Below are 47395 nucleotides of genomic sequence, written 5' to 3'. Positions count from 1 at the left end.
GCGGCTTTGCGGCCTGCGGCGGCGTGGCGGTCTGCCTGGCGACGGCGCCGGTGACGGAATCGAGCCCTTGCTCCAGCACGGTGACGCGCGAATAGAGCCGGTCGCGATCGGTGTTCAGTGTCTCGATGGCGGAAGCGAGCCGGCGGGCCTCGTTCTGGCTCTCCTTCGTCAGCATCTGGAGCCGGTCGGCCTGGCGCGACAGATCGGCCGAGGCGACCTGGTCGCGGCGCCAGCCGAGCTGGGCCTGGTTGGCCATCACGGCCACCACGACGGCGCCGACGGCGGCCACGCCCCACGAGCCCAGCCGCCACATCAGGCGGCGGCCGGACGCGTTTTCCTCGGCCAAAAGTCCGGAGAACAGCCCGCCGGTCTCCTTGGCGCCGAAGGCATCCGCCAGTGGGTCGGAATCCTTTGCCATGAACGTTTAGTGCCCAGCCCCCTGGACCGCTTCCCCGAATCAATCAGGGAACATTAACAGGAAATGCGGGCCGCACTTGAATTCCGGGCGTTTGCGGGGGTAGCAAGGCGGCAAGCTCACGAGGGCGGCCTGCCGCCTGCCGCGCAATCGATTCGGCCGTACAGGATATTGATGACCGCCCGCTCAAGCCTCACGATCGTGCTCGCCGCCGGCGAAGGCACGCGCATGCGATCGAGCCTGCCGAAAGTGCTGCATCCCGTCGCAAGCCAGACGCTGCTCGCCCACGTGCTTGCGGCCGCGCCGAAGGGAGCCGGCACCTCGCTCGCCGTCGTGATCGGCCCTGACCATCAGGCGGTCGCGGATGAGGCCAGGCGCATCCGCCCCGACGCGCTCACCTTCGTGCAGGCGGAACGGCTCGGCACCGCGCATGCGGTGCTGGCGGCGCGCGAGGCAATCGCGCGCGGCGCGGACGATCTCCTGATCGCATTCGGCGACACGCCGCTGATTTCGGCCGAGACCTTTGCCCGGCTGCGCGCGCCGCTCGCGAAGGGCGCCGCGATCGCCGCGCTCGGTTTTCGCGCCGCCGATCCTACCGGCTACGGCCGCTTCATCGTCGAGGGCGAGCGCCTGGTCGCGATCCGCGAGCAGGCCGACGCCAGCGAGGCGGAGCGCAAGATCGATCTGTGCAACGCCGGCGTGATGGCGATCGACGGGCGCCGCGCGCTCGAAATTCTCGGGCAAATCGGCAATGCCAATTCCAAGGGTGAATATTATCTGACGGACGCAGTCCACATCGTCCGCGAAAAGGGATGGGAGTCCGTGGTGATCGAGACGAGCGAGGACGAGGTGCGCGGCATCAACACCAAGGCGCAACTCGCGGAGGCCGAAGCCGTGATGCAGACGCGTTTGCGCAAGGCGGCGATGGAAGCCGGCGTCACGCTGATCGCACCTGAGACCGTTTATCTCGCGGCCGACACCGTGTTCGGCAAGGATGTCACCATCGAGCCCTTCGTCGTGATCGGACCCGGCGTGTCGATCGCCGACGGCGCCGTGATCCATTCCTTTTCGCACATCGTGCAGACCACGCTCGGCAGGAACGTCTCGATCGGCCCCTATGCGCGGCTGCGTCCCGGCACCTCGCTCGGCGACGGCGCGCGCATCGGCAATTTCGTGGAGACCAAGGCGGCGACGCTGGAGGCCGGCGTCAAGGTCAACCATCTCTCCTACATCGGCGATGCCACCGTCGGCGCCAATTCCAACATCGGCGCCGGCACCATCACCTGCAACTACGACGGCTTCAAGAAGCACAAGACGGTGATCGGGCAGGGCGCCTTCGTCGGCACCAACTCCTCGCTGGTCGCGCCGGTGAAGATCGGCAACGGCGCCTATATCGGCTCGGGTTCGGTGATCACGCGCGACGTGCCCGACGACGCGATGGCGCTGGAGCGCAACCAGCAGACCATCCGCGAAGGCGGCGCTACACGCTATCGCGAGATGAAGACGGGCGGCGGCAAGAAGCCGGAGAAATAAGCGGCGCTACTTGTCGTCGGTTTCCGTGGAGCGCGGCTTGTCCAGCGTGACCGCCAATCCCGACGGATGGATTACGCCGACTGGAATTCCTTGCCGCGCCAGAATTGGCGGTGCAAATCGTTGATCGGTCGAGCGGCATGTGTATGTTCGCTCCCATTAGGAACATTGGTTGCCCTGACACTTCATGAATTTTGCAGGGGAAATAGAATGCGTTTTCGTTTGATTGTTTGCGCGATGGGCCTGCTTGTCGCGAGTACCGCCAACGCGTCAGCGTTCTCGCTGTCATTCAAATGGTGCGGCTTGAGCTCTCCAGTCTTCTCGATAAGTGGCGTTCCAAAGGGCACGACCACGCTTGTATTCCGCATGGTCGATCTCCAGAAAACAGACTACAATCATGGTGGAGGGACCGTCGTCTACAAGGGACAAAGCTCGGTCGTCTGTGGCGCTCTCGGTCAATCCAACTACTCGCCGCCCAGCCCTCCGCCAGGGGGGCACGACTATCAGTGGACGGTGACCGCAGTGGGCAGCGGCGGAAATCTCGGCTCAGCTTCTGCCACCAGGCATTTCCCGTAAGGGAACGCCGGGCCAATGCCTCTGTGCCGTGCTGAGGGCCGCCTGCACGTCACGGAGGCGATCGCCAGAAGTCGACGTGTTGTAAGCAGCGGACCTCCACTGTCTTGGCGCGATGAGGCATCGTCGGCCGGCGCTATTCGTCGTCGGAGAATTCCGAGAAGATCGCGCGTGTCAGACGCCAGCCGCGCGGCTTGGCGCGTTTCGCCGGCTCGCCGGCCTGGTGCTTCACGAAGACAGGCTTGCTTTCCTTGCCGCGCTGAGGCGGCGGCCAATGCGCAAGGCGCGTGCCCGTGGTCTCGCTGGCGCGCACAGACATCGATGACAGACCTTTGCGGTCGGACGAGCTCTTCATGACCTTACACTCCTGAACGGGAATGGTTGGTCAAACCAGTTGACAACAAGTTAATTCGCGCGGTTTAAGGCCGGCCAATTCGACGCAGTCGAGGCCTGGTGCGAACTGGTGCTGTCTCAATCAGCAATAATTATTGAGTACCTGGTTCCTTGGGAACTTCGCTAAAAGCCGAGCGTGTCGTTTAGGCGATTTTTCGACGATTTGGGGGAGAGTGGTCCGTATGTGCGGGATTGTCGGCATTCTCGGGCGCGAACCGGTTGCAGAGCAATTGGTGGATTCGCTCAAACGTCTTGAATATCGCGGCTACGATTCCGCGGGCGTTGCCACGCTCGAAGGCAACCATATCGAGCGCCGCCGCGCCGAGGGCAAGCTGAAGAATTTGGAGAGCCGGCTGCGCGACAAGCCGCTCGGCGGCACGACCGGCATCGGCCACACCCGCTGGGCCACCCACGGCAAGCCGACCGAGAACAACGCCCATCCGCATGCGACCGAGCGCGTCGCCGTGGTCCACAACGGCATCATCGAGAATTTCCGCGAGCTGCGCGAGGAGCTCGAGGCGAAGGGCACGGTGTTCGGCACCGAGACCGACACCGAGATCGTGCTGCATCTCGTCGACGACCTGCTCGCGCGCGGCAACAAGCCTGTCGAGGCGGTGAAGCTGACGCTGGCCCGCTTACGCGGCGCCTTCGCGCTCGGCTTCATCTTCGCCGGCGAGGATGACCTGATGATCGGCGCCCGCAACGGTCCGCCGCTCGCGATCGGCCATGGCGACGGCGAGATGTATCTCGGCTCCGACGCCATCGCGCTTGGGCCGTTCACCGACACGATCAGCTATCTCGAGGATGGCGACTGGGTCATTCTGACTCGCAAGAGCGCTGCGATCTTCGACAAGGATGGCCACGCCGTCCACCGCGACAAGATCAAGCACGCGGCCTCGACCTCGCTGGTCGACAAGGCCAACTACCGCCACTTCATGGCCAAGGAAATCCACGAGCAGCCCGAGGTTGTCGGCCACACGCTGGCGCGCTATGTCGACATGGCGACCGAACGTGTCTTGCTGCCGGTGAAGCTGCCGTTCGACTTCAAGGATATAGGGCGCATCAACATCACGGCGTGCGGCACCGCGAGCTATGCCGGCTTCGTCGCAAAATACTGGTTCGAGCGTTTTGCGCGCGTGCCGGTCGAGGTCGATGTCGCCTCCGAGTTCCGCTACCGTGAGGCGCCCTTGCGCAAGGGCGATCTTGCGATCTTCATCTCGCAGTCGGGCGAGACCGCCGACACGCTGGCCGCTCTGCGCTATGCCAAGGCCGAGGGCGTGCACACGGTTGCCGTCGTCAACGTGCCGACCTCCACGATCGCGCGCGAGAGCGAGACCGTGCTCCAGACGTTGGCTGGCCCCGAGATCGGCGTCGCCTCGACCAAGGCCTTCACCTGCCAGCTCATGGTGCTGGCAAATCTCGCGATCGCAGCCGGCAAGGCCCGCGGTGAATTGTCCGACGAGGACGAGACCAAGCTGGTCCATGGCCTCGTCGAGGTCCCGCGTTTGATGTCGGATGCGCTCACCACCGAGCTGCAGATCGAGCGTCTGGCGCGCGAGATCGCGAAGTCGCGCGACGTGCTCTATCTCGGCCGCGGCACCAGCTTCCCGCTCGCGCTCGAGGGCGCGCTGAAGCTGAAGGAGATCTCCTACATCCACGCCGAAGGCTATGCCGCCGGCGAGCTCAAGCACGGGCCGATCGCGCTGATCGACGAGACCATGCCGGTCGTCGTCATCGCGCCCTACGACCGCGTGTTCGAGAAGACCGTCTCGAACATGCAGGAGGTCGCCGCCCGCGGCGGCAACATCATCCTGATGACGGACGCCAAGGGCGCGGAACAGGCTACGGTCGATTCGCTCGTCACCATCGTGATGCCTGACATGGCGGCGGCCTTCACGCCGATGGTCTATGCCGTCCCCGTGCAATTGCTGGCCTATCACACGGCTGTCGTGATGGGCACCGATGTCGACCAGCCGCGCAATCTCGCAAAGTCCGTGACCGTGGAATAGGCAGAAGGGATCAGGCCCAAAGGGATTAAGTCGCCCGCCGCTTCGTGGTCTTCCAAAACCTGCTAGAAGGCCCTAGCTTGATTTGAGCGACCGACCTGGAACCCGAATGACCACCCGCGACGACGCGCCAGCGCCCCTTGATCCCGCGCCGGAACCGCATACCGGCCTAATGGGCCGCTTCCGCAATTATTTCCTGACCGGCCTCGTCGTGACGGGGCCGATCGCGATCACCCTGTATCTGGTCTGGTGGTTCGTCACCTGGGTCGATGGCGTGGTGCGGCCATTCGTGCCGCTGGCCTATCGGCCCGAAACCTACTTGCCATACGGCGTTCCCGGCTGGGGACTCATTGTCGCATTTTTCTCGCTGACACTGGTCGGCTTCCTCGCCGCCAACTTGATCGGCCGGACGCTGGTCGACGTCGGCGAGACCTTCCTCGGCCGGATCCCGGCCGTTCGCGCCATCTACCGCGGCCTGAAGCAGGTGTTCGAGACGCTGTTCTCGGGCAAGGGCTCGAGCTTCCGGAAAGTCGGCCTGGTTGAGTTTCCCTCGCCGGGCATGTGGTCGATCGTGTTGATCTCCCAGGCACCGAGCGAGGACATCGCCCGCAGCCTGCCGGGGCAGGAGGAGCATGTCTCGGTGTTCCTGCCGTGCTCGCCGAACCCGACCACCGGCTTCTTCTTCTACGTGCCCAAGAGCAAGATCATCGAGGTTGACCTCAGCGCCGAGGATGCCGCGACGCTGATCATGTCGGCCGGCGTGGTGCAGCCGGGCTCAGCGCCTGACCCGAAGAAGGCCGCGGCGCTCGCGGGCATGGCAAATGCCGCGCGAATCGCCAATGCCTCCTCGCTCAAGCCCGAGCCTGCGAAGGTGGAGTAGGGCCATTCCCGCGCGGGGTGGCCGTATTCACGCGGGCGTTCGCATCTTCTGCTATCATTCCGGTCGCAGGCCTGGCGCGGCGCGCCGACGTCGAACTGGAGTGCACAATGTCCAAGACCATTGCGATCCTTGCGCCCGGCGCCATGGGCAGCGCTGTGGCCCGCCGCCTCAGTGAGAACGGCGCGCGCGTGCTGACGTCGTTGAAGGGACGGAGCGAAGCGACGCTGAAGCGTGCCGCCGATGCCGGCATGGTTGGCGCCGAGGACGACGCGATCGCGGAGGCCGACATCATCCTCTCGATCGTGCCGCCGGGCGAGGCCATTGCACTTGCTGAACGCCTGGCGGCGCTGATCGTCAGGCGCGAGAAGAAGCCGGTCGTCGTTGATTGCAACGCCGTCAATGTCGACACCGTGATGCGGATCGAGCAGATCATCGGCTCGGCGCGGGCGCCGTTCGTCGATGCCGGCATCATCGGCTTCCCGCCGCAGCCCGGCGGCAAGAGCCCGGCCTTCTACATGTCGGGCGCGCACGCCAGGGATGTCGCGGTGCTCAGAGATCTCGGCCTCGACGTGCGCATCGTCGAGGGGCCTGTAGGCGCGGCGTCCGCGCTAAAGATGTCCTACGCCGGTATCGTCAAGGGCCTCGCGGGCATCGGCTCGGCCATGGTGGTCGCGGCAACGAAGGCGGGTGCGGTCGATGCGCTGCGCGACGAGCTCGCGCTGAGCCAGCCGGCGATCCTGGCGCGGCTCGAAGTCGCTCTGCCGGACATGATCCCGAAGGCCTATCGCTGGGTCGCGGAGATGCGGGAGATTTCAGGCTTCCTCGGCCCCGATCATCCCGCCAGCCAGATCTACGAGGGTTTTGCGCGCTGGTTCGAGCACCTCGCCGCGGACGCGAAAGGCGAGGCGGTGGATGCGGCGCTGCTGAAGGCGTTCGCGGAAAAAAGTGCGCAGAAAAGGTCCTAATCATTCGCCTCACGTCACGGCGACGGATCGCTCGCCGTGCTCCGAAACGGAATCCAGAAAACCCTGGATGTCCCGGTCGCGCCTCAAGCGGACGACCGGGACGTCCGCGCCATACTGCACACGCTCGGCCTCGATGAGGGGCGCACGCTCTGTGTCATAGCGCCACGCTTCGCGCATCAATTTCCAGTCGAATTGTTCAGGACAACCCCCAGGTAGATCAGGCCGGGCCTTGTCGCGATCGAAAGCTGAGCGCCAGAGAATGCGCCACAGGCAGAGCCAGCGCGGGCGGTCGATGACGACCAGAGTATCCGCGCGCGCGAGCGTGATATCGAAGGCCAGCCCTGAGAAGCTGCCGTCGACGACCCATGCGTCGCCCGCGACTGCCTCGGCGACGCGCGCCCGAAAGCTCGGCTTGTCGGATGGCTTCCAGCCTGGCTGCCAGTAGAGCACGTCGAGATGCACCACCGGCAGCCCGAGCTTTCGCCCGAGATTCCGGGAGAGGTGCGTCTTTCCGCTTCCCTGGGAGCCAACGACGATGATCCGGCGCATGGACAAAAGGTTTCATAGAACGAGCCTCAACGGAAGATTGCTTTTCTGGCGAACGATCTCAAGGAATTGTTCGACGTCGTGCTCGTCGGCGTGAAGTCCTATTCGCTCGGCGATGCGATGAGCCAGTTTTCGCCGGCTGTCGGCTCCAACACGATGATCCTGCCCATCCTCAACGGGTTGAGGCATATCGACCTCCTGACTGCACGGTTCGGCGCGGCGCAGGTCCTGGGCGGATTGGCGAACATCAGCGCAGGGCTCGATGCGGAAGGTCGAGTCGTTCAGTTCTGGCCCAATCAAATGATCGTCTTCGGCGAAATCAACGGCTCGTCGAGTGAGCGCACGCTTGCGCTCCGGTCACTGCTCCAAGGCGCCAATATCGATGCTCGCGCCAGCGAGACCATCATGCATGACATGTGGGAGAAATTCGTCCAGCTCAGCACGCTCGCCGGCATCACTTGCCTGATGCGCGCAAGCATCGGAGACATCCTGGCTGTCCCTAACGGCAAGGAGGCGATCTTCCGCCTGTTCGGAGAATGCTGCGCCGTCGCGACGGCTTCGGGCTTTGAGCCACGAGCGCCGTTCATCGAGTTTGACCGCAATCTCTTCACGACCCCGAACTCTCCGCTTAAGGCCTCGATGCTGCGGGATATCGAGCGCGGTTCGATCACCGAGGCGGAGCATATCCTGGGCGATATGGCCAATCGTGCCCGTGCGCTGGGTATCGACACGCCGCTGCTGGATCTCGCCCGCGCGCATGTGGCGGCCTACGAGGTTGGACGACAAAGGGCAGTAGGCTAGCCCGCACCAATGAGCGGGATCGCCTCGTCCCGCTCGTAGAGATACAGCAGGCACCGCAGCGCTTCGCCGCGCTCGCCCTTCAGCTTCGGATCATCCTTCAGGATGCGCAGCGCTTCGTCGCGGGCCTGAGTGGTGAGCTGGCCATGAACCTCCGAGCGCGCGATGCGGTAGCCGGGCAGGCCGCTCTGGCGCACGCCCAGCACGTCGCCTTCGCCGCGCAGCTTCAGGTCCTCCTCGGCGATGCGAAAGCCGTCGGTGGTCTCGCGGATCACCTTCAGCCGTGCCTTCGACATCTCGCCGAGCGGCTCCGAGTAGAGCAGCAGACATGTCGAGGCCTCCGAGCCGCGGCCGATCCGGCCGCGCAACTGGTGTAGCTGCGCGAGGCCGAAGCGCTCGGCGTTCTCGATCACCATGATGGTGGCGGCCGGAACGTCGACGCCGACCTCGACCACGGTGGTCGCGACCAGGAGCCCGATCTCATGAGCGGCGAACTGGCCCATCACGCGGTCCTTCTCGGTGCCCTTCATCTGGCCATGGACGAGGCCGACGCGCTCGCCGAACCGCTTCTGCAGGCTTTCGAAACGCTTGGTCGCATTGGTAAGGTGCTCGGTCCCCTCGGCTTCGGATTCCTCGACCAGCGGGCAGATCCAGTAGACCAGCTTGCCGGACTGGAGCGCACGGCCGACGCCGTCCATGACCTCCTCGATCCGGCTCATCGGCACCGCACGGGTGTCGATCGGCTGGCGGCCGGCCGGCTTTTCGCGCAGCTCGGAGATGTCCATGTCGCCGAAATAGGTCAGCACCAGCGTGCGCGGGATCGGCGTTGCGCTCAGCACCAGCACGTCGACGGCTTCGCCCTTCAACGTCAGCGCGAGGCGCTCGCGCACGCCAAAGCGGTGCTGCTCGTCGACGATGGCGAGGGCGAGATCCCTGAAGATCACGTCGTCCTGGATCAGCGCATGCGTGCCGACGAGCAGGTCGATCTCGCCCTCGGCGAGACCCGTGATGATCTCGCGCCGCTCCTTGCCCTTTTCCCGGCCGGTGAGGATCGCGACCCGCATGCCTGCGCGCTCTGCGAGCGGCGCGATGGTCTTGATGTGCTGGCGCGCCAAAATTTCGGTCGGAGCCATCAGCGCAGCCTGTTTGCCGACTTCGGTAACGGCCGCGGCCGCAAGGAGCGCCACCACGGTCTTGCCGGAGCCGACGTCGCCCTGGAGCAGGCGGAGCATGCGAACGGGCTGTTGCAGGTCGTCGGCGATGGCAGCTGCCGCGCCGCGCTGCGACGGGGTCAGGGCATAGGGCAGGGCGTCGATGATCTTGTTTCGCAGATGGCCGTCGCCGGCGTTGCGCACGCCGGCCGGGCGGCGCAGTTGGGCGCGGATCAGCGCGAGCGCGAGCTGGCCGGCCAGAAGCTCATCGAAGGCGAGGCGCGACCAGAACGGCCGGTCGGGCAAGATGTCCGTGAGCTCGACCGGCTGGTGCACGCGGGTGAGGGCTTCCGCAATCGGCGGGAAATTGCAGCGCCGCATCACGTCCGGGCTGATCCACTCGGGCAGGGCGGGCAGCTTCTGCAGCGCCTGCGCAATCGCGCGCCGGAGCGAGCCGAGCGCAAGGCCTTGCGTCAGCGGATAGACAGGATCGATACCCGAGAGCTTTGAAATTGCCTCCTCGTCCAGCACGCGGTCGGGATGCACGATCTGCGGGATGCCGTCATACATCTGCAGCGTGCCGGAGACGTAGCGCTTCTCGCCCATCGGCAGCAGCTTTTCGACATAGCCGGGCTTGGCGCGGAAGAAGGTCAGCACGACGTCGCCGGTATCGTCGCTGGCATAGACCAGATACGGCGCGCGTGAGTTGCGCGGCGGAGGCGGGCGGTGGCGGTCGATGGTCACCTCCAGCGTCACCATCGTTCCCTGGGCAGCGTCGCGGATCTTCGGTCGGGCGCGGCGGTCGATGACCTGGCTCGGCAGGTGCAGCAGGAGATCGACCAGCCGCGGCGTCTCATCGCGGCTGAGCAGATAGCGCAGCAGCTTGTCCTGCTTGGGACCGACGCCGGGCAGGCTGGTCACGGGAGCAAACAGCGGATTGAGCAGGCTGGGGCGCATCGGGGCGAATCTAGGATCGATTTGGCTCCTCTTGCCCGGCTTTATGCCGGGCATCCACGTCTTTTTTGTATCCGCACGCGGGCATCGGGCCATGACAAATCGAGGGCTGACACAGCCGTTTCGAGTGGCTATATCACCCCGGCCCGGCACGTCCGGGCTTTTGGCGTTTGACTGGATTTGAGACATGACGGGAACGACACGAACGAGTGACGGGCTGGATGATCGCCGCAAGCGGCTTCTGTTCCGCTGCTGGCACCGCGGCACGCGCGAGATGGACCTGATCCTCGGCCGCTTCGCGGACGCGGAGATCGGCAACCTGTCCGACGCCGAGCTTGGCGAGCTCGAGCGCCTGCTCGAGGTCAACGATCCCGATCTCTATGCCGCCATCACCGGCGACAAGATGCTGCCGGCCGATGTAACCGGCGCGCTGTTTGCCCGCATCAAGGCGTTTCCGATCGCGGACCGCGACGCATGAAGCAGGGGATGAAATCGCCGGCCGAGCTGCTCGCGCCCGGCCGTGCGCTGACTCTTGCCAATGTCGCCGAAGGCGCCGAAGGCCTCGTCGTCTCCGACCTGGCGCGCGCCATCGCGGCGCGGCCGAAGAAGCCGGCCGTGAGCCTTGCGATCGTCTGCCGCGACGGGCCGCGCATGCAGCAGCTCGAACGCGCGCTGCAGTTCTTCGCGCCCGATCTGCCGGTGCTGACCTTCCCGGCCTGGGACTGCCAGCCCTATGACCGCGTCTCGCCGCATGGCGGCATCCTGGCGCAGCGCCTGACCACGCTGGCGCGGCTGGCTTCGCTGACCGGCAGCGACAAGCCGCTGATCGTGCTGACCACGGTGAACGCCGTCGTGCAGCGTGTGCCCGCGCGCGAGCTCGTCGCCGCGCAGGCGCTGTCGGTCGCGCCCGGCAACGTCGTGCCGATGGACACCATCGTCGCCTGGCTCGAGCACAATGGCTACAACCGCTCCTCCACCGTGCGCGAGCCCGGCGAATATGCCGTGCGCGGTGGCATCTTGGACCTGTTTCCGGCCGGCCTCGAGCAGCCGGTCCGTTTCGACTTCTTCGGCGACAGCCTGGAGTCGATCCGCACCTTCGATGCGGAGACTCAGCGCACGCTGCTCGACATGCGCTCGCTCGACCTGGTGCCGATCTCTGAGTTCCAGCTCGTTACCGACACGATTCGCCGCTTCCGCATGGGCTATGTCGCCGAGTTCGGCGCGCCCGAGCGCGATGATGCGCTGTATGAGGCCGTCAGCGAAGGCCGCCGCCATCCCGGCATGGAGCACTGGCTGCCGCTGTTCCAGGACCGGATGGACACGCTGTTCGACTATCTGCAAGGCGCGGCGGTCGCGATCGAGCCGCAGGCCGAGGACGCGGTCCGCGAGCGCTTCAAGCAGATCCAAGACTACTACGAGGCTCGCCGCGATGCGATGGAGCATCCGGGTGGAGGCGCCATCTACAAGCCACTGCCGCCGGATCGGCTCTATCTGACCGAGGAGGAGTGGGGCAAGCGCCTTGGCGATATCCCGCTGGCGCGGCTGACGCCGTTTTCCGTGCCGACCGATGGCACGAGCGTCGTCGATGCCGGCGCACGCAAGGGCCGCGATTTCGCGCCGGAGCGCAACGACACCACAGTCAACGTGTTCGAGTCCGTCGTCGCGCATGTCATGGCCTTGCAGTCCCAGCGCAAGAAGGTCGTGATCGCGCTCTGGACCGAAGGCTCGCGCGACCGCATGACCTCGATGCTGCGCGACCACAAGCTGACCCACACCACCAGCGTCAATAGCTGGCGGACGGTGCAGGCGACCCCGCGTAACGAGACCATGCTGGCCGTGCTCGGCCTGGAGAGCGGTTTCGAGACCGACGAGATCGCGCTGATCAGCGAGCAGGATATCCTCGGCGACCGCCTGGTGCGGCCGCGCAAGGCCAGCCGCAAGCTCGACAACTTCATCTCGGAGGTCACGAGCCTCGCCGCCGGCGACATCGTCGTCCACGTCGATCACGGCATCGGCCGCTTCATCGGCCTGCAGACCCTCGACGTCGCCGGCGCGCCGCATGATTGTCTCGAATTGCACTATGCCGCCGAGACCAAGCTGTTCCTCCCGGTCGAGAACATCGAGCTTTTGTCGCGCTACGGCTCCGACCAGACCACGGTAGAGCTGGATCGTCTCGGTGGCTCGGGCTGGCAGACCCGAAAAGCAAAACTGAAGAACCGCATCCGCGAGATCGCGGGCGAGCTGATCAAGATCGCCGCGGAGCGCCAGCTCCACGAGGCGCCGAAGCTGCCGGTGCAGCCGGGCGTCTATGACGAGTTCTGCGCGCGCTTCCCCTATGACGAGACCGAGGACCAGCTTGGCGCGATCGAATCCACGCTGAAGGATCTCGAAAAGGGCCGTCCGATGGACCGGCTGATCTGCGGCGACGTCGGCTTCGGCAAGACCGAGGTTGCGCTCCGCGCGACCTTCGCCGTTGCGCTCGACGGCAAGCAGGTCGCGGTCGTGGTGCCGACCACGCTGCTCGCCCGCCAGCACCACAGGACGTTTACCGAGCGTTTCAAGGGTTTTCCGGTGCAGGTCGCGCAGGCCTCGCGCCTGATTCCGACCAAGCAGCTCAACCAGGTCAAGAAGGGCCTCTCCGACGGCTCCGTCGACATCGTCGTCGGCACGCATGCACTGCTCGGCAAGGCGATCAAGTTCCGCGACCTCGGCCTGCTCATCGTCGACGAGGAGCAGCATTTCGGCGTCAGCCACAAGGAGCGGCTGAAGGCGCTCCGCGCCGAGGTGCATGTGCTGACGTTGTCCGCGACGCCGATCCCGCGCACGCTGCAGCTCGCGCTCACCGGCGTGCGCGAACTCTCGATCATCGCCTCGCCCCCGGTCGATCGGCTCGCAGTCCGCACCTTCGTCGCCCCGCACGATCCGCTGATGATCCGCGAGGCGCTGCTCCGCGAACGCTATCGCGGCGGCCAGGCGTTCTACGTCGTGCCGCGCATCGACGACCTCGCCGAGGTCAAGGATTTCCTCGACAAGAACGTGCCGGAGATGAAGGTCGCTGTCGCGCACGGGCAGATGCCGCCCGCCGTGATCGAGGACATCATGACCGCGTTCTACGACGGCAAGTTCGACATCCTGCTGTCGACCACCATCGTGGAATCCGGCCTCGACATCCCCAACGCCAACACGCTGATCGTGCATCGCGCCGACATGTTCGGCCTCGCCCAGCTCTATCAACTCCGCGGCCGTGTCGGCCGCTCCAAGCTGCGCGCCTATGCGCTGTTCACGCTGCCGGCGCAGCAGAAGATCACGGCGCAGGCCGAGCGCCGGCTCACCGTGCTGCAATCGCTGGAGACGCTGGGCGCGGGCTTCCAGCTCGCCTCGCACGACCTCGACATCCGCGGCGCCGGCAATCTCCTCGGCGAGGAGCAGTCGGGCCACATCAAGGAGGTCGGCTTCGAGCTCTACCAGTCGATGCTGGAAGAGGCGATCGTCAACCTCAAGGCCGGCGTGTCCGAGCCCGCCGCCGACCGCTGGTCGCCGCAGATCACCATCGGCATGCCCGTGCTCATTCCGGAAGACTATGTCGGCGATCTCTCGGTGCGGCTGTCGCTGTACCGGCGGCTCGCCGATCTCGACACCGAGGAGGAGATCGAGAACTTTGGCGCCGAGATGCGCGACCGCTTCGGCGTCCTGCCGGACGAGGTGCGCTACCTCTTCAAGGTCGCCGCGATCAAGGCGTTCTGCCGCAGGGCCAATGTCGAGAAGATCGATGCCGGTCCCAAGGGCGCGGTCATCGTGTTCCGAGACAACTCGTTCGCCTATCCCGATCGCCTCGTCTCGTTCATCCGCAGCCACGGCCAGGCCGCGAAGGTGCGGCCCGACATGAAGGTGGTGTTCCTGCAGGATTGGGAGACTCCCGAAGAGCGTCTCGCCGGCACCACGGAGATCCTGCGCCAGCTGGCGCAGCTCGCGCACAGCAAGAAGGCGGCGTAGCTATCGTGTCCCGGACGCGGCGCAGCGTGAAACGGTGCGCCGCAGAGCCGGGACCCGGGAGCTTTTAGCGATCGTAATGGGCCCCGGTTGAGCAGCGCACCGCGAAGGCGCGCTGCGCCGCGCCCGGGGCACGAGAGGTCAGGACATCGCAGAAGCGGCGTGTACGGCGGCCGTCTCGGGCTTGCGCAGCATCATGCGTGCGATCGCCTCGCCAATGACCACCGTGGTGAAGTGGGTGTTGGCGCGGCAGTCGGCGGGCATGATCGAGGCGTCCGCGACGCGCAATGCCGCGATGCCCTTCACAGTGCCATCCGGATTGACCACGCCGTTGGCGTCGTTGAAGCCCGTCATGCGGCACGAGCCGGCGGCGTGCTGGATGTCGCCGGTGTCACGGCGCAGCACGGCTTCCAATTCATGGGTCGGTAGCGCCGCGGCTTGCGGTAGTGTCAGGTCGGTATCGGTGAGGCGGATCCAGTCTGCGATGCCTGCCAGCGCCGGCTGCGTGGTGAGAACGGCGAGCCGTTTCACGGAATCAACCATCCGCTCCATGTCGCGGGGATCGGCCAGCATGTTCTCCTCGACGATGGGATCGACGGAGGCATCGGGCGAGGCGAGTTTTAGCGTACCACGTGAAAAGGCGTTGTAGAGGCCGGCACCGATCGCGCCGGGATTGCCGATGCCGCGGTGATTGAAGCAGATCAGGATCATGTCGCGCTTGCCGCCATTGGCGAGGCCCGACGAGTAGGTGACGCAGCAATTGGTGTGACGGGTGTCGCGATCGGTCGGTCGGAGCTCTTCGCGAAGCTGGATCGTCGCGCGGAACAGCGGATGGTCGAAATAGTGCTTCCCGACGGGCAAATCGCGCTCGACCGCGATGCCCATCGCCTTCAATTGATCGGCCGGTCCGATGCCCGAGCGCATGAGGATGGCGGGGCTGTGGATCGCGCCGGCGCAGAGCACGATCTCGCGCGCGCTGATTTCCTGCGTGCCCTGTCCCTCGATATGAACGATTACGCGGGTCGCCCGGCCGTTCTCGATCACGAGGCGGTCGACTAGGGCGAAGCCGCGGATCTCCAGATTGGCGCGGCTGCGTGCCGGCTCCAGATAGGCCTCGTTGGTCGAGATCCGGCGCAGGTTGCGGCTGTTGATGGGATAGCAGGCGACGCCTTCGCCATCGGGGCCGTTGACGTCGTCGCACCACGCATATCCCGCAGCGAGCGCGGCATCGCGAAGGCCGCGATCGACCGGTCCCCATGTCTCCGGCGGCGCGCGATAGACCGGCAGCGGCCCGCCCTTGCCATGGCCCGGCCTGTCACCGAATGCGAGGTCGTCCTCGATCACCGAGAACAGCGGCATCACATCCCTGGCGGACCAGCCGGTGCAGCCCAGCGAAGCCCATTCGTCTAACGCGTCGGCGACGCCGCGGATCGCGATCTGGCCGTTCATCATCGAGGAGCCGCCGAGACCCTTGCCGCGCCAGTAGAAGCGCTGCTCCTGGCCAGCGACGCGGCGCGCATGCAGGTTCGGCCACTGCCACTTCTCCTGGAATTCGCGCTGGTGGATGATCGGGATCGGGTTCTGCGTGGTGACTTCCCAGGGCGCGTCGGCCGCGCGCCAGTCGAGACCTGCCTCCAGCAGCAGCACGCGCTTGGATGGGACTTCCGAAAGCCTTGCGGCAATTGCGGCACCGGCGGAACCGCCGCCGACGACGATGACATCATACATGGGTGTGCTTCTGGGGTTTGCTTCTCGATGATCCCGGCGGTTCATCAAAGCACGGGCGGATGCGGCCGAGCTAGAGCCGAATGTCAGGGCTCACTTGTCATGGATGCGATGCTGACGCCGTAGGGTGGGCAAACCGAAGCGTGCCCACCACTTGGTTGTAGTCGCCGACAGACGGTGGGCACGGCGCAAGCGCGCCTTTGCCCACCCTACAGGAGCGTCGTTACGACGCCGCGCGCGACGCGTCGGCGGAGAGCCGCGCCAGCAACGACCTCGCCGTATCCGAGGGCGACAGCGAGTCCACGCTGACAACGGGATCGCTGCGCATCTCGTGCTTGCCGTTCGAGGTGTGCCGTATCACCGCCGACAAGCGGCGGGCGATCATGTGGGCGGTGCGGAAGTCGGTTTCCGCGAACACGATGATGACCGAGCCGTCCTTCTGGACCGCGCCAAAATCCATCTGCCGCATCAGGCGGCTCAGGATCCGCGCGGCATCCAGCTGGGCACGGGAATTGCCGGGGTCGAAAGCGAAGCGTGCCACGGAGAGGCCGCCGCCGCGGGCGAGCGTCTGCTCGACGGCCTTGGAGAAATCACGGGCGAAGGCTTCCACCGTGAGCAGGCCGCTGCGCGGATCGAGCCAGCCGCCGGCATCGATCGAGCGCAGCGCGCGGCTCAGTTGCGCTTCGATCGCGCGCTGTCGGATCAGGGGCAGCGCATTGGCGGCGACCTTCGCCGGCTCGCCCGGGATGAGCTCGAGGTTTGGCAGGTCGTAGCTCTGCGTGAGCTGGTGCGCGGTGACGACGACCGGCAGGCTGCGGAAGCGGGTGTCCTCGGCGAGCACCGTGAGGAAGGCATCGGTGACGCGCGCGGTAAAACCTTCGGCGAGTACGACGCCGTCGAGGTCGCGGGTGTTGAGATGTTTTGCCGCGGCTTCGATCGAGAGCGCGCCGATGACGCCGGCGCGTTCGCCGAGCGCGACGGAGAGCGCAGGATAGGCGGCGCCGCGGCCGATCAGGAGCACCGTGGCATCGCGCGCGGGATCGCCCTCCGGCAACGAGACCTTTGTCGTGACTTCCGGCAAGCGGCGCAGCACCGTGGCATGGAGCGTGCGGACGCGCAGCGCGGCGCGCAGCCGCGCGACCAGGCGATCGGGATTGCCGCCGCAGGAGGAGAAGGGCAGGGCGTTGTGCGGCAGTGCGCCCGGCGCATCCAGGGCCACGAAGGGAAGGTAAGGCGATTGGTCGGCGATCTTCCTGGCGAGCGTCGCCAAATGCGGCTCGTGTCCGCCATGCATCGCGGCGAGAACAGCGGCCGGCTGCACCTGCTCGACCGCGCGTGCCGCGCTGGTCCAGTCGGTGTCGATCACGGGAAAAAGTCGGGCCTCGTCCAGCGCCGCAATGAAGGCGGGCCGCTCGGCATTGGACACAAAAAGGATCGGGCCCGCCTGGGACATCGCAAACTCTGATCACGCAACAGGTGCTGCGCAATCTAGTTTGGCCGCCTTAATGCAGCGTCAACGGACGTGTTGAAAGTGCGATCAAACCGGCCCGGAGCGGTCGCGAAAAGCCTCGACCATCAGGGGGTTAAGCCCGAGCTCGCCGAGTGCCTCGCGGGCGCGGGCATTGTCCTGGGCCCGTCCTGCGAGCCGGTGGCCCGCGAGCCGGTCGGGCAGCGCGGTCAGCAGGGCGCCCTGGCCGAGCCGGCGCGCCCATTCCTGGAGATCGTTGGACAAGAAGCGGTAGCCGCCGACGGCCATGATGCCGGAGGGGGGCGCGGTAATGCAGATCGCACCGCTCTGGCGGTCGAGCCGCGCGGCATAGCCGGTGTCGACATAGTCGCGCGGGGGCTGCGCCGTCAGCGTCTCGCCGACCGGCTGAGGCGGGGCATAGGCCGCGATCGGCACCATCGCCCCGCGCAGTCCGAGCGTGCCCTTCGCCGTCAGCAGGATCTCGCCGGCGATGGAGGAGCCGGGCTGCTCGCGCGGAGCGCCGTGCGGCCCGGGCATCACCGGGACCGGCATGCCGTCCTCGCCGCGGCGGGCGCCGAACAATCCGGCCTCGCCGAACAGATAGACGTCGGTCAGCGGCGCATGCGGCGCGATCCAGGCATCGCTCGCCGCGACCTGCTCCGGCGCGCGCCAAAGGCCGATGACGTTGCGCAACCTCGGCATCCGCGCTGCCAGTTCGGATGCGCCAAGCCGCAGTGCGAGCTGCGCCGGTGCGATCAGCACGTCGCATTCATGCTCGTTGATCTGCTGCTCCAGCACCTCGTTCTCGAAGGGATGATGCAGTGCCAGCGCGCCGCCGCATAGCAGCCACACTACGAGAGAGGAAGCCAGGCCCGCGAACGACATCGGCGTGAACGCCGCCATCACGGTCGCGCCCTGCTTGATGTCGGCTTCCAGCGACATCGCCAGCCCAGCGGCGATCAGGCTGAAATGCGGCCGCGGCACCGGGCGAAAGCCTTCTGCCGTGACGTCGAAGGAGATCATCGCCGCCTTGCGGCCGTCCTGGATCACAGCGCGCGCAGTGCCGGGCGCGCGCGCCAGCACGTCGTCGAGCGAGGCCATGCCCTCGGGCAGGTCGGTGCCGAAGCCGTAGACATGGCGGATCGAGAAGGCTTCCGCCGCGGCATGCATCGCGAGGTCGGAATAGCTGACACCATCGACCTTGCTCATGGTGACGATGGCGCGCGCCGCGGTGCGATTGAGCGCGGCGGTGAGCTCCGCGTGCCGCCACAGCAGCGGCAGCACGGCGACGACGAGGCCGGCTCGATGGGCGGCGAGCACGGTCAGCACGAACTCGACCGTAGCAGGCAACTGGATGGCGATGACGGAATTGGCCGGCAGGCCCGATTCGACGAAATACGCCGACAGCGCTTCGATGGCCGTGTCGGCCTCGGCATAGGTCATGCGCCGCGGCTGGTGCCCGGTCACGCGGGCCTTGTTGAGGGGATCGAGCAAGGCGGGTGCATGCGGCTGCCGCATCAGCGTGCGCTGAAACAGCGTGTCGAGCGTCGGCGATACGGCTGGCTGATTCACGGCGTCACTTCGCTTGCGGCTGTCTCTTCGACCACCAGGTCTCCGGCAGATAGCCGGACAGCGCGGTAGCCTTCGGTCGTTCTATCCGATTCCAGCGCGCGATCCATTGCTCGGATACGTTAAACAGGGGGATTGTGTAGAAGCCGGAAATCAAAGCGCGGTCGAGCGCCCGCACCGCCGAGACGAAGGCCGTATGTTCACGGGCCTCGAGCAGGGCGGCGATCATGGCATCGACCGCCGGATTCCGGGCGCCCATGTAGTTGCGGGTCCCCGGATTGTCGGCGGCGGCGCTGCCCCAGTAGAAATATTGCTCGTTGCCGGGCGACAGCGACTGATCCCAGCGGTTCTGGATCATGTCGAACTCGTATCCCAGCCGGCGCTGGTCGAACTGCACGGGATCGACCGCTCGCACGCTCGGCTCGATGCCGGCGCGCTTGAGGTCGCGCTGGAAGGCGAGCGCGATACGTTCCTGGTCGCGGGTCGTGACCAGGATCTCGAAGGTGAAGGGCGCCTTGGTCGCGCGGTTACGCAGCACGGTGCCGTCGAGATCGTAGCCGGCCTCCGACAACAGTTTCAGCGCGCCGCGCAGCGTGGTGCGGTCGCGCCCCGAGCCGTCGGTTACCGGCAGGCGGTAGCTGCCGTCCATGATGTCGGGCGGAATTTGTGCGGCGAACGGTTTGAGCAGCTCGCGTTCGCGCGCATCGGCGGGGTGGCCATAGGCCGACAGGTCCGAGCCGGCGAAGTAGCCGGCGACGCGCGAATATAGCCCGAAGAAGTAGTTGCGGTTGACCAGCTCGAAATCGAACAGGAGCGTCAGGGCCTGGCGCACGCGGATATCGGCGAAGATCGGACGGCGTGTGTTGAACACCAGGAATTCCGAGGGCTGCGGTACGCCCGGCTTGATCGTATCGCGGATCACCTCGCCACTTCGGACGGCGGGAAAATCATAACCGTCGTGCCAGCGCAGCGGCTCGTTCTCGACGCGGAAATCGTAGAGGCCGCGCTTGAAGGCTTCGAACTGGCCGTTTGCCTCGCGAAAATAGTCGAGCCTGATCTCGTCGAAATTGTAGAGGCCGCGATTGATGGCGAGGTCGCGGCCCCAATAGTCGGGATTGCGCGTGAGCGTCACGCTGGCGCCGGGCTTCACCGCTGTAACCCGATACGGCCCGGAGCCGACCGGGCCTGTCAGCGTCGTTTCCTCGAAGGTCGCGACATCGACCGCGTGCTTCGGCAGGATCGGCATCAGGCCGAGGATCAGCGGCAGTTCGCGGTCGTTGGCGCCCGCCAGGTCGAAGCGGACGGTGAGGGGATCGGGTGCCTCGGCCTTGACGACCTTGGCGTAATATTGCCGGAGATTGGGACGGCCGTGGTCGCGCAGCAGCTGCCAGGAGAGCAGCACGTCCTCGGCGAGAACCGGCTTGCCGTCGGAGAAGCGGGCGCGAGGATCGAGGCGGAACGTGACATAGGTCCGCTCGTCGTCGGTCTCGACGGATTTGGCGAGCAGGCCGTAGAGCGTGAACGGCTCGTCATTGCTGCGCGCGAGCAGGCTCTCGACCACGTAGCTCCGCAACTGCTGCACGGCCAATCCCTTCACGATGAGGGGATTGAGGCTGTCGAAGGTGCCGAGGATGCCCCAGGTCAGCCGGCCGCCCTTGGGGGCGTCAGGATTGGCGTAGGGCAGGTGGGTGAAGTCGGCCGGCATCGCCGGCCTGCCGTGCATGGCGATGGCATGGGCCTCCTCGGCCCGTGCCCCGCCTGCAGACAGCCCGACAGCGAGGGCCAAGGCGAGGACGCAGAGGCGGACGCCAGGGCCCTCAAAAAGGCCTTCAAGAAGGCGCTGGAACATGAACATCGGCACACGTTGATTCGAGGACCGGCGGGCTTGAATCCTATCACAGGGAATTTCACTGAACGCAGGCCAAGGAGCGGTTCAAGGCGCGGTCAAAGACGCTTGTCGGCATTGATCTTTTCGTCGGCCACGTTAAGAAGGCGGGCAATCGCGCAAGAGCGTCGAGCCCGTCACTTATTCGCCTCAATTGACGGGGAGAGAGCCGCGCCCAAGGCGGCCAGGTTCGGCGCTTCGGAGCGGTTCGGGCACTTCCCGTTCAGAAAGGGTTTTCCGCAATGAATTTCCGTTACTTGGCCGCGTCCGTCCGGCCGCGCGGGCGACTTCTCGCCCTGTTGACGGCGACGGCATTGGTTGTTCCGGTTGTCGCCGAGGCTCAGACTCCCGCGCCGGCCCCGGGCGCGCCCAAGGCGGCCCCGAAGGCCGCCCCGAAGGCTGCCCCCAAGGCTCCGGCGCCGACGGCTCAGGCACCCGCCCCGCAGGCTCCAGCTCAGGGCGCTCCGGCGCAGCAGGGCGCGGCCGCGCCCGCGGATCAGCAGATCCAGCTGATCTACGCCCCCTGGACGAAGTTCTGCCTCAAGGGCCAGGACGCCAACGCCAAGCAGGTCTGCTTCACCGGGAAGGACGGCCGGATCGAGTCGGGCCAGCCGGTCATCGCGGCCGTGATCATCGAGCCGGAAGGCGAGCCGAAGAAGATCCTGCGCGTGACGCTGCCGCTCGGCATGCAGCTCGTGCACGGCACCCGCATCATTGTCGACAACAACGCGCCGCTGCAGAGCCCTTACGTGATCTGCTTCCAGAACGGCTGCATGTCCGACTACGAGGCCACGCCCGAGCTCATCAACAACATGAAGAAGGGCCAGAACCTCGTTGTTCAGGCGATCAATGCCAACGGCGCACCGCTGACGCTGCCGCTGCCGCTCGCGGGCGAATTCCAGAAGGCTTATGACGGTCCGCCGACCGATCCGAAGGTGTTCGAGGAAACCCAGAAGAAGCTCCAGGAAGAGCTTCAGAAGAAGGCTGACGAGCAGCGCAAGAAGCTCGAGCAGCAGGGTGGCGCGCCCGGCGCTCCGCCGACCGCTCAGAAGTAATCGGGCTAACATCCCGAATATGAAAAAGGCGCTCACCCCGAGCGCCTTTTTTATTGGCCGCTTGTTGGCGGCGAAAACTCAGTTCAGCGAGGGATTGCGCGGACGATAGCCGCCGCCCTTGTCCTTGATGAAGATCTCGGCGACCTGGGAATGACGGATCGGTTCGCCCGAATCGTCCGGCAAGAGATTCTGCTCGGAGACATAGGCGACATATTCCGACTCCGCGTTCTCCGCGAGCAGGTGATAGAACGGCTGATCCTTGTGGGGCCGCACCTCCTCGGGGATCGACAGCCACCACTCCTCGGTGTTGTTGAATTCCGGATCGATGTCGAAGATCACGCCCCGGAACGAGAAGATCCGGTGACGCACGACCTGTCCGATCTGGAATTTGGCGGTCCGCGCTTTAATCATCCCCCGTCGATAGACCAGGATTGTGGCCGATGCTAGTGGCCTCATTTCGAATTAACCCGCCGGTAAGGGGCAGATAGCCCCCAAGTCTTCAGAAAATACTTCATCAATGGTCGATATCCTCAATCTGGCTCTACCTTATTTCGGCTTGATCTTCGTCGGTTTCGCCTGCGGCAAGGTGAAATCCCTGCCGGAATCGGGCCTGGCCTGGATGAACTTCTTCCTGCTCTACGTGTCGCTACCGGCGCTGCTCTTCGCGATCATGTCGAAGACGCCCTTTGCGGAGCTGAACAACCCGCCATTCCTGGTCGCGACCACGCTGTCGACGGTTGCGGCGTTTACCCTCGCACTGGTCATCGGCAAGGTTCTCGGCCGGCTCTCGCTGCGCGAGGCGACGCTGGCAGGCCTGTCTGGCGGCTACGGCAATATCGGCTACATGGGACCGGGGCTGGCGCTTGCCGTGCTCGGACCGATGGCGTCGGCGCCAACCGCGCTGATCTTCTGCTGCGACAGCATCTTCCTGTTCACCGTCGTGCCCCTGCTGATCGAAATTTCCGACCGCGACCATCCCTCGCTCGTGCATGCCTTCGGCGTCGTGCTGAAGCAGATCGTGCTCAATCCGCTGATCATGTCGGCTTGCTTTGGCGCGGCCGTCGCGGCGCTGCATATCGAATTGCCGGTTGCGCTCGACCGCACCATCACCTTCCTCCAGAACGCAGCTGCTCCGACCGCGCTGTTCGTGCTCGGTGTGACCGTCGCGCTCCGCCCGTTCGACCGCGTGCCGTGGGAAGTGCCGGGCGTGATCGCGGTCAAGCTCCTGATCCACCCGCTTGCGGCGTTTGGGCTGATGCTGGCGTTCGGTCCGTTCGCGCAGCCCTGGGCTGCGACCGCCGTGCTGATGGCCTCGCTGCCGCCTGCGCTGAACGTGTTCGTCATCGCCCGGCAGAACGATGCCTGGATCGAATCCGCCTCTGTCGCGGTGCTGCTCGGGACGTTTGCGTCCGTGGTCACGCTGACCAGCGTGATGTGGGCCATCCAGACCGGCCGGCTGGCTTTTCCCTGAATGGCGTTACCGCCGCCAAACTGCCTTCGCCAAGCTACCTTCGCCAAGTCGGTGTCAGGCCTTCGCGCATGGCGAAGCGCCTGAGCGGCCCGATGGCGCCGAGCAGGTGCATGCCGACCGCGCGGACCGGCTGGAGCGGCAGGAAATCGTTGAGCAGCGAGCGGTTGGCGATGTCGATCGCAAACGTCCGGCTCAAAATGTCCGGACTCCGCGCCCGGTCGTAGCGCTTGAGCACCTCGTCCGCGCCGGGATCCTGGCCCGATGCGATGGCCTCGCCGGCGAGCCTTGCAATGTCGGCGGCATCGCGCAGGCCGAGATTGAGGCCCTGGGCGCCGATCGGGGGAACAACATGGGCGGCTTCGCCGACCAGCGCGATGCGGTCGCGGCCGAAGGATTTCGGACGTTCGATCGCAAGCGGGAACAAGTTGCGCCCCGGCTCGACCGTCATGCGGCCGAGGATCGAATGCGACTGCTTCTCGATCGCGGCGGACAACTCCGAGTCGCTGAGCGCGCGAAGCCGCTCGGCTTCCGCCGGAGCTGAGACCCAGACGATGCTGGAGCGGTCGCCGGGCAGGGGCACGAACACGCAGGGCCCGTGGGCCGTGTGGAACTCGGTCGAGACATTGCGATGAGGCCGCGAGTGGCCGACGTTGAAGGTCAGCGCGGTCTGTGCCAGCTCGCGCCGCGTCACAGCGATGCCGGCAGCCTCGCGGCACAGCGAATGCCGGCCGTCGGCGCCGACCACGAGCCGGGCTGACAGGAATTGTGCGGAGGCGGTGCGGATCGCGACGTCGTCGGCTTCGATGACGACGCTTTCGGCCTCGTCGTCGAAACGGACGAGGTTGGGCAACTCGGCCGCGCGCTCTTCCAGCGCGAGCATCAGCGAGCGGTTATCGATGTTGTAGCCGAAGGCGTCGAGAGCGATCTCGTGACAGGAGAACCGTACCTCCGGTGCGCGGAACAGCCGTCCGGTGTCGTCCACGAGGCGCATGACCTCCAGCGCCGCCGCCTTGTCCTTGCAGCGCGGCCAGACGTCGAGCGTCTCCAGCAGATCGATGGAGGCACCGAGCAGCGCGGTGGTCCGGTTGTCGGAGTAGGGCACGCGCCGCGCGACCAGCGCGGTCCGTGCACCCGCCTGGGCCAGTGCGATGGCCGCCGCGAGTCCCGCCGGCCCGCCGCCGATCACGGCCGTGTCAAAGAGTGTCGATGCGTCTGTCATGAACGACAAATGACACGCCCCACGGCAAATTCAAGCTGAAGTCTCTCCGCCGTCGTTCCGGGGCGCGCCTCTCTTGGCGCGAGCTACGGTGCGCAATTGCGTACCTGAGAATCCATCGGGCCGCAGAGATAGTCGTGAAATGGATTCCGGGCTCGACGCTTCGCGTCGCCCCCGGAATGACGATGCGGAGACCGTCAACTCGCCTTCCCACTGATTTTCCCTGAGTTTATAACGAATTGCGCGGCCGAACGCCGCAATGGCGGATGTGCAAACTGGTCTCATTCTGATAGCAGAAGCCATGGATACCCAGCAGGATTCCCTGAAGCCGAAACCGGCGGTCCGCGCCGCGGCCTTCTCGGTGCACATTTTCACCGCTTTCGGTGCGGCGGTCGCGCTGCTGGCGATGCTGGAGGCCGTGCGCGAGCACTGGGCGGCGATGTTTCAATGGCTGGGCGTCGCGCTGATCATCGATGCGATCGATGGTCCGATCGCGCGGCGGCTCGACGTCAAGAAGGTCCAGCCGAACTGGTCGGGCGACGTGCTCGACCTCGTGGTCGACTTCGTGACCTATGTCTTCGTGCCGGCCTACGCGATCGTGGCAAGTGGGCTGCTGCTGCCTGTTGCGGCGCCGCTGCTCGGCGTCGCCATCATCGTCACCAGCGCGCTATATTTCGCCGACCTGCGGATGAAGGCCGACGACAATCATTTTCGCGGCTTTCCGGCGCTGTGGAACGCCGCGGCGTTCTACCTGTTCCTGCTGCACTGGCCGCCGGTGTTGTCGACACTGCTGGTCACGACGCTGGTGGTGCTGACGTTCGTGCCGTTCCACGTGCTGCATCCGGTGCGTGTCGTGCGGCTGCGCTGGCTGACGATGTCGCTGATCGTGATCTGGGGGCTGCTCGGGCTCTACACGCTGGAGATGGATTTTCAGGTCGGCACCGGCGTGACCGTCGCACTCTGCGCGATCGCGCTCTGGATCAGCTTCAGCGACGCGCTGATCCGGCTGGCAAGATCGTTCGGATGATGCACCTGTTGACCAGCCCCGAAGCCTGGGCCGCGCTGCTCACCTTGACCGCGCTCGAGATCGTGCTCGGCATCGACAACGTCATCTTCCTGTCGGTGATCGTCTCGCGGATCCCCGGGAAGCAGGCGCTCCGCGCCCGCCAGATCGGGCTGGGGCTGGCGCTGATCTTCCGCATCATCCTGCTCAGCCTGCTGGTCTGGCTGATCGGCCTGACCGCACCGGTGTTCTCGCTTTGGGGCTACGACTTCTCCTGGCGCGACCTCATCCTGATCGGCGGCGGCCTGTTCCTGATCGCGAAGGCGACGCATGAGATCCACGCCGAGGTCGAAGCCGATGATGGCGAAGGCGATCAGGCCTCCGGGCGCAGCGCCTTCTTCTGGGTAATTGCCCAGATCATCGTCATCGACATCGTGTTCTCGCTGGACTCGATCATCACTGCGATCGGCATGGCGCAGGACATCGAGATCATGATCGCGGCCGTCGTGATCGCCTGCCTGATCATGTACCTTTCGTCAGGGCCGGTGTCGCGATTCGTCGCGGAGCATCCGACCACGAAGATGCTGGCGCTGGCCTTCCTGGTGCTGATCGGCGTCGCGCTGGTCGCGGACGGATTCCACTTCCACATTCCGCGCGGCTACATCTATTTCGCAATTGCGTTCTCGGCGGCGGTCGAATTCTTCAACGTGCTGGCGAAGCGCAACCGCAGGAAAGCGGCAGCCAAGCCGCCCGCGTAGGCGTTCCAATCCGGGTCGAGTTGACAAGGCGGGCGCGATGTCTTTCGCTCAGCCCGAGAAGAGGAGGTCAGGTGATGACCAAAGCCGTCCGTGTGCACAAGGTTGGAGGCCCCGAAGCCCTGGTCTATGAGAGCGTCGATGTGCCGGCGCCTGCTACCGGCGAGGTGCGCATCCGCCAGCATGCGGTCGGCTTGAACTTCATCGACGTCTACTACCGCACCGGCCTCTACAAGGCGCCGGAGCTGCCCTTCATCGCCGGCAACGAGGCCTCGGGCGAGGTCGTCGCGGTCGGGCCGGGCGTGACGCATTTCCATCCCGGTGATCGCGTTGCCTACTACCACAATCTCGGCGCCTATACCGGCGAGCGCAACATCCCCTGGGAGAAACTGGTCAAGCTGCCCGACCACATCACCCACGAGCAGGGCGCCGTGCTGATGCTGAAGGGGCTGACCGTCTGGTACCTCCTGCACAAGACCTTCAAGGTCGAGCCGCATCATCGCGTGCTGATCCATGCCGCGGCCGGGGGCATCGGCCTGCTGGCCTGCCAATGGGCGAAAGCGCTCGGGGCCCATGTCATCGGTACGGTCGGCTCGCGCGAGAAGGCGGAGCTTGCCGAGGCCAATGGCTGCGACCACGTCATCCTTTACAATGAAGAAGACTTCGTCGCGCGCGTGAAGCAGATCAGCCGCAACGAGGGCTGCGACGTCGTCTATGACGGTGTCGGCAAGGCGACCTTCCCGGGCTCGCTGTCCTGCCTGAAGCCGCGCGGCATGTTCGTCTCGTTCGGCAATGCTTCAGGTCCCGTACCGCCGTTCTCGATCGCCGAGCTCAACCATCACGGCTCGCTGTTTGCGACCCGGCCGAAGCTCAACGACTATATCGGCAAGCGCTCGGAGCTGCTGGAAGGCGCCGACACGCTGTTCGCCGCCGTCATCAGCGGCAGCTTGCACGTTCCGATCAACCATGCCTACGCGCTGAAGGACGCCGCTAAGGCGCATATCGATCTCGAAAGCCGCAAGACGACGGGCGCGTCGATCCTGAAGCCGTAGGGCTCTTCAACGAGGTCGTCATGCCCGGGCATAGCCGTCTGAAGGACGGCGTCGCTTCGCTTGCCTACGTCCCGGGCACCCACGTTCTTCATGTCGCGCATCAAGCGTGGATGGCCGGGACAAGCCCGGCCATGACGGAGAGTGCAGGGCGCTTCACGCCACGCGGCGTGCCGCCCCGGCCTTCGTCAGGATCGCATCCAGACAATCAATCATCTCGGCGATCTCCGCCCGCGTGACGTTCAGCGCCGGCATGAAGCGCAGCGTGTCGAGCTGCGGCGCGTTGAGGAGCACGCCGGCCTCGAACGCCTGGGCGACGATGCCGGGCGCGATCGGCAGCTTGAGGTCAAGCGCCAGCAACAGGCCGCGTCCGCGCACGCCGCCGAGGCCGTGTCGCACCGAGACCTTCTGCAACTCGCTTTCGAGCAGTTGGCCGGTCTCGGTGACCGCCTTCAGGAAGTCCGGCTTGCCGACCTCATCCAGCACCGCAAGGCCCGCCGCGCACATGATCGGGTTGCCGTTGAACGTGCCGCCCTGATCGCCGTGTTCGAAACAGGAGGCGCGTTCGGTCGCGAGCAGGGCCGCAAGCGGCACGCCGCCGCCGATGCCCTTGCCGAGCGTCATGATGTCGGGTGCGATACCTGTGTGCTCATAGTGAAAGAGTTTTCCGGTCCGGCCCATGCCGGTCTGGATCTCGTCGAAGATCAAGAGCAGGCCGTGCGCCTCGGTGAGCGCGCGCAACTCCTTCAGGAATTGATCGGTCGCAGGCCACACGCCGGACTCGCCCTGGATCGGCTCCAGCATCACCGCGACGGTGTTGTCGTTGATCAGCTTTGCCACGGAAGCGATGTCGTTGAGCTTCGCCTTCTTGAAACCGGCGACCTTCGGCTCGAACAGCGGCTCGAACGCCTTCTTGCCCGAGGCCGACATCGTCGCCAGCGTTCGGCCGTGGAAGCCGCCTTCGAAGCTGATGATCTCGAACGCGCCGCCTCTGTGCAGGCCGCCATATTTGCGCGCGAGCTTGATCGCGCCCTCGTTGGCTTCCGCGCCTGAATTGGCGAAGAACACCTGGTCGAAGGCGCTGTTTGCAACGAGCGCCTGCGCGAGCTTCAAGCTCGGCTCGTTGTAGAAGGCCGGGCTCGGCGTCAGCAGCCGCTTGGCCTGCGCGGCGAGCGCGTCGGCGATCGCGGGCGGCGAGTGGCCGAGGCAGTTGACGGCCCAGCCCTGCACGAAATCGAGATAGCGCTTGCGGCTGTCGTCCCAGAGATATGAGCCGGCGCCGCGGACGAACACGGCCTTGGGCCGTGCAGTGATGTCCATCAGCGCGTCATACGGATGGGTGGCGGTGGTCATGTCGAACTCCTCTGTGGGCGGGTGAAAAAGGCGCGCGAAAAGCAAGAAGGCCGCACTTTGCGGGTGCGGCCTCCTCGAGAACTCTGCTGAATTCAGTAGCTCAGCGGCGTCGTCGGACATGGCGCAACCCATCATCGTCGCGGGTGCGACGACGGAAAGCTGCGCGGCGGTGGGTCCGAGAGTTGATCATGAGGCGCGTCCCTACAGCCGAAGTGCAGGGCTTGTCAAGCGGGTGTTTTCCACGACACCCGCCAGGCGTGCATCTGTCAGGTCAGATGCGCGACTTCTTCGGCGTCCTCGCAGCCCCAATCCGCATCGGCGATCGCGGTGTCGATCAGCTCGCCGCGCATCAGCTTGAGCGGCGATGACCAGTACAGCGCGATGTTGTGGAGGGGATCGGTCAGCACCTTGAACACCCAGACCAGTCCGGTCGCGACGTCGCGCGTCACGAAGAGCTGGATCATGCGCGCAAGTCCGCCACCGATGCCGATCGCCAGCCAGAGCACGCCGACATGGCGGATGAAGTCGAGCCGGCCTGCGGGCGGATCGAACAGGCCGAACAGAGTGGGATATGCGTACAGCACGAGCGGAGCGCTGCTCCAGACCAGCAGCAGGATGACCTTGCGGGTCTGGTTGTAACCGACCTTGACCGCTTCCTTGTATTCGTTGCTGACGTCGTTGACCGCGTCATAGCCGTTCGGCTCGAAGAAGAAATGCCCGGTCTGACGCGTCAGCATCGCGAGCCAGCCGACGAGTCCGGCAAGCGCCGGGTCCTTGAACAGCAGCGCATAGCAGGCGAGGAAGATCAGAGCGCTGAGGAGGTGCAGCGTCTGGTTGACGGTGCTCTGGTGGTAGAAGCGGTAATCGTCGAAGCGCTGCGCGCGCAGCATGTCCGAGAGGCGGCTCATCATCAATCCTCGCTCGCGTTGAAAGGCGCGGCACAGTTAGGACGAGTCCGTGACCCCTGCGTGAATGCATTATAGTGTCACATTGCAGCGCGCATGGCGTGCATTGCGGTGACGTTGTGGTAGAGGACTACTGAGAGGTCACCGAATCTCGATCGAAGTCCCGTCCCGCCGTGTGTCTCGATGGAAACCAACATGCCTCTAGCGCGTTTGTGATCACAGGACGCGAATTGGTTCGAACCGGACGCAGGACGGCTCAGACCAACAAGGGCGGGACCAACCAGATAGTTTTAAGCCTTGTCCGACACGCCTTACCCGATCGATCTTGATAGCATTCACGGCGCGTTTCCTCCGGGCATCGAGGCGCCGTCGCTCCTCGTGGACTTCGCCGGCTGGCTGAAGGGACGCCCCTGGGGCAGTGTCGGCTGCTTCTCCCTGCAAGGCCAGTTCTCCGACCATGCGCCGATCGTCGACGGCAGTCCCTTGCGCGACAGGTTTTCGCTGTTCATGCGGCTGCCGGACGGCTCGGCCGTCGGCGGCTGGTATGGTGCCGGTCTCGACCGCGACAATCCGCCGATCGTCGGACTGGGATCTGAGGGCGACTACGAGCTGCTCGCGCCGAGCCTCGATGGTTTGCTCGCGAAACTGACGTCGCAGCAATTCGACAAGGCCTGGAGCGATCTGCTGCCGCGTGAGGACGTCGAGTGCCAGACGGTCGAGCTCTCGCATTGGCTCGCAGGACGGCCGGTCGGTGAGCATATGGCGCCCGACGAAGGGGCATCAGAACTGCCAGACTTCCGTGGCTTCGTGGAAAAATGGAGCCGGGATCGCGAGGACTACTGGGCCAATCACCGGCTGATGGCCGAGCTCGGCTGGCGGTTATCCGCGCATCTGCCGAAAGGCAGGAACCCCTGGGACAAGACGCGCTTCGAGGTCGCCATCGTTGGCGCGCAATACCAGGCCCGTGTCCTGGCGCGCGGGCCGCAGCCGTTCGAGGAGGCCGCCTCGATCGAGTCCCTGCTGCGCGATCTCCGCGAGGAGATGCGCCGCGCGCAGCCCGAGCTCGGGCTGTGGTACGCGATGAATTTCGGGCTCTATGGCGATGGCCGTGTCATGCCGCAGTTCGACTACGATGTGCGCCCGACCATCGATGGCGAGCCGGCAAAACTGACCGAAGCCAAGGCCGATCTCGCCCGCGCGCCACGTCCCGAGCGCTGGGTGCCGAAGTGGCTGGTGTGATGCAACGCCGTCAGTACCCAGCGACGCTGCCGTGCAAATCGTATTGGTCGGCGCGCTCGATCTTCGCGGTGACGATCTCGCCGACGCGCAACGGGCGGCGGCTCGAGAGGTAGACCGCGCCGTCGATCTCCGGCGCATCCGCCTTGGAGCGGCCCTTTGCAACGGTCGGGCCGACCTCGTCGATGATGATCTGCTGGCGCGTGCCGACCTTGCGCTTCAGCCTGCGTGCCGAAATCTTCTGCTGGCGCGCCATCAGCGCGTTGTAGCGCTCCTGCTTCACCTCTTCCGGGACAGGGTTTTCGATCGCGTTCGACGTGGCGCCGGCGACCGGCTCGTATTTGAAGCAGCCGAGGCGGTCGATCTCGGCTTCCTCGAGCCAGTCGAGCAGATAGGCGAAGTCGGCGTCGGTCTCGCCGGGGAAGCCGACGATGAAGGTCGAGCGAAGTGCGAGATCCGGACATTCCTCGCGCCAGCGCTTGATGCGCGCCAGCGTCTTGTCCTGCGCCGCCGGACGCTTCATCGCTTTCAGCACGTCGGGGCTCGCGTGCTGGAAGGGGATGTCGAGATAGGGCAGCACCTTGCCCTCGTTCATCAGCGCGATGACGTCGTCGACATGCGGGTAGGGGTAGACGTATTGCAGCCGCACCCAGGCGCCGAGCTCGCCGAGCTCGCGCGCGAGATCGAGGAATCTGGCGCGGACCTGACGATCCTTCCACGGACTCTCGGCGTATTTGAGATCGACGCCATAGGCCGAAGTGTCCTGCGAGATCACCAGCAGCTCCTTGACGCCGGCGCCGACCAGCCGCTCGGCCTCGCGCAGGACGTCATTGGCCTGGCGCGAGACGAGGTCGCCGCGCAGCTTCGGGATGATGCAGAAGGTGCAGCGGTTGTTGCAGCCTTCGGAGATTTTCAAATAGGCGTAGTGCCGCGGGGTCAGCTTGATGCCCTGCGGCGGCACCAGGTCGAGATGCGGATTGTGCGCGGGCGGCAGCGCGCGGTGTACGGCGTCCAGCACGCTCTCATATTGCTGCGGGCCGGTGATCGAGAGCACGCCGGGATAGGCCTGCTCGATCTGCTCGGGTTCGGCGCCCATGCAGCCGGTTACGATCACCTTGCCGTTCTCGGCCATGGCCTCGCCGATCGCCGAGAGCGATTCCTGCTTGGCGCTGTCGAGGAAGCCACAGGTGTTGACGATGACGATGTCGGCCCCGTCATGCTTGCGGGCGAGCTCGTAGCCCTCGGCCCGCAGGCGCGTGATGATGCGCTCGGAATCCACCAATGCCTTGGGGCAACCGAGTGATGTGAATGAAATACGCGGCGCTCTTTCCATGTAATCGCCTGGAACCTGCATCTGAATTGTTCGGATATGCGATCTAACTAATTGGTCCGATAGAAAAATTCAACCGCTAGCGCGCACGCTGTGGTGCCAAAGTAATGACCGCAAATAGCGATTGAAATCAACCCGTGCCTAGGGAAGGCATGGACTGACTGGAAGTTCCTGTTGGGTGGAATCTGGTTCCGATCGAGCTCACCGACCCGATAAGGGATGCGCTCTACCGGCGACGACATCTGCTTCACACCAAGAAGCGGCACGAGAGCGGAGATCTTTGGGCCAGCAGCAGGTGCAGCCGATCCCCATTCATAAGGCGCAGCGAGCGTTGACGTAGATTAAATCTGACAAATTGCCCGTAGCCGCTAAGCCGGAAGCACTTGAAATGTGTTTGGTCGACTAAGGGGCAATCGCGTCGATCGAGCAGTGCCACGACCGCGTCCCGGTCCGCGCTCAGCACTGTTCGCTGCCCGAGCTTCCCTATCGACGAACGCGCCGGCTAAGTATGACAATTACATGACGCGCCGAATGCGCCAAAGGTTGGCTGATCCTCATATTCAACATGAGTAGAGCCGGAGATCGGTGCTACGCAACGCGGGTGGAGAAGAGCACCTTTTGCAGCTTCGGTACTTCCGCGCTGCAACTGCATCGACACTGTTTGCACTTACTCTCTTCCCTTACTCGCTCCGCTCATGTCGCGGGGATCCCCCAAAAAAATTGATCAGTTCGTGTCTAGGAGGACTCAATCTTGAGCCGCCCTACAGTTGGAATATCCGAGTTTGCCAGTGGATTGGATTTCGGTGTGAGGAGCGAGAGCAGATCCAAACATGTGTCGAGGCCGCCGTTCCGCGCCGCCCGGAATGAAGAAGGCGGAGGATGCTTCACCGCGGGTCATCTGCAGCGGTGACGTATCCGGGCGGAATGCGGAACTGCCTTCTGGCAACACTGCCGCGGGCGGACTTTGACTTGTTGGCGCCCGAGCTACAGAGCGTCGCACTTGATCAGGATGCCGTCCTCTCGCGAGCGGATCACCAGATCGAGAGTGTCTTCTTTCCTCATAGCGGCGCCATCTCGCTGATGATCGACATGCTGGATGGGCAGACGGTTGCCACCGCCATAGTCGGGCACGAGGGAGCAGTTGGCATTCCTTCCGTGCTGGGGCCGTCACCTTCGGGTATCACCGCCGTCGTTCGCGCGGCGGGCACCGCCTCGCGAATCCCGGCGTCGCGATTTCATGCCGCTTTCAACCGCAGCCCCGCGATCCGGCACGCGGTCCAGATTCACGTCAGGACGATGCTGATGAAGTTTCAGCTCGGCGCGGCCTGCAATGCACTTCATCCGGTCAAAGCCCGCATGGCCCGCTGGCTACTCCATTTTCGCGACCGCATCGACCACGACGTCCTCGCGCTCACCCAGGAGGCCCTGTCGCAAATGCTCGGCGTGCGACGAACGACGGTGACGCTCCTGATGCGCGATCTGCGCGCATCCGGAGCGATCAAATCTGATCGACGAGGCCAAATCGAGATCGACCGGTCGCGGCTCGCGGCGGCGGCGTGCGAATGCCACGGCGCTATGCGTCTCGAACTCGAGAAGATCTTTGCGATGAATGCGATCCAACCTATCGCCTCGGTTGTACCGGATGAAGGGCGTATTCCCTGAAGGGTACGCGTGGGTTTGTGTCACAATAATCCGGCTGCCCATGTCGCAGAAGGATCATTTGCGCCGATTTGGCCACGGCTCGCTACGTCCGGTCTACCTTTGACACCCGTTTCCCGACGGAAGGCGACACCTTGCCGTTTCGCGCGATGTTCCCGTCACACACAGTGCTTTCATGACACGTCTGTGGCTTGACATTCTCAAGAATATTTTTGGCGAAGGTCGCAAAGCGAACGGAAAGGATCGCTGTCGCGAGACATGATGGCGTCCGGGCTGGATTGAAGCTCATCAAAAAACTGGTCGAGAGCGGAAGTGCAACAGCTCTCCGCCTCCACGAGTTCTCATGACGCAAACCAGCGTCTTGGGAAACGATCTAGTTTGAGAAATGGGGATAGCGCCATGAATCAAAGTGAAGTGAAGGCCGAATTGAACGGAACGAAAGCGTTTGGGATGTCCATGTTCGGATTCCCGAAGATCGCGCTGCCTGGCGTCTTCGCCGAGTTTGCCGAACAGGGTGTAGCCCGCGCGCAGGAAGGCTGCGAGAAGGTCAAGGCCGCGTCGGAGGAGATCGCAGAAGCGCTGCGCGAGACCTATTCGAGCAACGCCAGGAGCGCGACCGACTACGGGCTGAAGCTCATCGAGATATCGAATAGCAATACCGCCTCGGCGATCGATTTCCTTGCCCACCTCCTCGGCAGCAAGTCCATAACGGATGTTCTCACCTTGTCCGCGGAACAAGCGCGCAAGACCGTCGACACCACGTCCGCGCAGAACAAGGACTTGTGGGAACTCGCCCAGAAGCTTGCGACGGAAACAGGCGAGCCGATCAGGAGGCACGCCGCCAAGGTTCTCCAAAAAGCCGGCTGAAAGAGCGCGCTCAAATCAAGTCCAGGATCCCTTCAAGAGGGGATCCGGCCGGTTGGATCAAGCCTCGCTGCGAGCGTGCCGCCGCATGCTCGATGAGTGCCCCCCACAGAAGGCGCGATCCAGCCGGCCGGTTTCTGGCTCCAGCAAAGCACTCAAACCAAAGCCAAGAGGACGTACATGGGTATGGTGATGATCAAATGCCCGCAAACCGGGCGCGCGATACCCACTGGCATCGAGACCGATCGCGAGAGCTTTCGGCGTTTGCCGGTGTTCTTCGGGCACACCCGTTGCCCGAACTGCAATGCCAACCACGACTGGTTCGCGAGGGAAGCCTGGGTCGACGAGCCGAGCGTCGGGAGGTGGCGTCGCGGCGCGGGTTTCCGGGCTTGATCGTCCCGACAGCCCAGCAATAGTCGCGATGGAGGGACACCATTGCGCGCATGTTGAAAGTCCAAACGACAGCCGCCTTCGGGCGGCATTTTTTTGGGAGTGGGCTGCTCAAAAAGTTTACATTCGTTGGCTCAGGAGCGCCCGCGCGACACGGAGCTGACCTTAGGCGCAGCCGTTGCATATCTTTTGATCTGCCCGATTGATCGGCAGGAGCTGGTCCTAAATGCTACCAATTACACCCCTTTGCAGGGGGCTCCGGCGTGCTATGGAAGAATCGCCGGTGGTGAGTGAGCTATGAGCGCCGAACAGTCGCCCAAAATCGTGATTGTCGACGAAAGCCCGATCCGGGCTGCGATCCTCGAGGAAGGGTTGCGGGAGGCCGGATTTACGCAGGTCGTCCATATCCGCGAGATGCAGAGCCTGCTCGCCCGCATCTATGCGGTCGACCCCGACATCATTCTGATCGATCTGGAAAACCCCAGCCGCGACGTGCTGGAAGCGATGTTCCAGGTCAGCCGCGCCGTGCGGCGGCCGATTGCGATGTTCGTCGACCAGAGCGATTCAGCTTCGATCCAGGCCTCCGTGGAGGCGGGGGTATCTGCCTACATCGTCGACGGACTGAAGAAGGAGCGTATCAAGCCGATCCTTGACCTCTGCGTGTCCCGGTTCAACGCCTTCGCCAAGCTGCAGGAGGAACTGGAGCGCACCAAGTCGCAGCTCGAGGATCGCAAGATCATCGAGAAGGCCAAGGGGATTCTGATGAAGGTCAAGGGCCTCACCGAGGACGAGGCCTATGTGCTGCTGCGCTCCACTGCCATGCGCGAGAAGAAGAAAATCGGCGAGATCGCCCAGTCGATCGTCACCGCGTCGGAGATGCTGAAATGACCGCTCCGCTCCGCATCGGGTTCATCCCGCTGGTCGATGCCGCCGCCCTGATCGTCGCTGTCGACAAGGGATTTACCGCCGCCGAGGGGCTCGAGGTCGAGCTGGTGCGCGAAGTGTCCTGGTCCAACGTGCGCGACAAGCTCAACATCGGCCTGTTCGACGCCGCGCATCTGCTCGCGCCGGTGGCGATCGCGTCCTCGCTCGGGCTCGGCCACGTCAAGGTGCCGATTCTGGCGCCCTTCAACCTCGGCATCAACGGCAACGCGATCACGGTCTCGCCGGCGCTCCATGCGGCGCTGATGGAGGAGATCGACGGAGACCGCTTCGATCCACTCGCGACCGCCAAGGCGCTGGCGAAGGTGGTCGCAAAGCGGCGCAAGGCAGGGGCCGATCCGCTGACCTTCGGCATGACCTTCCCGTTCTCGACCCACAATTACCAATTGCGGTTCTGGATGGCGGCGGCGGGCGTCGATCCGGACGAGGATGTGCGCCTCGTGGTGCTGCCGCCGCCCTACATGGTCGACAGCCTCGCCAACGGACATGTCGATGCGTTCTGCGTCGGTGCGCCCTGGAATTCGGTCGCGGTCGATCTCGGCATCGGGCACATCCTGCACTTCGTCTCCGACATCCTGGTGCGCGCTGCGGAGAAGGTGCTGGCGGTGCGTCAGGTCTGGGCCGACAAGCACCCTGACGTGGTCGCGGCGCTGGTGCGCGCGGCTGTGAAGGCTGCCGAGTTCATCGAGCAGCCCGCGAACCTGACCGAGGCGGCGCAGATCCTGTCGCAGCCCGAGCGGATCGGCGTCGATGCCGAGGTGATCCAGCGGTCGCTCGTCGGGCGCCTGAAGATCTCGCCCGACGGCACGGTGCGCGAAAGCGGCCGCTATCTCCTGGTCGGACGCGAAGGGGCAGGGCGCCCGGACCCGGTCCAGGCAGCCTGGCTCTACGCGCAGATGGTGCGCTGGGGGCAGACAAAGCTGAGCCCGGAGGCGCTCAAGACCGCCATGGGCGTGTTCCGGCCGGACCTCTACGACGCTGCGCTGGGACGGGCCGGCGACGGCCAGGCGAGCAGCCCGTTCAGTGCCTTCGCGGGCCCAGCCTTCGATCCCGGGGATGTCGGCGGTTATCTCGCCTCATTCGAGGTCGGGCGGCGGGCGTCGTAGTGACTGCCCAAAAAAATAATCATCCTGATTCGGAGCTTAAACTTTGGGCTATTGCTGCCCGAAGCAGCATGAATTTTGATCCGCTTGATGCGCTGCACACGGCATCAAGCATCTGATTTTGTAGTGCTTTCAAGTTCATGCTGCGTTGGCACACGTCTTGAATGGGTAGAACCCGAGCCGCCCGGCGTGGGCGCCGGCGGCTCTAAATCCATGGTGGATTTCCGCAGCAACGAGGCTGATCGGATCGCTCCGGGTTCCGGTGAGGCGCGTGCCTGCAACCTGCTCCCCGCGATCAACGTCCGTTTCACCCGTTGACGCCGCCCCGCGCGCGGCAAGCTGGAGCTTCGATATGGATTACGCGAAACCCTCCGACGTCGTGGCCTCGATGGTCAATGCCAGCCTGAAGAAGCTGGCGCTTGCCCCGCGCGACCTCCTGATCCGCGGCGCGATTTCGGGCGCGCTGCTGGGTGCCGCCACCACGCTCGCCTTCACCGGCGCTCTCACGACCGGCCAGCCCATCGTCGGCGCGCTGATCTTCCCGGTCAGCCTCGTGATGATCGTGCTGCTCGGTCTCGAACTCGTCACCGGCAGCTTCGCCATCGTTCCGCTCGCGCGCCTCGAAGGCAAGGCGAGCTGGAACGCCGTGATCGCCAACTGGTCGTGGGTCTTCGTCGCCAATCTGCTCGGCAGCCTCGCCTTCGGCGCGCTGATTGCGATCTCGCTCACCAACATGGGCAAGGTCGAAGTCGCCGGTGTCGCCGCCCGCATCGTCGCGGTTGCCGAAGCCAAGACCATCGGCAATGCCGCGATAGGCACCGCCGGCATGGTCTCGGTCTTCGTCAAGGCTGTGCTCTGCAACTGGCTGGTCTGCCTCGGCGTCGTCATGGCGATGACCTCGACCTCGACGGTCGGCAAGATCGCGGCGACCTGGCTGCCGATCTTCCTGTTCTTCGCGCTCGGCTTCGAGCACGCCGTCGTCAACATGTTCGTTATCCCGACCGGAATGCTGCTTGGCGCAAAGGTCTCCGTCACCGACTGGTGGCTCTGGAATCAGATCCCCGTGACGCTCGGCAATCTCGTCGGTGGCTTCGTGTTCACCGGCCTTGCGCTCTACGCGACGTACAAGCCCGCAAAGCCCATGGCCGACGTGGCGCAGGTCGCGGTCCAGGCAGCAGAGTAGGTCCATTCAGCCCATGAAACTCGATACAGCACCCACGACCGATTTCTCCGACGAGCAGAAGCGCTATCTCGAGGGCTTCATGTCCGGCATGCAGGTCGGACGTGTCGGGCGCGCTTTCGCGGCCGGCGGCGCGCCGGGTGCAGTAGCGCCCGCGGAGCCGACCGGTCCCGATGCCGCGCACATCAAGGCGCAGGACAAGCTCATTGCGGCGGGCAAGAAGCTCGCCGACCAGGAGAAGTTCAAGCGCGAGATGCATCCCTTCGACGCCTATGATCGCTTGAAGGATCAGGCGCGCAACAACGCCAATCCGACGCCGGCGGACAATTTCCGCTGGCGCTATTACGGCATCTTCTGGGTGGCGCCGGCGCAGACCTCCTACATGGCGCGCCTGCGCATTCCGAACGGCATCCTGAAGCACTGGCAGATGTCGGGCCTTGCCGATCTCGCCGAAAGCTGTGGCGGCGGCTACACGCATGTCACGACGCGCGCGAACTTCCAGATCCGCGAGATCGAGCCGAAGAATGCGGTTGCGCTGATTGAGGGCGTCCAGGACATCGGCCTGTGCTCGCGCGGCGCGGGCGCTGACAACATCCGCAACGTCACGGGCACGCCGACGGCGGGCATCGATCCGCAAGAGCTGCTGGACACGCGCCCCTATGCGCGCGAATGGCACTACCACATCCTCAACGACCGCTCGCTGTTCGGCCTGCCGCGCAAGTTCAACGTCGCCTTCGATGGCGCCGGCAAAATCGCCGCGCTGGAGGAGACCAACGACATTGCCTTTACCGCGGTCGAGGTAAAGGACGGCTTTGGCGTCGAACCCGGCGTCTGGTTCCGCCTCGGTCTCGGCGGCATCACAGGCCACAAGGATTTCGCGAAATATTCGGGCATCGTCGTTCGCCCCGAGGACGCGACGTCAGTTGCGGACGCCATCGTGCGCGTCTTCATCGAGCACGGTGACCGCACCAACCGCAACAAGGCACGACTGAAATACGTGCTCGACAACATGGGTCACGACGGCTTTCTCAAGCTGGTCGAGGAGCGCCTCACGAAGCCGTTCGCGCGCGTGCCGGCCGAAGCGCTGGCGCCGCGGCCGGTGTCCGACCGCATGGCTCATGTCGGCGTGCACCAGCAGAAGCAGGCGGGGCTCAACTGGGTCGGCGTGGCGCTGCCGGTCGGCAAACTCACCTGCGAGCAGATGCGCGGCATCGCCAGGATCGCCCAGGATCTCGGCGATGGCGATATCCGCCTGACGGTCTGGCAGAACCTTCTGATCTCCGGCGTGCGCGACGAGAACGTCGCGCTCGTCACCGCCGCGGTCGAGAAGCTCGGCCTCGCCACTGAGGTGTCGAACGTCCGCGCCGGCCTGATCGCCTGCACCGGGAATGCCGGCTGCAAATTCGCGGCCTCCGACACCAAGCGTCATGCCGCCGCGATCGGCGACTGGTGCGATGAACGCCTCAGCCTCGATACGCCGCTCAACATCCATCTGACCGGCTGCCATCACTCCTGTGCTCAGCACTACATCTCCGACATCGGCCTGATCGCCGCCAAGGTGCCGGGCGCAAGCGAAGAGGACACGGTCGAAGGCTATCACCTGTTCACCGGCGGCGGCTTCGGTCCTGATGCCGATATCGGGCAGGAGGTATTCCACGACGTGAAGGCCGCGGATGTGCCGAAGACCGTCGAGGGGCTGTTGAAGGCCTATCTCGCCAACCGCACCTCGCCCGAAGAGACGTTCCTGACCTTCTCCCGTCGCCACGACGGTGAAGCCTTGCGCAAACTCGCCGAAGCGGAAGCAGCAGCATGACCCAGATGACCGCGCCTCCCAAGATCGAGATCATTCCGGCCAATGCGCCGTTCAGCGAAGGCCAGCGGCTGTGGCTGAACGGGTTTCTCGTCGGCATGCTCGGGCTTGATGGCTCGACGCCGCTATTGCCGGCCGAGAACGGCGCGATGCTCGCGCCACAAGGCGACGGCGATGACGGCGAGGCACCCTGGCACGATCCGGCAATGGCGATCGCCGATCGCATGAAGCTCGCGGAAGGTCGTCCGCTCCGGCGCCGCATGATGGCGGCGATGGCGCAGCAGGACTGCGGCCAGTGCGGCTACAATTGCGCCGACTATTCGGATTCGATCGCCAACAGGAGCGAACCCCGCCTCAACCTCTGCGCTCCCGGCGGCAAGGAGACGGCGCGCATGTTGAAGCAGCTCTTCGAGGAGCTGGACAAGGCGCCCGCTGCAAAGTCCGCTGCAGGTACGGCAGCGAGCGCTCCGGCTGCGCCTGAGGTGGAGGCCGAGCTCGGCCGCGCGCGAGAGAATCCGGCGGTGGCGACCTTCCTGTCGCGGCGCCTGCTCAACAAGGGGGCCTCGGAGAAGGAAACCTATCACATCGAGTTCGATCTTTCCGCGAGCAAGCTCGACTATGTCGTCGGCGATTCCTTCGGCGTGTTCGCGCGCAACGATGTCGGCCTCGTCGACCAGATCATCGCGCTGCTCGGCGCCTCCCACACCACTGAGGTCAACGGCAAGACGCTGCGTGAGGCGCTGATCGAGGACGTCTCGTTGTCGCCGGCGCCCGACAAGCTGTTCGAGCTGATCTCCTTCATCACCGGCGGCGCGCAGCGCGAGAAGGCGAGGGCGCTGGCGCAGGGCGAGGATCCCGATGGCGATGCCGCGACGCTCGACGTCATGGCGGCGCTGCAGAAGTTTTCGGGTACGCGGCCGCATCCGGAAGCCTTCGTCGAGGCGCTGGAGCCGCTCCAGCCGCGGCTCTACTCGATCTCCTCGTCGCACAATGCGACGCCCGGAAAGCTGTCGCTGACGGTCGATTCCGTGCGCTACGTCATCGGCAAGCGCAAGCGGCTCGGCGTTGCCTCGACCTTCCTCGGTGAGCGCATCAATGAAGGCGAGAAACTCAAGGTCTATGTGCAGAAGGCACATGGGTTCGGCCTGCCGCAGGATCCGAAGACGCCTGTTATCATGATCGGCCCCGGCACCGGCATCGCGCCGTTCCGCGCCTTCCTGCTCGACCGCAAGGCGACCGGCGCGCCGGGCAAGAACTGGCTGTTCTTCGGCCACCAGCGCAGCGATTGCGACTTCTTCTATCAGGACGAACTCAACGCGATGAAGACGTCGGGCCTGCTGACGCGCCTGTCGCTGGCCTGGTCGCGCGACGGCGAGAAGAAGTTTTACGTGCAGGACCGCATGCGCGAGATCGGCCGCGAGTTGTGGACGTGGCTCGCCGAAGGCGCGCATCTCTACATCTGCGGCGATGCCAAGCGCATGGCCAAGGACGTCGAGCGCGCGCTGGTGGACATCGTCGCCCAGTTCGGGGCACGTTCGACCGACGAAGCCGTGAGTTTTGTCGCCGAGCTCAAGAAGAAGGGCCGCTTCCAGGCTGACGTGTACTAAGGCGCGATGGGATCAGCGTGAATCGTCCCGGCGGCGCAAGCGCGAGGCGTCGCGCCGAAAGGCGGTTTCTACTTTGCATGGGGTTGTTTTCGACATTTTTGTTGGATGACCTTCTGAGGCCTCAGTCCAACTGTCATCCCGTTGTCATCCGGGCCGGTTCCAGCTGCCTCGGACTTTAACGAATAAGATTCTCGAAACCCGCGGATGAAGAGAATTTGTGCCTGCGACGGGGGGCCTTCAGAGAACCCGCATCGCTATTTCCGCCGCCGTCTTGCCCGCCACCCCGGTTGATCCTTCATAATCCCGCAAATGGGGCGTTGGAGATCGACCATGCGCGAACTATCGGCGGAAGCCAGGCTGCACTTTTACGCGCGCTCGCTCTCGCGTCGGACCGGGGCAAGCATGCACCACGTCGCGCTCTACAGCGCCTTCGCCGTCATCGCCGCGATCGTCTTCGGCACACTCTCGGTGCACCCGTTCTAGCGAGGCTTCGCAGATCTCGTAGGGTGGGCAAAGGCGCGCTCTTCGCGCGCCGTGCCCACCATCCTTCCACCTATGAGATCGACGTGGTGGGCACGCTTCGCTTTGCCCACCCTACGGCACCGAGCGTGCCTCACGCCCCGCGCTTGAACGGCGCGACTTCGATCCCCGCATCCTTCAACGCCTGACGCAGGCCCCGCGCAATGTCGACTGCACCTGGCGTATCGCCGTGGATGCAGACCGTGTCCGTGCGCATCTTGATGACCTTGCCGGTGACCGAAACCACCGCGCCGTCCTGCACCATGCGCACCACGCGATCGGCGATCGCCTTGGCATCATGCAGCACCGCGCCGGGCTTCTTGCGCGAGACGAGGTTGCCGTCGTCCTCATAGGCGCGATCCGCGAACACCTCGTGCACCATCGGCAAATTGGCGTCTTCGCCGGCCTTCACCAGCTTTGAATTGGCGAGCACGACGAAGATCAGGCTAGGATCGACTGCCTTGATGCCGGCGGCGATCGCCTTGGCGGTCATGTCGTCCTCGCAGGCGACATTGGAGAGCGCGCCGTGCGCCTTCACATGCGTGACCTTATGACCGGCCGCGGTCGCGATCGCCTGCAGCGCGCCGATCTGGTAGGCGACGAGGTTCTCGATCTCGGAGGCCTTCAGGCCCACGATCGGGTGGCGGCCGAAGCCGTGCAGGTCGCGATATCCAGGATGCGCGCCGACCGAGACACCGCGCGCCTTCGCCAGCTCGACCGTCCGGCGCATGATATCGGGATCGCCGGCATGGAAGCCACAGGCGACGTTGACCGAGCTCGCCATCTCGATCATCGCGGCGTCGTTGCCCATCTCCCATGCGCCAAAACCTTCGCCGAGGTCGCAATTGAGATCGATCGTCTTCATGGTGTTCTCCGCCTCTGGTCTTCCGGTGGTTTACGGCTCAGCCGTGACCTGCCACGTCCCGGCATCCACGGCGCTCACCGCATGGCCCGCAACGTTAGCATCGCTGAGCGCCTCGATGTTGAGTGCGACGGCGTCGGCGGAGCGCAGGCGATCGGGCAGGTTCCGGATCAGCTGCGCGAACTTGCGCGCCTCGTCCTGCGCCTCGGCCATGGTGACCTGCTGGAAGCGGAACGCGGTTCCCGCCGAGGTCTGCGCCAGGCGGCCGACATCGGCCGTGATTACGGTCGCGATTTTCGGGTAGCCGCCGGAGGTGCCGCGATCCATCATCAGCGCGATCGGGGAGCCATTGCCGGGCACCTGGATGCTGCCGTTGACGGTGCCGTCGGAGACGATGTTGTGGCCGTGCAGATGCTTGATCGTGGGCCCTTCGAGCCGGTAGCCCATGCGGTCGGAGGTCGCCGAGATCTTCCATTCGCTGCCCAGGAACAGCGCCTTGTTGGCGTCGTCGAACTCGTCGTCCTGCGGGCCCAGCACGACGCGGATCGGGCCGCTCACGGGCTTCGGCAGTTCGATGCGTAGCTCGGGCGCGCCACTCGCGGCATCGACGCTGAATTCGTCGCCGGGCTGGAGCGGGCGCGGGTAGGGGCTGCCGAGGCCGGCGCGGGCATTCACCGCGAGGCTGCCAAACACGAGCTCGCCGCGGATAGCCCCTTCGATCGCGAGATAGGTGAAGGCGCCGCTACGGGCAAAGCCCAGCGTCAGCGTCTCGCCATCCTTGAGTGTCGCTGATGTGTCCATGGCCACCGGCCGCCCGGCGATATCCGCATCGCGCGGCGCGCCTGCAATCGCGACCCGCACGGCGCCGTCGCGCGCCGTGAAACTGGCGCCAAACGGCCCGATCTCCACGCCCGCCGCGAACGGCTCGTTGCCGACAAGGGTGTTCGCCGCCGCCAGCGCCAGACGGTCCATCGCACCGCTTACGGTCAAGCCGTAGCGCTGCGCGCCGTGGCGGCCGCCGTCCTGGACGGAGCTGGCGGGGCCAATGCTGGCGACGACGAGGCGGCTCATGCGACCACCTGCTCGGCGATGATCTCACCGGCTTCGGCGGCGCGGTCCAGTTCCTCGAACGTCTTGTGGTCGATGGCGAAAAACGTCACGCGATCACCGGGTTCGGTGAGAAAGGTCGGATTCCGGTGGAGCTGATAGGTCCGTACCGGCGTGCGGCCGAGCAGGTGCCAGCCGCTCGGGGCCGCCAGGCATTGGATGCCCGCCTGGACGCCACCGATCGAGATCGTGCCGGCGGGTGTGAAAAGCCGTGGACTCTGCCGCCGCGACATGTGCAGGGATTTGTCGAGGCCGCTGAGATAGGACCAGCCCGGCGTGAAGCCGATCATGGCGACGCGATAGTCGCCGGCGACGTGACGGGCGACGATATCGTCGGGCGTGGTGTTCAGGGCCTTGGCGACCTCCTCGAGGTCGATGCCGTGCTCGCCGCCATAGGCGACGGGAATACGCCAGCGCCGCGCCTTGGTGGCTGGCGGGGGCGGTTGGCTGGCGATCGCAAGCAGCCTTTCGCCGAGCGCGTCGAAACCGATCTTGCCGGGATCGTAATGCACCAGCAGCGAGCGATAGGTCGGAACGGACTCGGTGATCCCGTCGACGCCCGCCGCGGCGAGCGCCTTGTCGAGCGCGAGCACGCGCTCGTTGGCGGCGTCGTCGATGGTGCGGCTGAACTCGACCGTGACGGCGCTGTCGCCACTGGGCAGAAGGCGGGGCGGGGGGAGCGTCGCGGCCATGAGCTGTCGAAATCGGGCCTTCGGAAAAGCGCGGGCTCGGCCTTGAGTTCCGCATCACCCTGCTTCGCGTAAATGCGCGCGCAAGTCCAATAAATTAATGCGGGGGTCCGCGATAAAGCCTTGTTATCGCATCGCATAACAGTCTTGCGGTCCGCGTTCCTGGTACCTTCTTGGCCCTTGACGCAAGGCCTGCGGCTCGCAAGATGCACGCGTTCTTTCCCGCCCATCCGGAGCTCGTCTGTTTCCATGTCGTTGTCCCCCGAAGCCCGCAAGACCCTCGCCGGCATCACCACTGCCACCATCACCACGGTCCTGCTGAAGAAGGGCCTGCGTAACGTGTGGATGCGCGGCGCGCGTCCGCTGCGCCCGGGCCTGCCGCGGCTGGTGGGACCCGCCTTCACGCTGCGTTTCGTGCCGGCGCGCGAGGATCTGGCTACACCGGAATCCTGGTCGTCGCCGATCTCGACCCGCACCGCGATCGAGGCGATGCCGGAGGGGTGCATCGCCGTGGTCGACGCCATGGGCATCACCGATGCCGGCATCTTCGGCGACATCCTCTGCGCCCGCATGGTCAAACGCGGTGTCACTGCGCTCGTTACCGACGGTGTGGTGCGTGACGTCGAGGGCGTCCTCGGCACCAATCTGCCTGTGTGGTGCGACGGCTATGCCGCGCCGCCGTCGGTTGCGGGCCTGACCTTCGTCGGCTGGGGCGAGCCGATCGGCTGCGGCGGCGTCGCGGTATTCCCGAACGACATCGTGGTCGCCGACCAGGACGGCTGCGTGCTGATCCCGCAGGCAATGCTCGACCACGTCCTTGCCGAAGGTGTCGAGCAGGAACGCATGGAAGCCTGGATCGTCAACGAGGTGAACAACGGGGCGGTGCTGCCGGGCCTCTATCCCATGAACGCCGAGACCAAGGCGCGCTACGCGGCAAGCAAGAAGTAATCGAAGGAAACGAGGTACCCCATGGAGATCACAGTCGCAGGCACGCGGCCGACCCGTCGCGCGCCCAAGGAACACTTCACCGGCACCGTGCTGCAGGATCCCGTCATCATGGCGCCCGCGCCGGCACGGCTGAACTGCTCGCGCGTATCGTTCGAGCCGGGCGCGCGCACCAACTGGCATCACCATCCGCTCGGGCAAACGCTCTACGTCATTTCTGGCGTCGGCCGCGTGCAGGCCAAGGGCGGTCCGATCCGTGAGATCCGCCCCGGCGACACCGTCTGGATTCCGCCCGGGGAATTGCACTGGCACGGGGGATCGCCGACCAACGGGATGACCCACATCGCGATGCAGGAAGCGCTCGACGGCGTGTTCTCGACCTGGCTCGAGCCGGTGACCGACGCGGAGTATGGAGCGCCGCTCGGTTAGACTAGATCTCGTGCCCCGGATGCAACGCAGCGCGCAAGCGGTGCGTTGCTGATCCGGGCCCAGAAATCTCCTCCAAACAAAGTCTGGGTCCCGGCTCAGCGTCGCGTCATTACATGCCGCGCCGCGTCCGGGACGCAAGACCTACATTCTTTCCGCCGTCCACGTGCCCGTGCACAGGGCGCCGCGCCATGTGCCGGAGCCTGAGGTGCCGCTGAGCCGACCGAAGCCGACCGCGCGCTTGATGCCGGTGCTCAGGGTGACGTTGATGCTGCCGGCTTCGGCGACACGCCCCGACGCCGTCACCGCGGCACTGCTCGATGCAATCTGACCATTATTGATGCCGATCGAGACGGTCGCGCCGTTGCCGCAGGCGTCGCTCGAGGAGGCGATGCGCACGTTCCGCGCGCCGTCGAAGGTGGTTGTGGCCGCGCCTGCCTGCGTGAGCGGGAAGGCGATAGCGACAATGGTGGCGAAGAGACCTTTGCGAAATCCGTTCATGACACGCCCTGTGGTTGACCATGCGGGGGATCGTGGCACGGGCAGCAGAGCCGGCGATGTGAGCGTTGTCACGCGCGTAGGAAGCTCTGTAAGGTGGCGCAGCTCGGCAATGCCACAGCGCGCAAAAGCAAAGGGGCCCTTGCGGGCCCCTTGTCTTCGTCGGAACGGCGAGCTCGAACTTAGTTCACCCGCGTCCAGGTCTGGCCGCCGCAGAACATGCCGCCGAAGGCGCAGCCCTGCACGCGGAGCCGGTCGGTGCCCTTCAGCGCGATCGTCGAGTCGTAGGTCGAGCCGGAGTTGGGATCGACGATGCGGCCGGACCATTTCTGGTCCTTGCCGGGCTTCATGTTGATCAGGACCTGCTCGCCATTCTGGTTCGACTTGCTGTCGATCGAATAGCCGCAGAGGTTGGTGCCGCACTGCTCGATGCGGACCTTGCCTTCCTTCTCCTCGGTCAGCCAGACGCCGAGCGGTGAATTTAGATCGTGCGCCGACGCGGCTGCAGGAGCCGGCGGGGCGACGGCGGCGGCTTGAACGGGAGCGGGCGCAGGCACCGGAGCAGGTGGTGGA

40 protein-coding genes and 2 pseudogenes are annotated in these 47395 nt (G+C 65.1%); 24 read left to right on the top strand and 18 right to left on the bottom strand.

From position 1 onward, the window contains the following. Nucleotides 1–418 (bottom strand): annotated as a pseudogene (locus AC630_RS21480) (hypothetical protein); the annotation flags it as partial. A 171-nt stretch (nt 419–589) separates the two neighbouring features. On the opposite strand from AC630_RS21480, the gene glmU reads away from it, so the two are divergent. Next, a complete protein-coding gene (gene glmU, locus AC630_RS21475) occupies nt 590–1948 on the top strand; it encodes a bifunctional UDP-N-acetylglucosamine diphosphorylase/glucosamine-1-phosphate N-acetyltransferase GlmU (protein WP_074120459.1) in 1359 nt (452 codons plus the stop codon). Between the two features lie 706 nt (nt 1949–2654). Here the strand turns inward: glmU and AC630_RS21465 are convergent. Further along, a complete protein-coding gene (locus AC630_RS21465) occupies nt 2655–2873 on the bottom strand; it encodes a hypothetical protein (RefSeq protein ID WP_074120458.1) in 219 nt (72 codons plus the stop codon). Between the two features lie 220 nt (nt 2874–3093). Between AC630_RS21465 and glmS the strand changes: the two genes are divergently transcribed. From glmS to AC630_RS21450, 3 genes are all read left to right on the top strand, one after another. Continuing rightward, the gene (gene glmS / locus AC630_RS21460; protein ID WP_074120457.1) at nt 3094–4920 is read left to right on the top strand and encodes a glutamine--fructose-6-phosphate transaminase (isomerizing); all 1827 of its coding nucleotides are present in this window, start codon (nt 3094–3096) and stop codon (nt 4918–4920) included. Nucleotides 4921–5026: 106 nt separating this feature from the next. Beyond that, nucleotides 5027–5797 carry a DUF502 domain-containing protein gene (locus AC630_RS21455; RefSeq protein ID WP_074120456.1) on the top strand — a complete coding sequence of 257 codons (771 nt, stop codon included), beginning with the start codon at nt 5027–5029 and terminating at the stop codon, nt 5795–5797. A gap of 107 nt (nt 5798–5904) precedes the next feature. Beyond that, complete coding sequence (locus AC630_RS21450) at nt 5905–6762, top strand: NAD(P)-dependent oxidoreductase (RefSeq protein ID WP_074120465.1); 858 nt, start codon at nt 5905–5907, stop codon at nt 6760–6762. 9 nt (nt 6763–6771) lie between these two features. Here the strand turns inward: AC630_RS21450 and AC630_RS21445 are convergent, their stop codons facing one another. Next, nucleotides 6772–7227, bottom strand: a complete 456-nt coding sequence (locus AC630_RS21445) for a P-loop NTPase family protein (RefSeq protein WP_245330476.1) — start codon at nt 7225–7227, stop codon at nt 6772–6774. Nucleotides 7228–7356: 129 nt separating this feature from the next. On the opposite strand from AC630_RS21445, the pseudogene AC630_RS21440 reads away from it, so the two are divergent. Further along, a pseudogene (locus AC630_RS21440) lies at nt 7357–8109 on the top strand (2-dehydropantoate 2-reductase); the annotation flags it as partial. On the opposite strand, the gene recG reads toward AC630_RS21440, so the two are convergent. After that, complete coding sequence (gene recG / locus AC630_RS21435; RefSeq protein WP_074120454.1) at nt 8106–10214, bottom strand: ATP-dependent DNA helicase RecG; 2109 nt, start codon at nt 10212–10214, stop codon at nt 8106–8108. The pseudogene AC630_RS21440 and the gene recG overlap by 4 nt on opposite strands. 184 nt (nt 10215–10398) lie before the next feature. On the opposite strand from recG, the gene AC630_RS21430 reads away from it, so the two are divergent. Both AC630_RS21430 and mfd read left to right on the top strand, forming a co-directional pair. Beyond that, nucleotides 10399–10689 (top strand): FAD assembly factor SdhE, encoded by a 291-nt coding sequence (locus AC630_RS21430; RefSeq protein ID WP_074120453.1) that lies wholly within the window; start codon nt 10399–10401, stop codon nt 10687–10689. After that, nucleotides 10686–14204, top strand: coding sequence for a transcription-repair coupling factor (gene mfd / locus AC630_RS21425; protein ID WP_074120452.1), 3519 nt, complete (start codon nt 10686–10688; stop codon nt 14202–14204). Before AC630_RS21430 ends, mfd begins: the two co-directional genes overlap by 4 nt. Nucleotides 14205–14342: 138 nt before the next feature. Here mfd and AC630_RS21420 read toward each other — a convergent pair whose 3' ends face one another. From AC630_RS21420 to AC630_RS21405, 4 genes are all read right to left on the bottom strand, one after another. Further along, a complete protein-coding gene (locus AC630_RS21420) occupies nt 14343–15929 on the bottom strand; it encodes a GMC family oxidoreductase (RefSeq protein ID WP_074120451.1) in 1587 nt (528 codons plus the stop codon). A 220-nt stretch (nt 15930–16149) separates the two neighbouring features. Beyond that, complete coding sequence (locus AC630_RS21415; protein WP_074120450.1) at nt 16150–17379, bottom strand: hypothetical protein; 1230 nt, start codon at nt 17377–17379, stop codon at nt 16150–16152. Nucleotides 17380–17463: 84 nt separating this feature from the next. Further along, nucleotides 17464–18966 carry an AMP-binding protein gene (locus AC630_RS21410; RefSeq protein WP_074120449.1) on the bottom strand — a complete coding sequence of 501 codons (1503 nt, stop codon included), beginning with the start codon at nt 18964–18966 and terminating at the stop codon, nt 17464–17466. 4 nt (nt 18967–18970) lie between these two features. Next, nucleotides 18971–20818, bottom strand: coding sequence for an extracellular solute-binding protein (locus AC630_RS21405; protein ID WP_074120448.1), 1848 nt, complete (start codon nt 20816–20818; stop codon nt 18971–18973). 272 nt (nt 20819–21090) lie between these two features. Here AC630_RS21405 and AC630_RS21400 point away from each other — a divergent pair, with 272 nt between their 5' ends. Beyond that, nucleotides 21091–21903 carry an invasion associated locus B family protein gene (locus AC630_RS21400; protein ID WP_074120447.1) on the top strand — a complete coding sequence of 271 codons (813 nt, stop codon included), beginning with the start codon at nt 21091–21093 and terminating at the stop codon, nt 21901–21903. A 78-nt stretch (nt 21904–21981) separates the two neighbouring features. On the opposite strand, the gene hspQ is transcribed toward AC630_RS21400, so the two are convergent. Further along, nucleotides 21982–22314, bottom strand: coding sequence for a heat shock protein HspQ (hspQ, locus tag AC630_RS21395; protein WP_074120446.1), 333 nt, complete (start codon nt 22312–22314; stop codon nt 21982–21984). Nucleotides 22315–22420: 106 nt separating this feature from the next. On the opposite strand from hspQ, the gene AC630_RS21390 reads away from it, so the two are divergent. Continuing rightward, entirely contained in the window at nt 22421–23374 is a 954-nt protein-coding gene (locus tag AC630_RS21390) for an AEC family transporter (protein ID WP_074120445.1), read from the top strand. A 34-nt stretch (nt 23375–23408) separates the two neighbouring features. Here AC630_RS21390 and AC630_RS21385 read toward each other — a convergent pair whose 3' ends face one another. Continuing rightward, nucleotides 23409–24593: a UbiH/UbiF family hydroxylase gene (locus tag AC630_RS21385; RefSeq protein ID WP_074120464.1), complete on the bottom strand. Its 1185-nt coding sequence runs from the start codon at nt 24591–24593 to the stop codon at nt 23409–23411. A gap of 256 nt (nt 24594–24849) precedes the next feature. Between AC630_RS21385 and pcsA the strand changes: the two genes are divergently transcribed. The 3 genes from pcsA to AC630_RS21370 all read left to right on the top strand — a co-directional run bounded on the left by pcsA (nt 24850) and on the right by AC630_RS21370 (nt 27400). Next, entirely contained in the window at nt 24850–25617 is a 768-nt protein-coding gene (pcsA, locus tag AC630_RS21380) for a phosphatidylcholine synthase (protein ID WP_074120444.1), read from the top strand. Beyond that, a complete protein-coding gene (locus tag AC630_RS21375; protein ID WP_074120443.1) occupies nt 25614–26351 on the top strand; it encodes a TerC family protein in 738 nt (245 codons plus the stop codon). The genes pcsA and AC630_RS21375 overlap by 4 nt, the downstream gene beginning before the upstream one ends. Nucleotides 26352–26425: 74 nt before the next feature. After that, complete coding sequence (locus tag AC630_RS21370) at nt 26426–27400, top strand: quinone oxidoreductase family protein (RefSeq protein WP_074120442.1); 975 nt, start codon at nt 26426–26428, stop codon at nt 27398–27400. Between the two features lie 153 nt (nt 27401–27553). Here the strand turns inward: AC630_RS21370 and AC630_RS21365 are convergent, their stop codons facing one another. Both AC630_RS21365 and AC630_RS21360 read right to left on the bottom strand, forming a co-directional pair. Continuing rightward, complete coding sequence (locus tag AC630_RS21365; RefSeq protein ID WP_074120463.1) at nt 27554–28750, bottom strand: acetylornithine transaminase; 1197 nt, start codon at nt 28748–28750, stop codon at nt 27554–27556. A gap of 266 nt (nt 28751–29016) precedes the next feature. Further along, nucleotides 29017–29658, bottom strand: a complete 642-nt coding sequence (locus tag AC630_RS21360) for a hypothetical protein (protein WP_074120441.1) — start codon at nt 29656–29658, stop codon at nt 29017–29019. A 294-nt stretch (nt 29659–29952) separates the two neighbouring features. Between AC630_RS21360 and AC630_RS21355 the strand changes: the two genes are divergently transcribed. Further along, nucleotides 29953–30894 (top strand): hypothetical protein, encoded by a 942-nt coding sequence (locus tag AC630_RS21355; RefSeq protein WP_074120440.1) that lies wholly within the window; start codon nt 29953–29955, stop codon nt 30892–30894. Between the two features lie 10 nt (nt 30895–30904). Here the strand turns inward: AC630_RS21355 and rimO are convergent, their stop codons facing one another. Then, entirely contained in the window at nt 30905–32224 is a 1320-nt protein-coding gene (gene rimO, locus AC630_RS21350) for a 30S ribosomal protein S12 methylthiotransferase RimO (RefSeq protein ID WP_074120462.1), read from the bottom strand. 903 nt (nt 32225–33127) lie between these two features. On the opposite strand from rimO, the gene AC630_RS21345 reads away from it, so the two are divergent. The 9 genes from AC630_RS21345 to AC630_RS44055 all read left to right on the top strand — a co-directional run bounded on the left by AC630_RS21345 (nt 33128) and on the right by AC630_RS44055 (nt 42259). Then, nucleotides 33128–33883, top strand: coding sequence for a Crp/Fnr family transcriptional regulator (locus tag AC630_RS21345; protein WP_074120439.1), 756 nt, complete (start codon nt 33128–33130; stop codon nt 33881–33883). Between the two features lie 309 nt (nt 33884–34192). Beyond that, on the top strand, nt 34193–34747 hold the full coding sequence (locus AC630_RS21340) for a phasin family protein (RefSeq protein WP_245330473.1): 555 nt from the start codon (nt 34193–34195) through the stop codon (nt 34745–34747). A 177-nt stretch (nt 34748–34924) separates the two neighbouring features. Then, nucleotides 34925–35137 (top strand): hypothetical protein, encoded by a 213-nt coding sequence (locus AC630_RS21335; protein WP_074120460.1) that lies wholly within the window; start codon nt 34925–34927, stop codon nt 35135–35137. A gap of 294 nt (nt 35138–35431) precedes the next feature. Then, the gene (locus AC630_RS21330; protein WP_074120438.1) at nt 35432–36022 is read left to right on the top strand and encodes an ANTAR domain-containing response regulator; all 591 of its coding nucleotides are present in this window, start codon (nt 35432–35434) and stop codon (nt 36020–36022) included. Continuing rightward, nucleotides 36019–37182 (top strand): CmpA/NrtA family ABC transporter substrate-binding protein, encoded by a 1164-nt coding sequence (locus AC630_RS21325; RefSeq protein ID WP_074120437.1) that lies wholly within the window; start codon nt 36019–36021, stop codon nt 37180–37182. The genes AC630_RS21330 and AC630_RS21325 overlap by 4 nt, the downstream gene beginning before the upstream one ends. Before the next feature lie 349 nt (nt 37183–37531). Then, nucleotides 37532–38362, top strand: a complete 831-nt coding sequence (locus tag AC630_RS21320) for a formate/nitrite transporter family protein (protein WP_074120436.1) — start codon at nt 37532–37534, stop codon at nt 38360–38362. A gap of 13 nt (nt 38363–38375) precedes the next feature. Beyond that, nucleotides 38376–40172 carry a NirA family protein gene (locus AC630_RS21315; RefSeq protein ID WP_074120435.1) on the top strand — a complete coding sequence of 599 codons (1797 nt, stop codon included), beginning with the start codon at nt 38376–38378 and terminating at the stop codon, nt 40170–40172. After that, nucleotides 40169–41776: a sulfite reductase subunit alpha gene (locus AC630_RS21310; RefSeq protein ID WP_074120434.1), complete on the top strand. Its 1608-nt coding sequence runs from the start codon at nt 40169–40171 to the stop codon at nt 41774–41776. The genes AC630_RS21315 and AC630_RS21310 overlap by 4 nt, the downstream gene beginning before the upstream one ends. 330 nt (nt 41777–42106) lie before the next feature. Beyond that, a complete protein-coding gene (locus AC630_RS44055) occupies nt 42107–42259 on the top strand; it encodes a hypothetical protein (protein WP_167561251.1) in 153 nt (50 codons plus the stop codon). A 130-nt stretch (nt 42260–42389) separates the two neighbouring features. Here the strand turns inward: AC630_RS44055 and AC630_RS21305 are convergent, their stop codons facing one another. The 3 genes from AC630_RS21305 to pxpB are packed head-to-tail and all read right to left on the bottom strand — an operon-like array spanning nt 42390 to nt 44956. After that, nucleotides 42390–43160 (bottom strand): LamB/YcsF family protein, encoded by a 771-nt coding sequence (locus AC630_RS21305; protein WP_074120433.1) that lies wholly within the window; start codon nt 43158–43160, stop codon nt 42390–42392. Nucleotides 43161–43190: 30 nt separating this feature from the next. Then, nucleotides 43191–44228: a 5-oxoprolinase subunit C family protein gene (locus tag AC630_RS21300; RefSeq protein ID WP_074120432.1), complete on the bottom strand. Its 1038-nt coding sequence runs from the start codon at nt 44226–44228 to the stop codon at nt 43191–43193. Continuing rightward, on the bottom strand, nt 44225–44956 hold the full coding sequence (gene pxpB, locus AC630_RS21295; RefSeq protein ID WP_074120431.1) for a 5-oxoprolinase subunit PxpB: 732 nt from the start codon (nt 44954–44956) through the stop codon (nt 44225–44227). The genes AC630_RS21300 and pxpB overlap by 4 nt, the downstream gene beginning before the upstream one ends. Before the next feature lie 246 nt (nt 44957–45202). Between pxpB and AC630_RS21290 the strand changes: the two genes are divergently transcribed. Then, the gene (locus AC630_RS21290) at nt 45203–45901 is read left to right on the top strand and encodes a ribonuclease activity regulator RraA (protein ID WP_027550912.1); all 699 of its coding nucleotides are present in this window, start codon (nt 45203–45205) and stop codon (nt 45899–45901) included. Nucleotides 45902–45922: 21 nt separating this feature from the next. Beyond that, nucleotides 45923–46327 (top strand): (R)-mandelonitrile lyase, encoded by a 405-nt coding sequence (locus tag AC630_RS21285; RefSeq protein WP_074120430.1) that lies wholly within the window; start codon nt 45923–45925, stop codon nt 46325–46327. 141 nt (nt 46328–46468) lie between these two features. Here the strand turns inward: AC630_RS21285 and AC630_RS21280 are convergent, their stop codons facing one another. After that, complete coding sequence (locus AC630_RS21280) at nt 46469–46825, bottom strand: hypothetical protein (protein WP_074120429.1); 357 nt, start codon at nt 46823–46825, stop codon at nt 46469–46471. A gap of 179 nt (nt 46826–47004) precedes the next feature. Then, nucleotides 47005–47395 (bottom strand): DUF2147 domain-containing protein (locus AC630_RS21275; protein WP_143198198.1); only part of this gene is annotated, 391 nt, incomplete at its 5' end.

The sequence above is a fragment of the Bradyrhizobium sp. AS23.2 genome, from assembly GCF_001908185.1.
Lineage (GTDB): Bacteria > Pseudomonadota > Alphaproteobacteria > Rhizobiales > Xanthobacteraceae > Bradyrhizobium.
Note: the sequence above shows the minus strand (reverse complement) of the source record. Positions and strands in the feature narration are given on the sequence as shown.

Coding starts and splice junctions, on each gene's coding strand:
- glmU (WP_074120459.1), top strand. CDS start 590: ATGACCGCCCGCTCAAGCCTCACGATCGTGCTCGCCGCCGGCGAAGGC.
- AC630_RS21465 (WP_074120458.1), bottom strand. CDS start 2,873: ATGAAGAGCTCGTCCGACCGCAAAGGTCTGTCATCGATGTCTGTGCGC.
- glmS (WP_074120457.1), top strand. CDS start 3,094: ATGTGCGGGATTGTCGGCATTCTCGGGCGCGAACCGGTTGCAGAGCAA.
- AC630_RS21455 (WP_074120456.1), top strand. CDS start 5,027: ATGACCACCCGCGACGACGCGCCAGCGCCCCTTGATCCCGCGCCGGAA.
- AC630_RS21450 (WP_074120465.1), top strand. CDS start 5,905: ATGTCCAAGACCATTGCGATCCTTGCGCCCGGCGCCATGGGCAGCGCT.
- recG (WP_074120454.1), bottom strand. CDS start 10,214: ATGCGCCCCAGCCTGCTCAATCCGCTGTTTGCTCCCGTGACCAGCCTG.
- AC630_RS21430 (WP_074120453.1), top strand. CDS start 10,399: ATGACGGGAACGACACGAACGAGTGACGGGCTGGATGATCGCCGCAAG.
- mfd (WP_074120452.1), top strand. CDS start 10,686: ATGAAGCAGGGGATGAAATCGCCGGCCGAGCTGCTCGCGCCCGGCCGT.
- AC630_RS21420 (WP_074120451.1), bottom strand. CDS start 15,929: ATGTATGATGTCATCGTCGTCGGCGGCGGTTCCGCCGGTGCCGCAATT.
- AC630_RS21415 (WP_074120450.1), bottom strand. CDS start 17,379: ATGTCCCAGGCGGGCCCGATCCTTTTTGTGTCCAATGCCGAGCGGCCC.
- AC630_RS21405 (WP_074120448.1), bottom strand. CDS start 20,818: ATGTTCATGTTCCAGCGCCTTCTTGAAGGCCTTTTTGAGGGCCCTGGC.
- AC630_RS21400 (WP_074120447.1), top strand. CDS start 21,091: ATGAATTTCCGTTACTTGGCCGCGTCCGTCCGGCCGCGCGGGCGACTT.
- hspQ (WP_074120446.1), bottom strand. CDS start 22,314: ATGATTAAAGCGCGGACCGCCAAATTCCAGATCGGACAGGTCGTGCGT.
- AC630_RS21390 (WP_074120445.1), top strand. CDS start 22,421: ATGGTCGATATCCTCAATCTGGCTCTACCTTATTTCGGCTTGATCTTC.
- AC630_RS21385 (WP_074120464.1), bottom strand. CDS start 24,593: ATGACAGACGCATCGACACTCTTTGACACGGCCGTGATCGGCGGCGGG.
- pcsA (WP_074120444.1), top strand. CDS start 24,850: ATGGCGGATGTGCAAACTGGTCTCATTCTGATAGCAGAAGCCATGGAT.
- AC630_RS21375 (WP_074120443.1), top strand. CDS start 25,614: ATGATGCACCTGTTGACCAGCCCCGAAGCCTGGGCCGCGCTGCTCACC.
- AC630_RS21370 (WP_074120442.1), top strand. CDS start 26,426: ATGACCAAAGCCGTCCGTGTGCACAAGGTTGGAGGCCCCGAAGCCCTG.
- AC630_RS21365 (WP_074120463.1), bottom strand. CDS start 28,750: ATGACCACCGCCACCCATCCGTATGACGCGCTGATGGACATCACTGCA.
- AC630_RS21360 (WP_074120441.1), bottom strand. CDS start 29,658: ATGAGCCGCCTCTCGGACATGCTGCGCGCGCAGCGCTTCGACGATTAC.
- rimO (WP_074120462.1), bottom strand. CDS start 32,224: ATGGAAAGAGCGCCGCGTATTTCATTCACATCACTCGGTTGCCCCAAG.
- AC630_RS21335 (WP_074120460.1), top strand. CDS start 34,925: ATGGGTATGGTGATGATCAAATGCCCGCAAACCGGGCGCGCGATACCC.
- AC630_RS21330 (WP_074120438.1), top strand. CDS start 35,432: ATGAGCGCCGAACAGTCGCCCAAAATCGTGATTGTCGACGAAAGCCCG.
- AC630_RS21325 (WP_074120437.1), top strand. CDS start 36,019: ATGACCGCTCCGCTCCGCATCGGGTTCATCCCGCTGGTCGATGCCGCC.
- AC630_RS21320 (WP_074120436.1), top strand. CDS start 37,532: ATGGATTACGCGAAACCCTCCGACGTCGTGGCCTCGATGGTCAATGCC.
- AC630_RS21315 (WP_074120435.1), top strand. CDS start 38,376: ATGAAACTCGATACAGCACCCACGACCGATTTCTCCGACGAGCAGAAG.
- AC630_RS21310 (WP_074120434.1), top strand. CDS start 40,169: ATGACCCAGATGACCGCGCCTCCCAAGATCGAGATCATTCCGGCCAAT.
- AC630_RS44055 (WP_167561251.1), top strand. CDS start 42,107: ATGCGCGAACTATCGGCGGAAGCCAGGCTGCACTTTTACGCGCGCTCG.
- AC630_RS21305 (WP_074120433.1), bottom strand. CDS start 43,160: ATGAAGACGATCGATCTCAATTGCGACCTCGGCGAAGGTTTTGGCGCA.
- AC630_RS21300 (WP_074120432.1), bottom strand. CDS start 44,228: ATGAGCCGCCTCGTCGTCGCCAGCATTGGCCCCGCCAGCTCCGTCCAG.
- pxpB (WP_074120431.1), bottom strand. CDS start 44,956: ATGGCCGCGACGCTCCCCCCGCCCCGCCTTCTGCCCAGTGGCGACAGC.
- AC630_RS21290 (WP_027550912.1), top strand. CDS start 45,203: ATGTCGTTGTCCCCCGAAGCCCGCAAGACCCTCGCCGGCATCACCACT.
- AC630_RS21285 (WP_074120430.1), top strand. CDS start 45,923: ATGGAGATCACAGTCGCAGGCACGCGGCCGACCCGTCGCGCGCCCAAG.
- AC630_RS21280 (WP_074120429.1), bottom strand. CDS start 46,825: ATGAACGGATTTCGCAAAGGTCTCTTCGCCACCATTGTCGCTATCGCC.